Origin of the sequence: Streptomyces albus subsp. chlorinus, assembly GCF_013302895.1 — a bacterium.
In the GTDB taxonomy this organism is placed as follows: Bacteria; Actinomycetota; Actinomycetes; order Streptomycetales; family Streptomycetaceae; genus Streptomyces; species Streptomyces chlorinus.
Genome location: NZ_VJOK01000001.1, coordinates 4,930,351 through 4,988,021, shown reverse-complemented (window position 1 = coordinate 4,988,021; position 57,671 = coordinate 4,930,351). Strand labels below are relative to the sequence as shown.

The following is a 57,671-nucleotide window of genomic DNA, read 5'->3' as shown; positions in this document are numbered from 1 at the left end:
GTCCGCGTGATCGAGCAGCAGGCCCGTGCCGTAGGCGACACCGAGGACGACGACGACCGCGGCACCGAGCAGCGCCGGCTTGGAACGCCCGCTCCTGCGTGCCGGTTCGGCGGCCTTCTTCCCGCCCTTCTTCCCGCCCTTCTTCTCGCTCTTCGTCCCGCTCGTCGGCCCGTCCTTCGAGCCCTGGGAGCCCGTGGCCGGGGCGGGGGACGACGGGCCGGGCGGGGGGGCGGCGGAGCCACCGTCGGATCCGGGCCGGGGGACGCCGCTGACCATGGTGTCGCTCGACAGCGGCGCCCCGCCGCCGGGGGCCGCGGCGTCGGGCGCGAACGGGGAAGGACCGGTGCCCAGGCCCAGCGTCGAGGCCGCGGGCGGCTCGTCCGCGGGTCCACCCGGCCCGCCCGGCGCACCCGGCCCGCCCGCAGCAGCACCAGGACCGGCACCCGCACCGGCACCCGCACCCGCACCCGCACCCGGCACGATCGGCGTACCGGCCACCGGGGTGTCAGCGGGGCCTGCCCCCGGTCCGCCGGGGCCGTGGCCGGGGACGCCCGGCCCGAAGTCCGCGCCGGCCCCCGGCACATGGCCGCCGGGGCCGTCGGTGGTGCCGTTGCCGGGTCCCCGGTCGTAGGCGTCCGGCCCGGTGCCGCCCTGGCCCGCGCCGTAGGCACCGGCACCGGCTTCGGCACCAGCACCGGGGGCGGAGAGCGGTCCGGGAGCGCCCGGGACCGAGGGCAGGGACATCTCGCCGGTGGCCGGTCCCGTGGTGGGGCCCCGGGGCCGCCCGGGTCGATCCGGGGCGCCCCTCGGCGGGGGTGTCCATCGGGCCGGCGGCGCCCGGGAACGCGGGTGCCGTGCCCGGCAGTCCGTGCGTGCCCGTGGTCTCCGTGCCGTGGCCGGAAGCGCCTCCGGCCCCCTGGGGCGACGGCGAGGACGGCGGGGCCGAGGAGGCCGGGGACGAGGGCGTCGCCGGGGACGGCGGGGCCGAGGAGGCCGGGGACGAGGGCGTCGCCGGGGACGGCGCCGACGAGGACGAGGAGGCGCTCCGCGGCGGTTTGCGCGGCGCGAACCAGTCGCTGGTCTGCTGGGTGAACTTCTCCTCGGACCCGGAGTCCCCCTCGGCACCCTTGCCGCCCGCGCCGCTGCCACCCCCGGAGGCCGCGGAGGCGGAGGCGGTGCCCGGGGCGGCCGGAGCGGCCGGGCCGGCGGGAGCGGCCGGGGACGTGCCGCCCGGGCGCGCGGCGGGCGAAGGGGACGCCGCGGAGGCGCTGTTGCCGCTGGTGGCCCGCTTGCCCGCGGCGAGATCGGGGGCGGGCTTGTCGCTCTTGGCGGTGCCCTTGTCGGCTCTGCCGGGCTTGCCCCCGTCGCTGTCGTCTCCCACCGGGGTGCGCATCACCACGGGCGGGATCGGCCGTGACCCGGGGATGTTGATGCGGATGCGGGTGGTGAGGGTCGTCTCCGTCTTCGGCTCGTCCGCCTTCGCACCGGCGGCCGGGTCGGCTCCGCGGCCGGCCTGGTCCGCGCCGGGGCCCGAGGCACCGTACGGCTCCGTCCCCGAGGGGTACGACGAGGTGCCGTGCCTCTTGGGCCCGGAGGACGAACTGTCAGTTTCACGACTCAAAGCAGGTACTCCCGGATGGATTCGCCGTCTTCCCGTTGGCCCGAAGGCGGCTCGCCGGCGGCACCACTGTACTGGGGGCACCGGGCAGGGGCCCCGCGACCACGGAATCGTCCCGCTGGCGGCCCTCTCAGCGGTTCTTGCGCACTGGCACGGGTGGCGCCGGCAGCGCAATGGTGGTACACATCACAGCCGCGAGCATGCCGCCGAACAGGTAGACATAGCTGGCGAGTCCGGCGGCGAAGAGGAAATCGCCCTCGGCCCGCGAGGACGTCATCAGCAGCACCGCGACCACCCACCCGGCGCCCGGCGCGGCGGCCCCCGCCTTGGTGCGGCACAGTTTCGCGCCGCCCCAGAAGAGGCCGGTGGCGGCGGCCAGCGCGAGCAGCAGACCCAGCGGGAACCAGCCGTCCTGGACGAGGGTTCCGGCGGCGCCGGTGAGCAGGCCGAGCACCACGAGGGCCGCGTAGACCGCGATCCGGGCGCCCTGCCCGCGCGGGTACGCGCCCCACTCCCCGGTGTCCGGGCTCACCGCGCTCACAGTTCCACCCCGGCGAACAGGTCCTCGTGTCCGGCCGGTCCGCCGCCGTCGCGGTCCGCGCGCTGGAAGAACTCGGTGCCGATCATCGGCTGGCCCAGCCCGTTGGAGAGGGCGAAGCAGGGGCCGTACGAGGTGGCCCGTACGGAGATCTGGGTCTCGTGGGCGGTCATCGCCGCCGCCTTGGCCGCCAGGTACTCGCGGGCGTCCACCGTGACGTCGACCTCGTCGGCGCTCTCCACCACTCCGGGCACGTCGTCGGGCCGGGCGAGGCCGGTCTCGCCGGCGAAGCCGGGGAAGGGGAACACCTCGCCGTCGTCGGCGGCGGCGCGGAGCCGGGCGAAGCCCTCGTCCAGGACGGGGCGCGGGACGACGTTCCAGTAGACGCGCCGCACCTGGTGCGGCGCGCCGCCCCCGCCGGTGCCGCCCGTCCCCGTGCCGCCCTTCGCGGTGCCGCCCTTGGCGGTGCCGCTCTCCTGGGCCGCGAGTTCGACGGCGCGCATGGTCACACGGTGGGCCTTGATGTGGTCGGGGTGCCCGTAGCCGCCGTCGGGGCCGTAGGTGATGACGACCTGGGGGCGCACCTCGCGCAGCACGGCGGCGAGCAGGCGGGCGGCCTCGTCGAGGTCGGCCTGCCAGAAGCAGCCGGGGCGGTCGTTGGTGGGGGCGCCCATCATGCCGGAGTCGCGGTAGCGGCCGGGTCCGCCGAGGAAGCGGTGGTCGGTGACGCCCAACGCGCGCATGGCGGCGGCCAGTTCGCCGACGCGGTGCGGGCCGAGGGTGTCGTCCTGGTCGGGCGCCAGGTGTGCCAGCCCGTCCGGGATGACCTCGCCCTCCTCGCCCAGGGTGCAGGTGACGAGGGTGACGTGGGCGCCCTCCGCCGCGTATTTGGCCATGGTGGCGCCAGTGGTGATCGACTCGTCGTCCGGGTGCGCGTGCACCAGCAGCAGACGGCGCTCGGGGACGGCCGGCGCGGGGGCGGCCGGTGAGCCGGGGGCCGCCCCCGGGGGAAACGCAGCGGTCATACCCCGAGCCTACGACGCCTGCGGTACCGCACTCCGCAGCGAGGGGTTCCCGGGGTACGCGGGATGTGGGGGATATGAGACAGACGGGGCATGGCGAGCGGGGCCACAGGGAAGGCGGGGCGCGCGGCTCAGAATTTGAGCTGCCCGATCATCCCGGCGACATTGGAGGTCAGATCGTTGATCGTGGGGGCGACCGACGAACTGGCGAGATAGAAACCCAACAGCACGCAGATCACCGCGTGTCCGGCCTTGAGCCCGGATTTCCTGACGAGCAGGATGACGATGATCGCCAGCAGCACCACCGCCGAAATCGAGAGTGCCACGGCGGTTCACCTCCAAGTACGCACGGTCGGTACGGGATCGGTACGGGTCACACGGACACGGCAGCGCGCCTCCGGCATGGAGGAGCCACCGGCTTCATACCCAGCACTCACCATGCGCAACGGATCATAATTATCCGGGTGACCGCACGGCTCGGTGCACAGGTGCAGACGAGGGGCGCATATTCAGTTCCAGCCACACACGAGCGGCCGGAGCGGTGTCCCGGAGAGCATCCGGAGTGGATCACAGCCCGGCTGGAGCACAGTACGGTCGGCCGCATGGCTACGACTTTCCCGCAGCAGCACGCCCGTACCCACAGATTCACACTTGGTGCCCCGCGGTCCTTCACCGTCTCCCCGGACGGCTCACGCGTGGTCTTCCTTCGCTCCCGTGACGGCTCCGACCGCGCGCACCGGCTCTGGGTGCGGGACGTGGCCGGCGGTGCCGAGCGCCTCGCGGCCGACCCCGGGGCGCTGCTGGGCGGGGCGGAGGAGGAGCTGTCCGCCGAGGAGCGCGCCCGGCGGGAGCGGAGCCGCGAGGGCACGGCCGGAATCGTCGGATATGCCACCGACACCTCCGTGACGATGGCCGCGTTCTCCCTGTCGGGGCGCCTCTTCGTGGCCGACCTCCTCACCGGGCAGGCGCGCGAGCTGCCCGCACCGGCTCCCGTGGTGGACCCGCGCCCCTCCCCCGACGGCCGGCACATCGCCTATGTGGCGGGGGGCGCCCTGCGGGTGACCGCCGCCTCCGGGAAGGACGACCGTGCGCTCGCTGAGCCCGGGAGCGACACCGTCACCTGGGGGCTCGCGGAGTTCATCGCCGCCGAGGAGATGTCCCGGACCCGCGGCCACTGGTGGGCACCGGACTCCACCCGGCTGCTGGTGGCACGGGTCGACGACGCCCCCGTACGCCGCTGGTCCCTGGCCGACCCCGCCCATCCGCACCAGGAGCCGGCCCGGGTCGCCTACCCGGCGGCCGGCACCGGGAACGCCGAGGTCACGCTGCATCTGATCGGGCTCGACGGCACGCGGACCGAGGTGGTGTGGGACCGCGAGCGCCACCCCTACCTCGCCCGCGTGCACTGGTCCCCGGCCGGGCCGCCGCTGCTGCTGGTGCAGAGCAGGGACCAGCGCGAGGCGGCCTATCTGAGCGTGGACACCACCACGGGTGCGACTTCCGTCACACTCACCGAGAATGATCGAATCTGGCTGGAACTCTTCGGCGGGGTCCCGGCCTGGGCCCCGGACGGAAGCCTGGTCCGCATCACCGACGAGGGCCAGGGGACCGCGGGCGCACGCGTGCTCATGGCGGGCGCACGGCGGCTCACGACCGGACGGCTGCACGTGCGGGCCGTCCTCGACATCGGTGCCGAGGACGTCCTCGTCACCGCGTCCGAGGGCGACGGCGGCGACCCCGCCCTCCGTACCAGGCCCGGCGACATCGGGGTGTACCGGGTGCCGCTGGCCGGCGGCGAGGCGGCGCGCGTCGCGGACGAGGACGCCCCGCACCTGGCCTCCGCGGTGCGGGGCGGCGGCACGCTGGTGCTGTCCACCGCGACCCCGGCGCGCCCCGGGGCACGCGTCGTGGTGCTGCGGGAGAAGGACCTGGCGCCGCTCGGCGTCATCGAGTCGTTCGCCGAGAAGCCCGTGCTGGCCACCGCGCCGCGCCTGCTGCACACCGGCGAACGGCGTATCCCCGCCGCCGTCGTCCTGCCCACCGGCTACCGGGAGTCGGACGGACCCCTGCCGGTGCTGATGGACCCCTACGGCGGACCGCACGGGCAGCGCGTCGTCGCCGCGCACAACGCACACCTGACCTCGCAGTGGTTCGCCGACCACGGCTTCGCGGTGGTCACCGCCGACGGCCGCGGCACACCCGGCTACAGCCCCGGGTGGGAGAAGGCCGTCGCGCGCCGGCTCGCCACCGTCACGCTGGAGGACCAGATCGAGGCCCTGCACACGCTGGCCGGCGAGTTCCCGCTCGACCTGACCCGGGTCGGCATCCGCGGCTGGTCGTACGGCGGCTACCTCGCGGCGCTGGCCGCACTGCGGCGGCCCGACGTCTTCCACGCGGCGATCGCCGGCGCCCCGGTCACGGACTGGCGGCTCTACGACACCCACTACACCGAGCGCTACTGCGGCACCCCGCAGGACGACCCCGAGGTGTACGCGGAGTCCTCACTGATCACCGACGAGGGACTGTCCGGAGTGGCCGAGGACAGCCCCCACCGGCCGCTGATGATCATCCACGGGCTCGCGGACGACAACGTCGTGGTCGCCCACTCGCTGCGGCTGTCCTCCGCGCTGCTGGCCGCCGGGCGGCAGCACGAGGTGCTGCCGCTGAGCGGGATCACCCACATGGCGAGCGACGCCACGGTCGCGGAGAACCTCCTGCTGCTGCAGGTCGGCTTCCTCAAGCGGGCGCTGGGGGTGGCGGGCTGAGCCCACGGCGGCGGGCCGGGCCCGCCGCCGCCTCACCTCTTCTCCCCGGCCTCAGCTCTTCTCCCCGGCCTCAGCTCTTCTTCGCCGTGTCCGCGGGGGCGTCCTCCATCGCCTTGAGGGCCTTGTCCAGCACGATGTCCTCCTCGCGGGCCGCGATGGTCGGCTCCTCCGGGAAGTGGCAGGCCGTCAGGTGGCCCTCCTCGTTGCCCGGAATCCGCACGAGCGGGGGCTCCTCGGTGGCGCACTTGTCCTGGGCCTTCCAGCACCGGGTGCGGAAGCGGCAGCCCGAGGGCGGGTTGATCGGCGAGGGCACGTCGCCCGCCAGGCGGATGCGCTCCTTGCCCTCGCCGCCCGACTGCTCCTCCCCGGCCAGCACGGCCTCCGGCACGGCGGACAGCAGCGCGTGCGTGTAGGGGTGGCGGGGGCGGCTGTAGATGGCCTCCCGCTCCCCCACCTCGACGATCTTGCCGAGGTACATCACGGCCACCCGCTCGGAGAAGTGGCGCACGATCGCCAGGTCGTGGGCGATGAAGACGAAGGCGATGCCCATCTCGCGCTGGACCTTCTGGAGCAGGTTGACGACCTGCGCCTGGATGGAGACATCCAGCGCCGAGACGGGCTCGTCGGCCACGATCAGCTTGGGCTCCAGCGCGAGCGCCCGGGCGACGCCGATGCGCTGGCGCTGGCCGCCGGAGAACTCGTGCGGGAAGCGGTTGTAGTGCTCGGGGTTGAGGCCGACGGTCTCCAGCAGCTCGCGGATGCGCTTCTCGCGCCCGCCCGGCGGATTGATGCCGTTGACCTCCATGGGGCCGCCGATGATGGCGCCGACCGTCTGCCGCGGGTTGAGCGACGAGTACGGGTCCTGGAAGATCATCTGGATCTCGGAGCGGATCGGCGCCATCTGCTTGCGCGTGGCGTGCGTGATGTCCTGCCCCGCGTAGCTGATGGTGCCGCCGGTGGGCTCCAGGAGCCGGGTCAGCAGCCGCCCCGTGGTGGACTTGCCGCAGCCGGACTCACCGACGAGGCCGAAGCTCTCGCCCGCGTGCACCTCCAGGTCGATCCCGGAGACGGCCTGGACCTCGCCCACCTTCCGCTTGAAGGGGAAACCCCCCATGATCGGGAAGTGTTTGGCCAGCTTCTCGGCCCTCAGCAGCGGCTCCCCCCTGCGGGCGGGCCGGGCGCCCTCGGACGAGCCCTCGCCGTGCTGGGTCAGGGTGAGGTCTTCACTCATTGGTCTGGTTCTCCCTCTGCCTGTCCTAGCTCAGCCTGGGCTTGATCTGCTCGATGAAGAACGTGCGCTTCTGCTCCGCCGTCAGATGGCAGGCGGCGCCGCGCCCGTCCGGCAGCAGCGGCCGGTCGCCGGCGCAGGACCGGCCCTCGACCGCGTCCTTGTAGTCGCAGCGCGGGTGGAAGGGGCAGCCCGGGGGCGGCGCGAGCAGGCTGGGCGGGGAGCCGTGGATCGGCGTCAGCTCCTCGTTGACGTCGCCGGTCAGCCGCGGCATCGAGGTGAGCAGGCCCCAGGTGTAGGGGTGCTGGGGGGCGCGCAGCACCTCGCTGACCGAGCCGCGCTCGACGGCGCGTCCCCCGTACATCACCAGGATGTCGTCGGCCACGTTCGCGATGACGCCGAGGTCGTGGGTGATGAAGATGATCGCGGAGCCGAACTCCTGCTGGAGGTCCTTGAGCAGGTCGAGGATCTGCGCCTGGACGGTCACATCGAGCGCGGTGGTGGGCTCGTCCGCGATCAGCAGGTCCGGATTGCACACCAGCGCCATGGCGATCATCGCGCGCTGCCGCATACCGCCGGAGAACTGGTGCGGGTAGTCGTTGACCCGCGTCTTGGCGTTGGGGATGCCGACCTTGTCCAGCATCTCGATGGCCCGCAGGTGCGCCTCCCGCTTGGAGACGCCCATGTGCTTGCGGTACGGCTCCGCGATCTGCCGGCCGATCGTGTAGTACGGCGACAGGGCGGTCAGCGCGTCCTGGAAGATCATCGCCATCTTGTTGCCGCGCAGCGATTCCAGCGTCTTCTCGCGGGCGCCGGTCAGCTCCTGGCCGTCCAGCAGGATCTTCCCCGACACGGCGGTGGTCCGCGGGTTGTGCAGGCCGAGGATGGACAGGTTGGTGACCGACTTGCCGGAGCCGGACTCGCCGACGATGCCGAGGGTACGGCCGCGTTCCACGTCGAAGGAGAGCCCGTCCACGGCCTTGACGGTGCCGTCCTCGGTGTCGAAGTGCACGTACAGGTCGCGCACCGAGAGGAAGGCGCCCTCGTCGGCCGCGTCGCGCGGGGCCGGTACGTCCGCTTCCTTGGTCAGGGAGTTCATGGCGGAGGTTCTCCTAGGACAGCCGCACGCGCGGGTCGATGAACGCGTAGGCGGCGTCCACGATGATGTTGAACAGGATGATGAAGGTGGCCGCGAAGAGCATCACGCCCATGACCATGGGCAGGTCGGTGTTGCGCACCGAGTTCACCGCGAGGGTGCCCAGGCCCGGCAGCGAGAACGTCCACTCCGTGATCATCGCGCCGCCGAAGAGCGAGCCGAGGTCGACGCCGAAGATGGTGACGATGGGGATGAGCGAACCGCGCCAGGCGTAGCGGAAGAAGACGTACTTGCCCGACATGCCCTTGGCCCGCGCCGCTTTGACGTGGTCCTCCTGGAGCTGCTCGATCATCGAGGAGCGGGACAGTCGGGTGTAGTTCGCCGTGAAGATGATCTGGACGACGAACCAGGGGATCAGCAGGCCCATGAACCAGCCCGCCGGATCCTCGGTCAGCGGCACGTACTTGGGCTGGTCGAGGAGGTTGAGGTTGTAGACGACCAGCGCGAGGACCAGGGGACCGATGAAGTAGATCTGCATCGAGGAGAGCACCAGCGACATCGAGCTGAAGAACTTGTCGGCGAAGGTGCCCTTCTTCCAGGCGGCGATCATGCCGGCGCCCAGACCGATCGTGAGGAAGACGACGGCGCCGCCGGCGGTCAGCGAGACGGTGGTGGGGAACCGGTCCAGGATGGTCTCCCAGACGGGGTCCTGGTTGGCGAAGGAGTAGCCGAAGCAGGGTGCCGGGCAGTTGCCCATCGGGAACTGGCGCCCGGCGACGATACCGACCATGAAGTGCCAGTACTGGACCGGGATCGGTTCGTCGATCCCCATGTTCTTGCGGATGACCGCGAGCGCGTCCGGCGTGCAGTTCTTGCCGCAGGCCAGCATCGCCGGGTCCCGGGGGACGGCGTAGAAGAGGAAGAAGGTGACGGCGCTGATGATCAGCAGGATCACCACGGCGCCGAGCGACCGGCGGAGAAGAAATCGCAGCATGACGGAACGCAGCTCTCGTGCGACAGCGGAATCGAGACGTACCGGGGCAGGACGAGGAGGTGGCGGGCCTCGGCCGCCCGGCCCCAGCGGGCCGGGCGGCCGGGACGGCGCCGGGTGTTACTTCTTCACGTACAGCGACGTCGGGTTGATGTCGTGCAGCTGCTCGTCGAAGTAGCCGCCGCCGATCTTCGATCCGGACAGCTGGATCGTCTTGTAGTAGTGCATGGGCACGGCGGGCACGTCCTCGACGAGGATCTTGTCCGCGAGCTTCTGCCACTCCGCGGCGGCCTTGTTCGGGTCGGAGATCTTCTTGATCCGGTCCATCTCCTTCTCGAACTTCGGGTTCTTGTGGTGCGAGTAGTTCGCCGCACCGTCCTGGACCTGGCGTCCGTCGAACAGGTTCGGGACCACGGTCGAAGCGCTCGGCCAGTCGGCACCCCACGAGTTGTGGTAGATGTCGTAGTTGTTCTTGATCTTGCCGATCTGGTCGTAGTACGTGTCCGCGATGATGTCCTTCTTCTGGACGTCGAACCCGGCCTTCTCCAGGTTCTGGGTCGCGGCGACGGCGAACTGCTCCCACTCCGGGGCGTTCTGGTAGGCGAAGGTGAGCTTCATGCCCTTCTTGCCGGACTCCTTGAGGAGCTTGGCCGCCTTCTTGATGTCGCCCTGCGGCTTCTTCAGCTTGTCGAAGGGGTCGGTCGGCTTGTGGCCCACCAGCGTGGGGCTCACGTAGTTGCCGGCCATCTCACCGCCGCCGGCGCCGCCGAACGCGGAGACGATGGACTGGTTGGGCAGCGCGTAGGCGATGGCCTGGCGGACCTTCTTGTCCTTGATGTGGTCCCAGTTGATGTTCATGTAGCTGACGTACGACTGGTAACCGGAGACGGACCGCTTCTTGATGCCCGGGTCGCTGCGCACCTTCTGCATGCTGGAGGCGTCGACGCTGTTGGTGAAGCTGGTCGCGGTCTGGTTCTCGCCCGCGTCGGACATCAGCCGCTTAGTGGAGTCCTCGAAGGAGACACCGAACTGGATGTCGAAGGCGTCCGGGAACTGGTTCCGCGAGGGGTCCGTCTTCGGGTCCCACTCGGGGTTGCGGACCAGCTTCATGCTCTTGCCCGACTTGAAGGACTCGATCTTGTACGGGCCGGTGGCCAGCGGCTTCTTGTCGTACTTCTCCTTGGTGTCCTTCTTCTCGGACACCACCGCGTACCCCGCCATGGCCAGCGCGTAGGGCAGCTCGGCCTGCGGCTCCTTGAAGTGGAAGGTGATCGTCTTGTCGTCCGGCGTCTCCAGGACGCTGTCCGGCAGGTGCTTGCCCTTGTAGGGGCCGTCCTTGAGCATCTTGCGGTACTCGGAGCCGCCCGTGTTGGCCAGCCACTGCTGGACGAAGGTCGGACCCTCGGTGATGAACGGCGCGAACTGACGCTCGATCGTGTGACGGATGTCCTTCGAGGTGATGGCCGAGCCGTCCTCGAACTTGATGCCGTCCTTGAGCTTGTACGTCCAGGTCCTGCCGCCGTCCGACTTCTTGCCGCTGTCGGTGGCCAGGTCCCCGACGACCTCGTACTTGTCAGGGCTGGTGCGCTTGTAGGTCGTCAGCCCGCGGTGGATCAGCCGGGCGAGGGCCTGCTCGTCGCTGACGTAGATCTGGGCCGGGTCCAGGTGCGCGAAGCTGTCGCGCTGGAGCACCTTGATGGTGCCGCCCTTGCTGCTGCCCTTGACCGCCGGAGCCGGGCCCTTGGAGGCGGCCTCGTCGGCGAACGTGTAGGAGACGTCCTGGCCCTGCTTCTTGGCCTTGGTCTTCTCGCCGTCCTCGCCGCCCCCGCCGCTGCTGCAACCGGTGAGGAACAGCGCGCCGGCGGCGACCGCCGCCAGGGACGCACGCGCCGTGCGTATGCTCACTCTGCTCATGGTGGTGTCTGCACCTGCCTGTCGGTTGTCCGTCGCTGCCTGACTGATGCCGTACGGGGTGGCAGCACCCCCCACCACTCGGTCGCGCCTGGCCCTCATCGGCCCGACTTCGGGTCGAACGCGTCCCTGACCGAGTCTCCGAGCAGGTTGAACGCGAGGATGAAGATCACCATCGCGCCGCCCGGGAAGAACATGTAGGTGATGTCGCTCTGGTACACCTCGGCGCCCTTGGCGAACATCTTTCCCCAGTCGGGCGTGGGCTCGGGCAGGCCGACGCCGAGGAAGGAGAGCCCCGCGATGGCGGTGACGTTGTTCGGCAGCATGTAGGTGGCCTGCACCAGGATGGGCGTGACCAGGTTCGGCAGCAGCTCCTTGCGGACGATGCGGAACGGCGGTGTCCCGGCGACCTTGGCGGCCTCGACGAACTCCCGCTCCCGCAGCGACAGGGTCTGGCCGCGCAGCAGGCGGGCCAGCGTCATCCAGCCCAGCAGCCACATCACGTAGATGAGCACGCAGGAGCGCAGCCAGGTGGGCATCTCGTCCCGCGGGTCGACCAGCAGGGCCGCGACGACCGGGGTGAAGGCCACGAAGAAGAGCTGGTTGGGGAAGGACATCATCAGGTCGGTGAGCCGGCCCAGGAAGTAGTCCACCTTGCCGCCGAAGTAGCCGCCCGCGACGCCGATGACGATGGCGGTCACCACCGACAGCAGGGTGACGATCACGGCGAGCGAGAGCGAGGTGCGGATCCCGTAGATGAGCTGGGTAAACACATCCCGGCCCAGCCCCGGCTCCAGTCCGAACCAGTACTCGCCGTCGATGCCGCCGTTGGGCTTCATCGGGTAGGCGTTGTCGTTCAGGAGATGGGGATCCAGTTCTCCGTAACGCGTGTAGGGATCCTTGCCGTACAGCCAGGAGATCACCGGGGCCAGGGCAGCGATCAGGAAGAAGGCGAGCACGACGCACGCCGAGATCACGCCCGTGCGGTCGCGCTTGAAGCGCATCCACATGAGCTGGCCGGGGGATCGGCCCGCGAGTTCGCCGTTCTTGGCAACTCGCGTAGAACTCAGGCCCGCGTCGTCGGGGCCAGGAGTGTCGGCCCCGGCCTCGGCAGCCTGGGAAGAACTCGTCATCGCGTGTGTGCTCCCGCGCTCAAATCTCGCCGGAACCCGAATCGTTGGGCGTGATGCGGGTGGGTTGTGCCGGACTTTCGCAAGCCGATTACGTACCAGTCAAGAGGTGTTGGCCAGGCTGAACACCGTCTCGCGGTTTCTTGAGCGAACGTTACGCAGATCGAGGTCTGTACGTGCTTGACATCACACCCGAGGATCAGACATAGGAGCAAAAATCATCAGGAGTTTCCTTAACGGTCTCGCAACGTGGTCGTCGTCTCTCCGATATCCGAAGCAGTCACCCTGAAGTCCGGTGCGGCTCAACTCCCCGCAGTGCGGGGCCCCGTGGCGTTCCCGAGCGCGACAAGGGGAAGCCGTGCGAACATGAGTGCGCAGTCGCGGTCCCGTCCGGTGCCGCGTGGGGGCGCTGGACGCCGGGCGGCGGTCGTGGGTGGACACGGGTGAATCTGCCACATCCGGGCACGGGTAGATCTGTCACATCGCGATACCGCACCAACGGGGGGCCGAGCCATGGGCCAGGACAGGACACTCGCGCGCGGGGCGCGCGTCTTCGGATCGCTGCTGCTGGCCGCGCTCGCGCTGATCAGCCTCGTCTGGATCGCCCGGGACTTCACCAAGGCGGACGAGGTGGTCGACGTCTGGTGGAACTGGGCGGGCCTGCCGGCCCGCGCCGAGGACGGAGTGTGGGTCACCTCGTTCCTCGAACCGACGCTGGTGCTGCTGTACACGGTCGCTGCCGTCACGGCGTACCGCTCCTCCTCGTCCGGGGCGATACTCGCCTGCGTCGGATCGCTGACCGCGGTGCTGCGCGTCCCCGGCCTGTGGAACCTGGGCTCCGACTGGATGCAGGGCGTTCCGGACGGGCTGCTGAGCAAGGTGCTCTTCAGCACCATCGCCACCGTCGTCCTCGGTCTTGTCCTGGTCGTCACCGCCGTCGTCGGCCGCCGCCCGGCCCAGGGCCCCTCCACCGGGTACGGCTACGGCTTCCCGGCCCAGGACACCGCCGAGGGGTCTCCCGCCGGTCCCACCCGGGGCGGCGCCGTCACCGCCTTCCTGCTGCTGGGCGCCGGTGGCGCGCTGCTGGTGGCGTGGGAGATACGCGCCGTCCAGCAAGTGGGCTGGGACCGCTACGAACACCTGCTGACCGGCGAGCGCTCCATCGTGCGGCTGCTGGACTCCCCCGCCGGCTGGGTGCAGTGGTCCGTCGTCGTGCTCTCCCTGACCGCCGGGGTCGCCGCGCTGGCGGGCGCCCCCTTCTCCCGCCCCCTGGGCCTGATCACCGCGGCCCCGCTGCTGGCCCTCGGTCTGTTCGCCGTCGCCTTCGGCGTGAAGACGGAGGCGTTCGGGCACTTCGGCGACCTCGGCATCGAGGCGCAGCTGCGCCTGCTGACCAGCCTGTACGAACTGGTGGCCGGCGCCGCCGTCCTGCTGGCCCTCGCCCGCGGCGAGCAGCGCGCCTCCCGCGCGCTCCCGCGGTACCGCGGTGGCGGCTCCGCCGCCTACGGGACGTCCCCCCAGACCTGGTAGCCGCCGGGTCAGACCCCGGCCGGCGGGACGACGGCGACGCGCTCGGCCGCGAAGTGGCAGGCCGAGGGGTGGTGTACGGGCTGGTCGGGCAGGGTGGCCGCGAAGTTCTCGGGCACGGCCAGCGGCGGCTCCTCGTCCGCGCACCGTTGCCGCGCCTTCCAGCAGCGGGTGCGGAAGTGGCAGCCGGAGGGCGGGTTGGCCGGGGAGGGCACATCGCCCTCCAGCACGATCCGCTCCCGCCGCCCCTCCGTCTCGGGGTCGGGCACCGGCACGGCCGACAGCAGGGCCTGGGTGTACGGGTGGGTGGGATGCTCGTAGATCTCGCTCTCGGTCCCGATCTCCACGATCTTGCCCAGGTACATCACACCGACGCGGTCGGAGATGTGGCGCACGATCGACAGGTCGTGCGCGATGAAGATGTAGGAGAGGCCGAACTCGTCCTGGAGGCGTTCCATCAGGTTGACGACCTGGGCCTGGACCGAGACGTCCAGCGCGGAGACCGGCTCGTCGGCCACGATGATCTCCGGCCGCAGCGCAAGACCCCGCGCGATCCCGATCCGCTGCCGCTGACCACCACTGAACTGGTGCGGATACCGGTTCACATACTCCGGATTCAACCCCACCACATCGAGCAGCTCCCGCACCCGACGCCGCCGGTCACCCTTCGGCGCCACCTCCGGATGGATGTCGAACGGCTCCCCGACGATGTCCCCCACCGTCATCCGCGGATTCAACGACGTATACGGATCCTGGAACACCATCTGGATGTTCCGCCGCACCGCCTTGAGGGAGCGGCCGTGCGCCCGGGTGATGTCCTCTCCCCTGTAGCGGATCGTGCCCCTGGTCGGAGCCTCCAGGCGGGTGACGAGTTTGGCGACGGTGGACTTGCCGCAGCCGGACTCGCCGACGATGCCAAGCGTCTCGCCCTTGTGCAGGTCGAAGGAGACGCCGTCCACGGCCTTGACCGCGCCGACCTGCCGCTTGAAGAGGACACCCTGCGTCAGCGGGAAGTGCTTGACCAGGTCCCGCACCTCCAGGATGGCGTCACCGGCCATCGAACATCTCCTCCCAGAAGTGGCAGGCGCTGGCCCGGTGCGCGGCGACGTCGTACAGCGGCGGGTCGTCCGCGCGGCAGACGGCGCGCGCGAGGGGGCAGCGGGGGTTGTAGGGGCAGCCGGGCGGGATCTCCAGCAGGTTGGGCGGCATCCCCCGGATGACGTTGAGCTGCCGGCCCTTCTGGTCGAGGCGGGGGATGGAGTCGAGGAGGCCCTTGGTGTACGGATGGGCCGGAGAGCGGTACAACTCCTTGACCCCGGCCGTCTCCACGATCCGCCCCGCGTACATCACCGCGATCTTGTCCGCCACATCCGCCACCACACCCAGATCATGCGTGATCAGAATCAGCCCCATGTTGAACTCACGCTGCAAATCCGCAAGCAACTCCATCACCTGCGCCTGCACCGTCACATCCAACGCCGTCGTCGGCTCGTCCGCGATGATCAGATCCGGCTCCAAAGCCAACGCCATCGCAATCATGATCCGCTGCCGCATCCCCCCACTGAACTGATGCGGAAAATCACCCACCCGCGCCCGGGCAGCCGGAATCCTCACCCGCTCCATCAACTCAACAGCCTTGGCCTTGGCCTCCTTACGAGAGGCACCCTGATGGACACGGAACATCTCACCCAGCTGATAACCCACGGTCAGCACCGGATTCAACGCCGACAGCGCGTCCTGGAAAATCATGGCCATCCGGGCGCCCCGGATTCTCCTCCGCTCCTCGCGGGGGAGTGTGAGCAGGTCCTGTCCCTGGAAGAGGACCTGGCCGCCGGTGATGCGGCCCGGCGGCATGTCGAGGATGCCCATGACGGCCTGGGCCGTCACGGACTTGCCGGAACCGGACTCGCCCAGCACCGCCAGGGTCTCCCCCGCCCCGACGTCGTAGCTCACCCCGTTGACGGCCTTCGCCACGCCGTCCCTGGTACGGAACTCGACGTGCAGGTCGCGCACTTCGAGCAGGGTCACCGGCTCACCTCAGCTTCGGGTCGAGGGCGTCCCGCACCGCGTCGCCGAGCATGATGAACGCCAGCACGGTGAGGCTGAGCGCGGCGGCCGGGTACAGCAGGATGTGCGGCGCGTTCCGGAACTGCATGCCCTGGGAGGCGGCGGAGATGTCGGCGCCCCAGGAGACGGTGGGCGGCTGGAGCCCCACGCCCAGGTAGGAGAGGGTCGCCTCCAGCGAGATGTAGGTCCCCAGTGCGATGGTCGCCGTCACGATCACCGGCGCGATGGCGTTGGGCAGGATGTGCCGCACCATCATGCGGACGGTGCCGGCTCCCAGGGCGCGGGCCGCCAGTACGTAGTCGTTCTGCTTGGCGGTGATGACCGAGCCCCGCGCGATACGGGCCACCTGCGGCCAGCCCAGCAGCACGATGAAGGAGACCACCGTCCAGATCGAGCGGCTGCCGGTCATGGAGAGGAAGACCAGGCCGCCGAGGACGATGGGGATGCCGAAGAAGACGTCGGTGACCCGGGAGAGGATCGCGTCCCACATCCCGCCGAAGAACCCGGCGAGCCCGCCGAGCAGGCTGCCGAGGACGGCCACCCCGAGCGTGGCGCAGACGCCCACCGTCACGGAGGTGCGGGCGCCGTGGACCACCCGCGTGTACACGTCGCACCCCTGGGTGTCGAAGCCGAACCAGTGCCCGGCCGACGAGGGGTCGAGGGAGCGGCCGAGCCGGCAGGAGAGCGGGTCCTGCGAGGCGATCAGGCCGGGCCACAGCGAGATGAGCACCAGGAACGCGATGAGCAGGCCCGCGAGGAGGAAGACCGGGTTGCGGCGCAGGTCGTGCCAGGCGTCCGACCACAGGCTCCGCCCCTTCTGCCCCCTCTCCCCCGGCTCCCGCCCCGGCGACCTGGGACCGCGGCCCTCGGCACGCTCCACCTCGGTCTCGGCCCCGGCGAGCGCGGCGGTCTCGTCGGGCCCCTCGATCGCGGGCGTCCCGGTCATGGCAGAGCCCCCCGCCGGGCGAGGGCCGGGGCGTCGCGGCCTGCGCGGGCCACCCCGGTGCGGGGGAGCACACCGGCATCGGTGCCGGAGGGGCGGGAGTGCGGGTCACACATAGCGGATCCTCGGGTCGAGCACGGCGTACAGGAGGTCGACGAGCAGGTTCGCGAGGAGGAAGACGATGACGAGGATGGTCACGAAGCCGACGACGGTCGGCGAGTTCTGCCGGACGATGCCCTGCCACAGCTGGAAGCCGACGCCCTGGATGTTGAAGATGCGTTCGGTCACCAGCGCCCCTGCCATCAGGCTGCCGACGTCCGTTCCCAGGAAGGTGACGACGGGGATGAGGGAGTTGCGCAGCAGGTGCCGTACCGTCACCCGCCGCCGGGACAGCCCCTTGGCGATCGCGGTGCGGACGTAGTCGGCGCGGGCGTTCTCCGCGAGGGAGGTGCGGGTCAGCCGCGTCACATAGGCCAGCGACACCAGTGCGAGCACCAGGGCGGGCAGCAGGAGTTCGTTCGCGGGCGCGGCCGGTGAGACGGCGGGCGCGATCCAGCCCCACTTCACTCCGAGCAGGTACTGGGCGAGGCTGCCGGTCACGAAGGTGGGCACGGAGATGACGACGAGGGTGAACATCAGCACCCCGCTGTCGACGGGCCGCCCACGCCGCAGTCCGGTGAGCACGCCGAGGGTGAGGCCGATGAGGATCTCGAAGACGATGGCGAGGACGGCCAGCCGGATGGTGATGGGGAAGGCCGTCCCCATGAGTTCCGTCACCGGCTGGCCGTTGAAGGCGTTGCCGAAGTCACCGGTGAAGATCTTGCCCATGTAGAGCACGTACTGCTGCCAGACCGGCTTGTCGAGGTTGAATTCCGCGCGCAGCTGGGCCGCCGTCGCGGGGTCCGGCGCACGCTCGCCGAACATCGCGTTGACCGGGTCCCCTACGGCGTAGACCATCACGAAGATGAGAAAGGTCGTCCCGATGAACACCGGGACCATCTGGAGCAGTCGTCTGACGACGTAGCGCCCCACGGCGGCTCACTTGACCTTGATGTCGGTGAACACCGGCACCGAGAAGGGGTTGAGCTTCACCTTGCCGACCCGGTCCGAATAGCCGGCGTTGCCGTTCTGGTACCACAGCGGAATGGCCGGGAACGTCTCCAGGATGCGCTTCTCGGCCTGCTGGAAGAGGCCCACGGCACTCTTCTGGTCGGCGGCGGCGTTGGCCTTGTCGATGAGCTTGTCGACCTGGGGGTCGGAGAAGCCGGAGTCGTTGGAGGAGGCGTCGGTGTAGTAGACGGGCTGGATGAAGTTCTGGATCAGCGGGTAGTCCATCTGCCAGCCGGTCCTGAACATCCCCTTCATCTTCCTGTCGGTGATGTCGGAGCGGAATTCGCTGAACGTCGGGACGGGGTTGACGGTGCAGGCGTTGTTCTTCCGCAGCGTGCGGTTGACGCTGTTGCAGACGGCTTCCATCCACTGCCGGTGGGACCCGGTGTCCACGTTGGAGGTCAGTGTGATCCGGCCGCCGGGCAGCCCCCCGCCCTGCTTGATGAGCTTTCTCGCGCCCTTGGGGTCGTACTCGCACGCCTTCCCGCACAGCCCCGGCTTGTAGCCGCCCGCCGTCTTCAGCACGGGTGAGGTCAGGTCGGTCGCCGGCTCCCGGGTGCCGTGGTAGATCTTGTCGGTCACCTCCTTCCGGTTGATCGCCATGGACAGACCGCGCCGGACCATCGCGGCCTTCCCGCCCTGCCACTTCTTGTCGTACATCGGGAAGGAGAGGCTCTGCGTGATGCCCGCCGGCTGGTTGATGTAGCGCCCGTGCAGATCGCGCTTCGCGTTCTTGAGCTGGCCGGCCGGAAGCTCGTCGACCACGTCCAGGTTCCCTGCCTGGAGGTCGGTGTAGCCGGTGTTCTGGTCGGTGTAGACCTTCAGCTCGACGCCCTTGTTCCGGGGCTTGTCCTCACCCGCGTAGTGCTTGTTCCGCGACAGCTTCATGGATTGGCCCTTGGAGTACGAGTCCACCTTGTACGGGCCGTTTCCGACCGGCTTCTCCAGCCATCCGTCGTGGTCGGTGAAGAAGCTCCTGGGCAGCGGCGCATAGGCGCTGTAGCCGAGGGTCTGGGGCCAGGTCGAGAATTCCTGGTTCAGCCGCACGGTGAAGGTGTGGCCGTCCTTGACCTTGAGCCCCGACATCGTCTTCGCCCTGGGCTTCCCCTTCTCGGGGTGCACCTCGTCGTAGCCGTCGATGTACTGGAAGAAGTAGGAGTTGATCTGCTTGTTGGTGACCAGCGCCCCGTAGTTCCACGCGTCCACGAACGACTTCGCCGTCACGGGGGTGCCGTCGGAGAATTTCCAGCCCTTTTCCAGCGTGATGGTGAAGTTCCGCTGGTCCTCGGTCGTGATGGACCGGGCGACCGCCTTCTCGGCCTTTCCGGTGACGGGGTCGTACTTCATCAGCCCCCGGGAGATCATGTCGAGGACCTTGCCGCCCTGCACCTCGTTGGTGTTCGCGGGCTCGACCGGATGCTGCGGGTCGGTCCAGAAGGCGCGGACGACCCCGTCCTGGCTCCCGCCGCCCCCGCCGCTGGTGGAGCCGCCCCCGCAGGCAGTGGCCGTGAGAGCGACCGCCCCGACGGCGGCGAGCGCCCTCCTGGTCATGGTGACGCGGGTGGCTCCACGCATGGGTGCCTCCTGGGTGCGCGGTGGGTCCGAGTACGACTCGGACCCACTTAACACCTTTTGACACCATATGCCTGGCCGCCTTGCCCGCCCCGGTCAGGGCGGCACCCGTTTGGGCGACACACCCCGGCAAGCGGCACCGGCAGCCACCGAACGGCAGCCGTCGGCCCCGGGCTTCCGGCCCTCGGCCGCCGGCCCCCTGCCCCAGCAGCCGGCCGGACTCAGGCCGCGGCCACCACCGGCCGCTCCTCGGCGAAGTGGCAGGCCGACGGGTGCGCGGCGCCCGACTCGGACTCCGCGTACAGCGACGGCACGGCCAGCAGCGGAACCTCTTCGGCGCACCGCTCGGCGGCCTTCCAGCACCGCGTCCGGAACCGGCAGCCGGAGGGCGGGTTGGCCGGGGAGGGCACATCGCCCTCCAGCACGATCCGCTCCCGCCGCCCCTCCGTCTCGGGGTCGGGCACCGGCACGGCCGACAGCAGGGCCTGGGTGTACGGGTGGGTCGGGTGCTCGTAGATCTGCTCGTCGGTGCCGATTTCGGCCATCTTCCCGAGGTACATGACGCCGACGCGGTCGGAGATGTGGCGCACGATCGACAGGTCGTGCGCGATGAAGATGTAGGAGAGGCCGAACTCGTCCTGGAGGCGTTCCATCAGGTTGACGACCTGGGCCTGGACCGAGACGTCCAGCGCGGAGACCGGCTCGTCGGCCACGATGATCTCCGGCCGCAGCGCAAGACCCCGCGCGATCCCGATCCGCTGCCGCTGACCACCACTGAACTGGTGCGGATACCGGTTCACATACTCCGGATTCAACCCCACCACATCCAGCAACTCCCGCACCCGACGCCGCCGGTCACCCCTCGGCGCCACCTCCGGATGGATGTCGAACGGCTCCCCGACGATGTCCCCCACCGTCATCCGCGGATTCAACGACGTATACGGATCCTGGAACACCATCTGGATGTTCCGCCGCACCGCCCTCAGTGCCCGCGCGGACAGCTTGGTGATGTCCTCGCCCTTGTAGCGGATCGTCCCCGAGGTGGGCTGCTCCAGGTTCATCAGCAGCTTGGCCACCGTGGACTTGCCGCAGCCGGACTCCCCGACGATACCGAGCGTCTCGCCCTTGTGCAGGTCGAAGGAGACGCCGTCCACGGCCTTGACCGCGCCGACCTGCCGCTTGAAGAGGACACCCTGCGTCAGCGGGAAGTGCTTGACCAGGTCCCGCACTTCGAGAATGGGCTCGGACTCGCGGACCGGCACGCCGCGCTCGGACTGTTCACTCACCGAGGGTCTCCTTCCAGAAGTGGCAGGCGCTGCCGCGGCCGTCGCCCACCGCCGCGAGGGGTGGCAGCTCGGTGCGGCACACGTCCCGGGCGGCGGGGCAGCGCGGGTGGAAGGCGCAACCGCCGGGCACCTTGGCCATGTTGGGGGGCAGGCCCTGGATCGCGTACAGCTCCTTGCCCTTCTGGTCGAGGCGGGGGATGGAGTCGAGGAGGCCCTTGGTGTACGGATGGGCCGGAGAGCGGTACAACTCCTTGACCCCAGCCGTCTCCACGATCCGCCCCGCGTACATCACCGCGATCTTGTCCGCCACATCCGCCACCACACCCAGATCATGCGTGATCAGAATCAGCCCCATGTTGAACTCACGCTGCAAATCCGCAAGCAACTCCATCACCTGCGCCTGCACCGTCACATCCAACGCCGTCGTCGGCTCGTCCGCGATGATCAGATCCGGCTCCAAAGCCAACGCCATCGCAATCATGATCCGCTGCCGCATCCCCCCACTGAACTGATGCGGAAAATCACCCACCCGCGCCCGGGCAGCCGGAATCCTCACCCGCTCCATCAACTCAACAGCCTTGGCCTTGGCCTCCTTACGAGAGGCACCCTGATGGACACGGAACATCTCACCCAGCTGATAACCCACGGTCAGCACCGGATTCAACGCCGACAGCGCGTCCTGGAAAATCATGGCCATCCGGGCGCCCCTGATTTTCCGGCGCTCCTCCGCGGACATGGTGAGCAGGTCCCGGCCGTGGAAGAGGATCTCTCCCTTGGGTATGCGTCCCGGCGGCATGTCGAGGATGCCCATGACGGCCTGGGCCGTCACGGACTTGCCGGAACCGGACTCGCCCAGCACCGCCAGGGTCTCCCCCGGCTCGACGCTGTAGCTCACCCCGTTGACGGCTTTGACCACGCCGTCCCTGGTGTGGAAATCGACGTGCAGGTCCCGCACTTCGAGCAGGGTCATGTCTTCCCGCGCCTCCCTCAACGGCTCTTGGGATCGAGGGCGTTGCGGACCGCATCGCCGAGCATGATGAACGCCAGCACGGTCAGGGAGACCATGACGGCGGGGGATATCAGCACATGTGGCGCCGTCCGCAGCGCGTTGCGGCCGTCGGACACGTCGATGCCCCACGAGACGGTGGGCTCCGAGAGGCCGATACCCAGGTAGGACAGGGTCGCCTCGGCGGCGATGTAGCCGCCGAGCGCGGTGGTGGCGACGACGATGACCGGGGCCAGCGCGTTGGGCACGATGTGCCGGAACATGATCCGCACGGTGCCCGCGCCCAGCGAGCGCGCGGCCTGCACGTAGTCGCTCTGTTTGACGGTGATGACGGCACCCCGCGCCACGCGGGCGATCTGCGTCCAGCCGAGGAAGAGCAGCGCGGCGATGACGACCCACACCTTGCGCTCGGCGAAGGTGGTCAGCACCACCATGGAGCCCAGCAGGAACGGGATGCCCTGGAAGATGTCGGTGATCCGGGAGAGCACGCTGTCGATCCAGCCGCCGAAGTATCCGGCGACCATGCCGACGATGCCGCCGACGACCGTCACGAACAGGGTGACGAGCACGCCCACGAGCACCGAGGCGCGGGCGCCGTGGACCATGCGCGCCCACACGGAGCGGCCCTGGCTGTCGTAGCCGAACCAGTCGGCGCGGAAGAGGTGGGTGTAGTGCGGGCCGCCCTGGTAGTGGGCCAGCAGGTCGCCGTCGCGGGGCGAGGCGGAGGTGAACAGCCCGGGGAAGGCCACCATGACCAGCAGCACCACGATGAGTGCGGCCGAGATGAGGAAGAGCGGGTTGCGTCGCAGGTCGTGCCAGGCGTCGGTCCACAGGCTGCGGCCCTTGCCCGGTGCGGGGTCGGGGGCGGCCGGCTGGGCCGTGCCCGGCAGGGAGGCGGCGGCGGTCGCTGTCTCAGGCATAACGGATCCTCGGGTCCAGGACCGCGTAGAGCAGGTCGACGAGCAGGCTTGCGGCGAGATACACGAGGACGATCAGCGTGACGATGCCGACCACGGTGGAGCCCTCGCGGCGGGTCAGTGCCTGGAAGACGGCGTTGCCGATGCCGGGCACGTTGAAGATGCCCTCGGTGACGACGGCTCCGGCCATCAGGGAGCCGATGTCGGTGCCGAGGAAGGTGACGACGGGTATCAGCGAGTTCCGCAGCAGGTGGACGCCGACCACGCGGCGGCGCGGCAGGCCCTTGGCGACGGCGGTGCGGATGTAGTCGGCGCGCAGGTTCTCCGCGACGGAGGTCCGGGTGAGCCGGGTGACGTAGGCGAGGGAGAGCGCGGCCAGCACGACGGCGGGCAGCATCAGCTGGCTGAAGGACTCGGAGTCCTGCACGGTCGGGGTGACCCAGCCCAGTTGGAAGGCGAAGACGTACTGGAAGAGGAAGCCGAGCACGAAGCTGGGGATCGAGATCAGCAGCAGCGTGAAGACGAGCACGAGCCGGTCGAGGGCCTTCTCCGCCCGCAGCCCGGCCGCCAGGCCGAGCAGGATGCCGGCGACGACGGTGAAGACGAAGGCGAACAGCGTCAGCCGGATCGTCACCGGGAACGCCTGCGCGATCACATCGGCCACCGGCCGCTGGCTGGCGATCTGGGTGCCGAAGTCGCCGTGGAACAGCCCGGTCAGATAGTGCCAGTACTGCCACCACAGGGGCTGGTCGAGGCCCAGGTGGTGCTTGAGGGCCGCGATCTGCGCCGGGTCGGAGGACTGCTCGCCCCAGAGCGCTTTGACGGGGTCGCCCGGCAGGGCGTACATCATGCAGAAGATCAGCAGAGTCGACCCGATGAAGACCGGGATCATCTGGAGCAGTCGCCGCGCGACATAGCGCCCCATGGTGCCTCCGATTGCGCGTTACGGGATGTGGGGGCTACTTGACGGTGACGTCGGAGAGGATGACGTCGCCCTTGTAGTTGACCTTGACGTTGCCGACGTCCTTGCTGTGGACGACGTTGGCCTTGTAGTCCCACAGCGGGATGGTCGGCATCTTCTCGGCGAGCTTGCGCTCCGCCTCCTGGTAGACCTTGATCGTCCCGTCCAGGGTCGTGGCCTTGTCGCCCTTCCTGAACAGGGCGTCGATCTCCTTGTCGGAGAACTTGCCGTAGTTCGTCTGGGCCTGGGTGGCGTACAGCTCCTTGAGGAAGTTGACGTTCAGCGGGTAGTCGGCCACCCAGCCACTCCGGTAGAACGCCTTGATCTGCTCGGCGTCCCGCGCGTCCAGGTCGGTCTGGAAGTCGGGCTTGGAGTCGCCGACGCACTCGATGCCGGTGGCCTTGCGGATCGAGTCGCACACCGCGGTGACCCACTCCTTGTGGCCGCCGTCCGCGTTGAACTGGATCCACAGCTTGTTGCCGGGGACGCCGCCGCCCTCCTTGATGAGCTTCCGCGCCTTCTTCGGGTCGTAGTCGAAGATGTCGGTCTTCAGCTTCTGGTAGCCGGTGACCTCGGGCGGCATGAAGCCGGTGGCGGGGACGCGGGTGCGGTTGAGCACCGTGCGGGTGATCGTCTTGCGGTCGATCGCCATGGACAGGCCCTGGAGGACCTTGGGGTCCACGTCCTTGAAGGGCTTGGAGTAGAAGGCCGGGGCGATGGTCTGGGTGCCCGCGAACGGCTGGTCGATGGAACGGTCGCCGAAGTCGTTCTTGCGCATCGGCAGGTCCTTGGGCGCCACCTGCGGAGAGATGTCCAGCGTGTTGGAGAGGACATCCTGGTAGGCGCCCTCGTAGCTGGTGTAGTTGCGGAACTGGAGGCCCTTGTTCTTCGCCTTGTGGACGCCCTTGTAGCCCTTCCACGCCTTGACCTGGATGAGCTTCTTGTGGGTCCACTCCTCGAAGGTGTAGGGCCCGTTGCCCACCGGGTGCTGGCCGTACTTCTTCGGGTCCTGGTAGAACCCGTGGGGCAGCGGCGCGAAGGTGTAGTAGCCGAGCTTGTACTTGAAGTACGAGACCGGGTGGGTCAGCTCGATGGTGAAGGTGTGGTCGTCCACCACCTTCAGGCCCGACATCGCCTTCGCCCTGGGGTCGCCCTTCTCCGGGTGGACGTCCTGGTAGCCCTTGATGTCCTCGAACCAGAAGCTGTTCTGCTGGTTGTTGCGGATGTCGGCGAACCAGTTCCAGGCGTCCACGTACGACCGGGCGGTGACGTCCTCGCCGTTGTGGAACGTCCAGCCCTTGCGGAGCTTGACCGTCCACGTCCTGGAGTCGTCCGTGGTGATCGACTCGGCGTTCGCGTTCTCCAGCTTCCCCTTGGCGTTGTACTCGACGAGCCCGGTGAACAGCGCGTTGATGACGTAGGCGCCCTGCGTCTCGTTGGTGTTGCCCGGGACGAGGGGCTTCTGCGGCTCGGTGACGTCGATGGACACGTACCCGGCGGGCTTGCCGCCGTCGCCCGCGCCCGAGCCGCAGGCCGCGGCCGTCAGCGCCACGGCGACCGCGAGCGCCGACCACCGCGCCGTCGTCGCGGCCCTTCGAAACCGCACGGACCTGGCAGCACGCATGGGCGTCCTCCTTGTGTCGTTCACCAAGGGAGAGTCGGCGCCCATGTGACGGTGCGTGACCCGTTAACCCGAACTTGAGGGTTTCAACTATCCGCCCCCGTACCCCCGCCGAACCAGGGGTTGCGCGTCTCATTTTGATTACACATACAACTTGTTGTCCGGTAACCGGAGATTCCCGACCCGTACAGGCGGGCAATTGCCGCACAGCACACCGGTGGCATCTCGCTATCCGGACGGCACGGTCGCGGAGCGCACACGAGGCAGGCCACGGGAAGTGCCCCGGAGAACACGATCAGGCCCCCATCCGCCAGGGTGGGGGCCTGATCGCTGAACTCTTCCGCTACGGTGCGCAACCACGACGGCGGGGGCGGGACCGCCTCACCGGTGGCCGCACCGCGCGGGCACCGTCACCTCTTGGCGCGGGAGGCCGCGCGGGCCCGCTCCTTCGCGTCGAGGTTCACCTTGCGGATGCGCACCGTCTCCGGCGTCACCTCGATGCACTCGTCCTCGCGGCAGAACTCCAGCGCCTGCTCCAGCGAGAGCTTCCGCGGCGGAACCAGGTTCTCCGTGGTGTCGGCGGAGGCAGCCCGCATGTTGGTGAGCTTCTTCTCCTTGGTGATGTTGACGTCCATGTCGTCGGAGCGGGAGTTCTCCCCGACGATCATGCCCTCGTACACCTCGGTGCCCGGCTCGATGAAGATCGTGCCGCGCTCCTGGAGGTTCATCATCGCGAACGGCGTCGCCGTCCCGGCGCGGTCCGCGACCAGCGAGCCGCTGCGCCGCGTGCGCAGTTCGCCGAACCACGGCTCGTGGCCCTCGAAGATCGAGTGCGCGATACCGGTGCCGCGGGTCTCGGTCAGGAACTCCGTGCGGAAGCCGATCAGCCCGCGGGACGGAACGATCCACTCCATGCGCACCCAGCCGGAGCCGTGGTTGGTCATCGTCTCCATCCGGCCCTTGCGGGTGGCCATCAGCTGGGTGATGGCGCCCAGGTGCTCCTCGGGGGCGTCGATGGTCATGCGCTCGACCGGCTCGTGCAGCTTCCCGTCGATCTCGCGGGTGACCACCTCCGGCTTGCCCACGGTCAGCTCGAAGCCCTCCCGGCGCATCGTCTCCACCAGGATGGCCAGGGCCAGCTCACCGCGGCCCTGCACCTCCCAGGCGTCGGGGCGCTCGGTGGGCAGGACCCGCAGCGAGACGTTGCCGACCAGCTCCCGGTCCAGCCGGTCCTTGACCAGCCGAGCGGTGACCTTGTGGCCCTTGCCGCCCTTGCCGACCAGCGGCGAGGTGTTGGTGCCGATGGTCATGGAGATGGCGGGCTCGTCCACGGTGATCAGCGGCAGCGCCACCGGGTTCTCGACGTCCGCCAGCGTCTCGCCGATCATGATGTCCGGGATGCCGGCGACCGCGCAGATGTCGCCCGGCCCGGCCTCGGTGGCGGGCTTGCGGGTGAGCGCCTCGGTCATCAGCAGCTCGGTGATCCGCACGTTCTGCACGGAGCCGTCCCGCTTCATCCAGGCCACGGTCTGGCCCTTCTTCAGCGAGCCCTCCTTCACGCGCAGCAGCGCGATCCGGCCCAGGAAGTTGTCGGCGTCCAGGTTGGTGACGTGCGCCTGGAGCGGGGCGCCCTCCTCGTAGGTGGGGGCGGGCACCGTCTCCAGCAGGGTGGTGAAGAACGGCTCCAGGCTGGTGCTGTCCGCGGGCACGGCGCCGTCGGCCGGCTGCGTCAGCGAGGCGATGCCGTCGCGGGCGCAGGCGTAGACGATGGGGAACTCGATCTGCTCCTCGTCCGCGTCCAGGTCGAGGAAGAGGTCGTAGGTCTCGTCCACGACCTCGGAGATCCGGGCGTCGGGCCGGTCGGTCTTGTTGACGCAGAGGATGACCGGGAGCCGGGCCTCCAGGGCCTTGCGCAGCACGAAGCGGGTCTGCGGCAGGGGCCCCTCGGAGGCGTCGACCAGCAGCACCACCGCGTCCACCATCGACAGGCCGCGCTCGACCTCACCGCCGAAGTCGGCGTGGCCGGGGGTGTCGATGATGTTGATGGTGATCGGGTCGCCACCGTCCTTGGGGTGGTATTTGACCGCGGTGTTCTTCGCGAGAATGGTGATGCCCTTCTCGCGCTCCAGGTCGTTGGAGTCCATCACCCGGTCGTCGACGGACTCCAGCTGGTGGGCGGCGAAGGCTCCGGCCTGCTTGAGCATGGCGTCGACCAGTGTCGTCTTGCCGTGGTCGACGTGGGCGACGATGGCGACGTTGCGGATGTCGTGGCGCGTGGGCACTGCGAGGTGTCTCCCGGGTTGACGGATGGGTCCCCGCGGCGCCCCTGGGGGGCCGGGCCGCGGGCCCTGACGCCGGGCTCGGCTCGCCACGGCTGTGTCAACCATGGTACGGCCCCCGCGCGAAGCGCCGGACGGGGCCGCCGCGCGGTCCGTCCGGCGCCCCCTCCGCCCCGGGGTGGCGGGGCCCCGCTCAGCCCTTGCGGTAGCCGATGTCCTCGTAGGCGGGGGTGCGGAAGCCGAAGGCCCCGACGTTGGCCAGGTTCCGCTTGGCGGCCACCAGCTGGGGCCGCTGGTAGAGCGGCAGCGAACCGGCCACCGCCCAGATCCGCGCGTCCGCCTTCTCCATCAGCTCGGCCCGGCGCCCGTCGTCCAGCTCGCCCGCGGCCTGCTCGAAGAGCTGGTCGATCTGGTCGGTGCCCACCCGCGCGTAGTTCTGCTCCACCAGCAGCGAGCCGTCGGGGGCCGGCTGCGGCTTGGCGAAGATCGGCCGCGCCTCGGTCGCCGGGAACGCCGTCGCCGGCCACGAGTAGAGCGCCAGGTCGTACTCGCCCGCCGCGATGTGGTCCTTGAAGTAGCTGTCGCCGGGCACCTTCTTGATCTGCGTACGGATGCCGACCTCGTCCAGCATCCGCGCGATCCGCTCCCCGGTGGCCCGCAGCTGCGCCGACCCCTTGCCGCCCGGCAGGACGAAGCGCAGCGCGAGGGGCTTGCCCTCCTTGCCGCGTACGGCGGTGGCCGGGTCGGCCTCCAGCAGCCGCAGCTCCCTGGCCGTGGCCCGCACCCGCTCCGCGGTCCGCAGCGCCGCCCGGGCCCGGCGCAGTGCGCGCTCGGAGCCCGACCGCTCGGCGGCGGCCATCCGCGCGTGCGCGGACTGCGCCAGCATGGCGGCGCGCTGCGTGGTCGTCGAGACGGTGAGGTTGAGGGGCTTGTCGACGACCTGGGCGATCTGCGCCGCGGTCAGGCGGACGACCGACGCCTCGGCCTCCTCCCGGTAGGGCGCACGGGCCCCCGCCTGCGGGGACGAGGCCGAGGCCGGCGGCTCGGCGGGGCCGCCCTCGGACCGCGCGCCGCCGCGATGCCCGTCCCGCTGCCCCGGCTCGCCCTTCGGGGCGGACCCGCGGGTGCCGGGCCCGCCCCGGGTGAGGGCACCGCCGGTCTTCCAGCCCGCGTCGGCGAGGAGGGACTGCGCGGCGTCCACGTCCTCGCCGCCCACGGCGCCGCTGTTGTCCCGGTAGCCGTTCTGGTTGGTCATCCGCAGATGGCTGCCGAGCGGCTTGGCGGGCAGCCCGGTCCCCTCCATCGCCTTCCTCGCCAGCTCGCCGCGGTCGATGGCGCGGGCCACGGCGCGGCGCACCCGCTCGTCGGCCAGGGGGCCGCGCGAGCCGTTGAGCGCCAGCTGCGTGTAGGCCGGGTCCAGGGCGGTGCGCACCTCGTAGGCGCTCAGCCGCTCGGCGGTCGCCGCGCCGAGCCGCTCGCGGGCCTCGCGCTTGCGCTCCCGGCGCAGCTGGGCCTCCCGCTTCTCGCCGCGCTCACCGGCCGCACCGGGACGCCGAGGGCCGCCGAGGCCGTTCGCGGCGCCGATCTTCTTCGCCGCGGCACCGCCCACGTCGGCGACGTCCACCTTCCCCTCGGCCAGCGCCTCGGTCCGCTCGTCGCGGGGCACCGCCCTCAGCACGATGCGGTCCAGCTTCGCGCGCTCGCCCCACCAGCGGGCGTCGCGCCGCAGGACGGTGCGGTCGCGGGCCGAGTCCCTGCCGGTCTTCTTCCCCTTCGCGGGGACGACGCGGAAGGGGCCCGCCGAGGCGGGCAGCGCGGTGCGCGAGCCGTCGTTGAAGGCGTGCGGGCTTCGCATCGCCTGCTTCGGGTAGAGCGGGGTGAACAGCGAGCGCCAATCCGCGTACGGCTTGGCGAAGACGACCTTCACCTCTCCCGCGCCCTCGCCCCTGGTGATCTTCCTGATCCGCTCGTAGCCGGCGTTCCGCGCGGTCCAGAAGGCGTTGTCCTTGCCGCGCAGCGCCTTCCACTGGGCCCGGAAGTCCGCCGCCGAGACCCGGCGGCCGTCGCTCCAGCGCGCCTTGGGGTTCAGCTTGTAGACGACGGTCTGCCTCGGCTCGGTCGAGGTGACCTCGGCGCCGTCCAGGTAGTCCTTGTTCAGCTGCGGCGTCCCGTGCTGGTCGAGGGTGAAGAGCGCGGGCAGCGTGGCGGCGGCGACCCGCTTGGTGGCCTCGGAGGCGTCGGGCTGGAAGACGTTGAAGGTGGTGGGCGCCGCGTCCACCGCCCAGCGCAGCGTCCCGCCGGCGGAGAGCTGCCGCCGGTCGGTGGCGCGCACGTCGCCGTCCGCGTCCGCCGTGCCCGCGCCGATGCCGGAGCCCGCGCCGTCGTCCGAGGTGTCCTCGTCCGCGCCGCACGCGGCCAGTGGCAACGGGAGCAGCACTCCGGCCACCAGGGCGGCCACCCAGCGCCGGCCGCCGCGCCCGCCCCGGCGGTGCCGGGCGCGCCGCTCCTCCCGCGTGCCGGGCTCCGCCGTGTCCGGGCGGGAGGGGGACTCGTCTCGCTGTCGTCTCGGGGGCCGTGCTGACTCGGCTGGGACGGCTCGCATGCTCAAACCTCCGGGGCTGACCGCGCGCCCGCTACGTCCTCTTTTGGCGGTTTTTGCGGTTCATCACATCTTTTCGCCCCACAGGCCACGGCCCCAAACCCCCGACCACCCGGACACGACACCTGGGGCGGGCACGCCACCCGGGCGGAGGACACCCGGGGGGCCGGAGCCTCACACGGATGGCACGGTCAAGCCGGGGTTCCGCCGAGGGCGACCCGTACGGGCGCAATGGCGTACCGCACCCTTCACAAGCCGAGTGTGACGCGCAACACTCGCCAGGCGCATGGACCACGCCAGCCGCCACCACAGCGGAGGTGGGCAAGTCATGTCCCTACACGACGAACTGACGGCCGCTCAGCGCTGCCTGGACGATCTCGCGCGCTGCGTCAGCCGGCTCGAGACGCACCTCGGCAACGGCCTGGAGATCCGGCGGGTGCGCAGCGACGCCGCACACCTCAAGGAGTCGCTCGCCCTGCTGGGAGCCACCGCACCGCGCCCGACGAGCGAGCCGCGCCCCGAGATGGTGACCATTTCCGACCAGCCCTACGACCCGGGCCTGTGGACGGACGTCGACGACGAGGGACTCGGAGCACGCGGCCGACACGCACCGTGAGCGGGTGGATACTACGAGTCCACCACGGCAGGCCCTTGCCGCTTCGACCCCTGTCGTCTCATCCGGAGATTCCGTTGGCCACTGGCACCGAACCCCGACAGAACAGGGGGCCCCGACCGACCGCGGGCTCCCAGCCCACCGGCGTGCGCGGGAGCACCCGCGCCGCGATCGCCGCCCCGCATCTGCGCAAGGACCGCTGGTGGCTCGCGCCGGCGGCGACCGTCCTTGGGCTGCTCGCCTTCGTCGTCTACTCGACGTGGCGCGCGTTCGCGAACGCCGACTACTACCACGCGCCCTATGTGTCGCCGTTCTACTCGCCCTGCCTGGCGGACAACTGCGCGACGATGAAGGGCGGGCCCAACTGGGGCCTGTTCGGCGCGTGGTGGGGCCTGTCGCCCGCGCTGCTCATCCTGGTCTTCCCGCTGGGCTTCCGGCTCACCTGCTACTACTACCGCAAGGCGTACTACCGCGGCTTCTGGGCCTCTCCCCCGGCCTGCGCGGTCGCCGAACCGCACAAGAAGTACACCGGCGAGACCCGCTTCCCGCTGATCCTGCAGAACATCCACCGCTACTTCTTCTACGCCGCGCTGCTCGTCGCGCTGGTCCTCACCTGGGACACCCTGCTCGGCTTCCGCGACGCGGACTACGCGTGGGGCCACATGGGCCTGGGCACGCTGGTCTTCCTCGTCAACATCACACTGATCTGGGCGTACACCCTCTCGTGCCACTCCTGCCGGCACATCGTCGGCGGCAGGCTGCGGCACTTCTCCAAGCACCCGGTGCGCTACCGGCTGTGGGGCTGGGTCGGAAAGCTCAACGAACGGCACATGCTGCTGGCCTGGGCCTCGCTGGTGAGCGTGGCGCTGGCGGACTTCTACGTCTACCTGCTGGCCACCGGCGCTTTCACCGACCCGCGCTTCTTCTGAGGGATTCGAGAGGGAAACCAGCGACATGGCACACGTAGAACGACAGCAGTGGGACGTCGTCATCATCGGCGCGGGCGGCGCCGGGCTGCGGGCCGCGATCGAGGCCCGCGAGCAGGGGCTGCGGACCGCGGTGATCTGCAAGTCCCTCTTCGGCAAGGCCCACACGGTGATGGCCGAGGGCGGTATCGCGGCCAGCATGGGCAACGTCAACGAGGGAGACAACTGGAAGGTCCACTTCCGCGACACCATGCGCGGCGGCAAGTTCCTCAACCAGTGGCGCATGGCGGAGCTGCACGCGCGCGAGGCCCCCGAGCGGGTGTGGGAGCTGGAGACCTGGGGCGCGCTGTTCGACCGTACGGCGGACGGGCGGATCTCGCAGCGCAACTTCGGCGGCCACGAGTACCCGCGCCTGGCACACGTCGGCGACCGCACGGGGCTGGAGCTGATCCGCACCCTCCAGCAGAAGGTCGTCTCCCTCCAGCAGGAGGACTTCAAGGAGAGCGGCGACTACGAGGCGCGCATCAAGGTCTTCCAGGAGTGCACGGTCACCCGCGTCCTGAAGGACGGCGACAAGGTGAGCGGCGCCTTCTGCTACGAACGCGAGAGCGGCCGGTTCTTCGTCATCGAGGCGCCCGCGGTGGTGCTGGCGACCGGCGGCATCGGCAAGTCGTTCAAGGTGACCTCCAACTCCTGGGAGTACACCGGGGACGGGCACGCGCTGGCGCTGCTGGCCGGGGCCTCGCTGATCAACATGGAGTTCGTGCAGTTCCACCCGACGGGGATGGTCTGGCCGCCGTCGGTCAAGGGCATCCTGGTCACCGAGTCGGTGCGCGGCGACGGCGGGGTGCTGCGCAACTCCGAGGGCAAGCGGTTCATGTTCGACTACGTCCCGGACGTCTTCAAGGAGAAGTACGCCGAGACCGAGCAGGAGGCCGACGGCTGGTACGAGGACCCCGACAACCACCGCCGCCCGCCCGAACTGCTGCCCCGCGACGAGGTCGCGCGCGCCATCAACGCCGAGGTCAAGGCGGGACGCGGCTCCCCGCACGGCGGGGTCTTCCTGGACGTGTCCACCCGGATGCCCGCCGAGACCATCAAACGGCGGCTGCCCTCGATGCACCACCAGTTCCGGGAGCTGGCGGACGTGGACATCACGGCCGAGCCCATGGAGGTCGGCCCGACCTGCCACTACGTCATGGGCGGCGTGGACGTCGAGTCGGACACCGCCGCCGCGCGGGGTGTGCCCGGCCTGTTCGCGGCGGGCGAGGTCGCCGGGGGCATGCACGGCTCCAACCGGCTGGGCGGCAACTCGCTGTCCGACCTGCTGGTCTTCGGCCGGCGCGCCGGGCTGCACGCCGCCCGGTACGCGCAGGCGTGCGGCACCGAGCGGGCCCGGGTCGGCGAGGAGCAGATCGAGGCGGCGGCGGCCGAGGCCCTGCGGCCGTTCGGCACCGAACCGTCGCCGGGAGCCGGCGCGGGCGCGGGCCCGGACGCGGGCACGGGCGGGGAAGCGGGGGGACCGGCCGAGAACCCCTACGCCGTCCACCAGGAACTCCAGCAGACGATGAACGACCTGGTCGGCATCATCCGGCGGGAGGAGGAGATGGGCGAGGCGCTGGAGCGCCTCGCCGGCCTGCGGGAGCGGGCACGCCGGGTGCGGGTGGAGGGCCACCGCCAGTTCAACCCGGGCTGGCACCTGGCTCTCGACCTGCGCAACATGCTGCTGGTCAGCGAGTGCGTGGCCCGCGCCGCGCTCAACCGCACCGAGTCGCGCGGCGGCCACACCCGCGACGACTACCCGGAGATGGACCGCGAGTGGCGCCGCGCCAACCTCGTCTGCACCCTGAAGGTCGCGGCGGCCGAGGACGGCGCGGCCGACCGGATCAGCCTCCGCCGCCGCGAGATGCCGCCGATCCGCAAGGACCTCCTTGAGCTGTTCGAGAAGGAGGAGTTGATCAAGTACCTGACCGACGAGGAGCTGACGAGCGAGTGACTACCGAAGCGCACCACGGGGCGGGCCCCGGCCGCGAGGGCATCGACGGCGCGGTGAGCGGCGGCGCCCCGGACACCACGCGACCGGGAACCAGCTACGACGCGCACTTCCGGATCTGGCGCGGCGACGTGGACGGCGGCGGCCTGGAGGACTTCACCGTCGAGGTGAACGAGGGCGAGGTCGTCCTCGACATCATCCACCGCCTCCAGGCCACCCAGACCCCCGACCTCGCGGTCCGCTGGAACTGCAAGGCGGGCAAGTGCGGCTCGTGCAGCGCGGAGATCAACGGTCGCCCGAGGCTGATGTGCATGACCCGGATGTCCGTCTTCGACCGGGACGAGGTCGTCACCGTCACCCCTCTGCGGGCGTTCCCGGTGGTGCGGGACCTGGTCACGGACGTCGGCTTCAACTACACCAAGGCACGCGAGATCCCCGCCTTCGTGCCGCCGCCCGGCCTGGGGCCCGGCGAGTACCGGATGCGGCAGGAGGACGTCGGGCGCTCGCAGGAGTTCCGCAAGTGCATCGAGTGCTTCCTGTGCCAGGACACCTGCCACGTCGTCCGCGACCACGAGGAGAACAAGGCCGCCTTCGCCGGTCCGCGCTTCCTGATGCGGGTCGCCGAACTGGACATGCACCCCCTCGACGCCGCCGGGGAGCAGGGCCTGGACCGCAAGACCACGGCACAGGACGACCACGGCCTGGGCTACTGCAACATCACCAAATGCTGCACCGAGGTGTGCCCGGAGCACATCCGGATCACGGACAACGCCCTCATCCCGCTCAAGGAACGCGCCGCTGACCGCAAGTACGACCCGCTGGTGTGGCTCGGCACCAAGATCCGCCGCCGCCGCGCCTGACGGACACGGCACCTCCCCGGCCGGCGGGTACGGCACCTCCCCGCCGGCGGGCGGCGCCCCGGACGGCCGGCGGTGGTGCGGCGCCCCCGGTCGAGGGCGCCGCGCCGGTCGGAACAGGCTCAGCTCAAAACAGGCTCAGCAGCGCCTCTGTCGGGTCCGGTGCCGCCGTGCCGGCCTCGGGGCGGGGCAGCTGGAACCAGACGGCCTTGCCGGAGGGGACCCGGCGGCTCCCCCAGCCCGTGCTGAGGAGGTCGACGAGCTGGAGGCCCCGGCCGCCCTCGTCGGTGTCGCGGGCACGGCGCCTGCGGGGCTGGACCTGGCCCGCGTCCCACACCTCGCACACCAGCGTGCGCTCCAGCAGCAGCCGCAGCCGGATGTTGCCCTCGCCGTAGCGCAGCGCGTTGGTGACCAGTTCGCTCACCAGCAGTTCGGCGGTGTCGCCGAGGGCGTCGAGGTCCCAGGAGGCCAGTTGCTCGCGGGCCAGTTCGCGGGCGCGTGCGACCGAGCGGGGTTCGGGGGGCAGCGTCCAGTCGCCCACGTTCTCCGGAGCCAGGCCCTGCACCCGGGCGACGAGCAGGGCGATGTCGTCCTCGCCGTGGTGCACGTTGAGGGTGCGCAGCACGCGGTCCGCGGTGTCCTCCAGCGGCTCGGCCGCGTCCGTGAGCGCCGAGCGGAACCGGTCCAGGCCCTCGTCCAGGGGGTGGTCGCGGGATTCGACCAGGCCGTCGGTGTAGAGGGCGAGCATCGCGCCCTGGGGCAGCTCGATCTCGATCTCCTCGAACGGTTCGCCGCCCACGCCCAGCGGGACGCCCTTGGGGACCTCCAGCAGCAGTGCGGGCTCGTCCGGTTCGACCATGATGGGCGGCAGGTGTCCCGCGTTGGCGAAGGTGCAGCGCCGCGAGACCGGGTCGTAGACGGCGTAGATGCAGGTGGCCAGGTACACCTCGGACAGGTCGGTGTCGCTGCCGCGCTGGGTGCGCTGCGGGTGCTGTCTGCGGGTGTCGCCGAGGCCGCGCGCGATCTCGTCGAGGGCGCCGAGAACTTCGGCGGGTTCCATGTCGGTGAGCGCCAGGGTGCGGACGGCGGTGCGCAGTTCGCCCATGGCGACCGCCGCGCGCAGCCCGCGCCCCATCACGTCCCCGACGACGATGGCGGTGCGGTGCCCGGGCAGTTCGATGACGTCGAACCAGTCGCCGCCCACCTCGGTGGCCGGGTTGCCGGGCAGGTAGCGGCAGGCGATCTCCAGTCCGGCCGCCTCCGGGTCGCCCGGCGGCAGCAGGCTGCGCTGCAGTATGAGGGCCCGCTCGTGCTCCCTGCGGTAGAGCCGGGCGTTGTCGATGCACACGGCGGCGCGGGCCGCCAGCTCGGCGGCGAGCGCGCCGTCCCGCTCCCCGAAGGGCTCGCTGCCCTTGGCGCGGGAGAACTGGGCCAGTCCCAGCACCCGGTCCCGGGCGACCATGGGCACGGCGAGGGTGGACTGGACGACCGCGCCGAACTGGGCCGGCACATTGCCGTCCTGGCCGGAGATGTTCTGCACCCGGCCGGTGCGCAGCGCGACGGCGTACGGGGAGTGCTCGGCGTAGCAGTGGGTGGTGCCGACCTCGGCGGGCGGGCCGGGCCGCACCCCGGGGCCGGAGGCGGCCCCGTTGTGCCGGGCCCGCGCCGCCTCGTGGGTCCGGCCCGCGCGGGCGTCCGCCCAGGGGTCCACCCGGCTGTCGTCGTCCGGCATCCCGAGGCCGTAGGAGGGGGCGTCCGAGACGGCGCTGGCGAAGGCGACCCTGCGCAGTTCCCCGCGCGGCGAGCCGACGGGACCGCGGCGGCGGTGGGGCAGCCCGGACCGCGCGGTGCCGTTGACCTGACCGGGCCGCGGGACCCCGTTGGCCGCGCCCGCCCGGCCGGGGGCCGGGTCGTCGAAGCCGTCCGGGTCGTCGGGGCCCGAGGGTCCGACCGGGCGGGGCTCGTCACCGGCCAGCACACTCTCGTACAGGTCGACGGAGGCCAGGTCGCAGAACTGCGGCACCGCCACGTCCAGCAGTTCGCGGGCCGTGGTCTCCAGGTCCAGTGAGTTGCCGATCCGCGCGCCCGCGGCGTTCAGCAGGGCCAGGGCACGACGTACGTCGTCCTGCTTACCGGCCGCCTCCACCGGGATATCGCTCAATGCCGCCCCTTCCACTGCCGGTGCTCGCCTCCGGTCCGAGCAGTGTGGCAGCCCGGACGACGATCCGGAGCCCGCTCTTCCCGATCGCTACAAGTCTTCCTTGTCACGACGAGGCAACATGCGCATACCCCCCGCTGTCCACGAGGGCCACCCCTGTCTCCTAACCACCGAGCACGGTCTCGAACCCCCGGAGTGCGTGCCGGAACACCGGCCGGACGCGTACCCGCTCGGCGGTACTCCACGCCACCGGGCCGTGCGCCCACCCCTCCTTGTCAAGTCTGCTCAGTCAAGTGGCAGTTCGAACCACACCGTCTTGCCCTCCGGGCCCTGCCTGGTACCCCAGCGGCGGGCCTCGGCCGCCACCAGCTGGATACCTCTGCCGCCTTCCTGCTCCTCGGTGACGACGCGCTCGCGGGGCGGCTCGGGCAGCGGGTCCGACACCTCCACGGTCAGCACCCCCTCCCCGCCGGCGTCCCGCCCGGTGCCGCGCACCATGCGCACACCGATCGGCCCGTGCGCGTACCGCAGCACATTGGTCACCAGCTCGCTCACCAGCAGGACGGCCGTGTCCTCCAGCGCGGCGAGTCCCCATTCCCGGAGCGTCTGCCGCACGGCCTCGCGCGCCCGCCGCACGGCGTAGCTCCCGGTGCCGAACGACCAGGAGGCGGCGGTGCCCCCGGGCAGCCCGCCGAGCCGCGCCATCAGCAGCGCCACGTCGTCCCCGGTACCCGGTCCGCCGCCGGCGCGTCCGGCCTGGCGGCGCAGCGAGCCGATGAGGACGTCGCACGCGTTCTCGATGCTCCCGCATCCGGTGTCCTCCAGCGGGCCCCGCGACACGTGGGCGCCGGCCCCGTCGAAGGCGAAGCCCTCCTCCGGTGCCGCCCGCCGGGGGTCGCGCCCGGCCAGCAGGGCGCACACCCGGTCGATGCCCGCGAAGATGTCCTCCTCCCGGGTCTCGACCAGGCCGTCGGTGTAGAGGACGAGCACACTGCCCTCCTCGACCTCCATCTCGACCGCCTGGAAGTCCCCCCGCTCCGCGGGCCCGCCCACCCCCAGGGGCATGCCCGAGGGGATCGCCACCGGACGCGCCCGGCACCCGCCGCCGGGCTCGTGCGTGACGAGCAGCGGCGGCACGTGTCCCGCGCCGGCCATGGTGAGCACGCCGCACCGCTTCCCCGCCAAGGTGGGCGCCGGCTCGTACACGGCGTACAGGCAGGTGGCCATCAGCGGCTCGTCGGGGCCGTGAGACAGGTCGTCGCCGACCGTGCTGACGCGGGCGAGCAGTTCGTCGGGCGGCAGGTCGAGGCCGGCCAGGGTGCGCACGGCGGTCCGCAGCCGGCCCATGGTGACGGCCGAGTGCAGTCCGTGGCCCATCACGTCCCCGACGACGAACGCGGCCCGTCCGCCCGGCAGCGGGATGACGTCGAACCAGTCGCCGCCCACCTCCGTACCACTGCTGCCGGGCACGTAGCGGTAGGCGAGGGCGACACCGGGCGGCTCGGGGATGTGCTGCGGCAGCAGGCTGCGCTGGAGCATCAGCGCGCCCTCGCGCTCCCGCGCGTAGAGCCGGGCGTTGTCGAGGAAGGTGGCGGAGCGGTCGGCCAGTTCGACGGCGAGCGCCCGGTCGTCGTCCACGAACGGCTCCCGCCCCGCGCCGCTCCCCTTCCCGGCGCCCGTCCCGGCCCGGCTGACGACGAGCAGCCCGAGCGCCGTACCGCGCGCCCGCAGCGGCACGGCCATCAGCGAGTCGACGTCCAGGTCGAAGGTGGCCGCGACCTTGGGGTCGCCCGGCCGGGTCGCGCGCAGGATCTCCTCGGGCGAGGCGGCGAGCTGCGGCTCCCCGGTGTGCAGCGCGCGGCCGAGCAGCGACTCGCGCTCGTGGACGACCTCCCCGCCCAGGCGCAGCAGCCGCTCCACGCGCTCCCCCGTGTACCGCGCCGCGAAACCCAGCAGGTGCAGGGGCGTTCCGACCGGGATCACCGGTTCGGGCAGATCGCCCCCGGTGGCGACCTCGCCGCGCAGCAGCACCCCCGCGTAGTCGGCGAAGCGCGGCACGAGCGCGGTGGCGAGCGCCTGGGCGATGGCGCGTACGTCGAGCCGGTCGCCGAGCGCCACTCCCAGGTCGTCCAGCAGCGCGAGCCGTCCGCGCGCCGCCTCCGCCTTGTTGAGCGCCTCCAGCCGTTCGGTGACGTCCATGACGGTGCAGCTCACCCCGAGCACCTCGCCGCCGCGGTCGACGAGCCGCGCGTACGAGCTCGACAGGGCCGTGTGGCCGCCGGGCAGCGGGGTCACCACGTCCACGACGGAACGCCCCGTCTCCAGGACGCCCGACTGGATCTGGAGCACCTCCCGCGCGATCGGGGCGGGGAGCACCTCGGCGACGGTGCGGCCGGTCAGATCGGTGCCGGCCGCGTCGCTCAGCTCGGCGAAGGCCGCGTTGCAGCGGACGAAGCGCCTCTCGGTGTCGAACAGCGCGATGCCCAGCGGGGAGGAGGCGAACAGCGCGTCCAGCGCCGCCAGGTCGTGCTCGACGGCCCGCACCCGGCTCGTCTCCATGAGGGTGGCGAGGACGAACGGACGGTCGCCGGTGTCCCGCAGCAGCGAACCGCGCCCCTCGACCTCCACCGTGCCGCCGTCCCGGTGGCGGATGCGCAGGTTGCCGCGCCAGCGGTGGGTCCGGCCGAGGGCGGCGAGACGCGCACGGCGCTCCTCGTCGCCGCTCTCGATCAGCTCCTCGATGGGGCGCCCGATCGTCTCCTCGGCCGTCCAGCCGAGGATCTCCCGCGTCGTCGGGCTCCACAGCAGGACGTTCCCCCGCCCGTCGAGCATGACGATCCCGACGCGGAGGGTGTCCAGCAGCGAGGTCGCCCTGGCGGCCCTGTCAGTGGGTTCGGTGCTCACACGCCCACGCCCCTGGTCGGGATCGGATGGCAGGTTCGAACGGATCCACGATCCCGCCGTACAGGGGGGCGGGCAATCCGGCCAAGATGGACCGATTATCCCTGACCTGCCCGCGAATCCCCGTGGGACGCGAGCACTCAGTGGTGGGCTTCGTCCACGGGTTCGCCGGGCTCCACGACGAGACGGTCGCGGTGCTCCACGACGTACCCCTCGCCGCGCTCCCCCAGCCGCTCGGCGAAATGCTTCGCCTCGGCCCAGGTGGCGTAGCTGCCGACACGGTAGCGATTGCCGTGGCGGTCCTGGCGTATGAGCTGCCAGGGACGCACCGCCTCACTGTCGCCGCTCGTACTTCGCATATGCCCGAGCTTACGCCCGACGTTCACGCAACGCATTCGAGTTTGCACAAAGGGCCAACATTTTCGGCCGCGTGTTCGCCCAACGCGGGCACCACACGGGCCGGAATCCCCGGCTCCGGTGACGGAGAGCGACGGAAACGGAACCAGGGAAGGGGGACAACCAGGGCCAGGGGGCAGCCGGAACACGGGACAGCCAGAGCAAGGGGGACAATCCCGGGACGGGAGGCCGGGCGTGCTGCCCCGCCGGGGCTGGGGCGCTACTTGACCGGGAGGTGATACGCCAGCTTGAAGCGGTCGGCGGGCACCACCACGTCCGCCGTCTCGACGGGCCGCTTGCCCGCGTAGAAGGTGCGCGCGATGACGAGCACCGCGTGCCCGGGCACGCCGCCCAGCGCGGTCATCTCCTCGGCGCGGCCCGGCCGGGTGCCGACCTCCTCGGTGACGTTGTCCACCACCAGGTCGATCGCCGCCATCCGCTCGACCACACCCCTGCCGCCCAACGGCCCCTCCTCGGGCAGCATCACGGGCGTCCGGCCCGTCACCGCGAGCGGCTCCCAGGAGGTGGACAGCATGACCGGCTCGCCGTCGACCTGGAAGACGTACCGGGTCCGCATCACCCTGTCGCCCGGCTCGATGAACAGCCGCTCGGCGATGTCCCCGCAGGCGTCCTCCTGCTCGCTCTGCGACTCCCAGCTGCCCTGCACCCGTTCGTCCGACTGCTCCTGGCGGAACGGGGTGCACTCGCCCATCGTGCGATACCCCGTACGGGCGACGCGCCGCGCGTCGGGCAGCTCCCTCACATACGTCCCCGAACCCGACCGGCCCTCCACCAGGCCCTCGGCCATCAACACCTTCCGGGCCTCCAGCGCGACCGTGTCGGAGACGCCGTACTCCTCACGGATGCGGGCCTGCGAGGGCAGCCTGGCGTGCGGCGGCAGGGATCCGTCGGCGATCTTCTTGCGGAGATCCGAGGCGACACGCAGATACGCGGGCTGCTCACCGAATGGCACGTGTGCCCTCCCCGTTACGGCCTGGCCAGCCAGGTGCTGGATGGCGCGAGTCATGCTGACGGTCAGCAACAGCTTGGCAACAGAGTGTTGTTGGCCGCAACGGTCGGCCAAAGTTTCACCCGATGTGATGAGAGCCTGCTCAGAGCGCACACATTTCCGTGTGGAGGACGGGACGGGAGTGCCGGCCGTACCCGTATGAGCCCTTCACCCCTCTTGACACCGCTTCATCCCTCTTCCTCCGCCTTCATGGCGAACAGCACCATGGTCGCGCTGACCCGCACGGCGCCGTCCGTACCCGGGGGAAGAGCGAAACGGTGGAGGTCCTCGCCCAGCCCCTTTGCGCGCTCCCTGACGCTCTCCCACACCTCGGGCGCCAGCCAGACCTCGGCGTCCGTCATGTCCCCGGGCGTGGCCGTGTCACGCTGCGCCGTACGACGCCGCAACTCTTCGCCGAGAGCGCCGGCCAGGGCGAGATGGGCGTCCACTCCCGGCGGCACGTCCCGCCCCAGGAGTTCTCCGCTGGCCGGGTTGTGACGGTACCGCTTGGCCGTACCACCGCGTACGACCACCTCCCCGGCGGCCTCGACGAGCCCCGCCTTGTGCAGCCTGCGCAGGTGATAGCTCACATTGGCCTGCGACTGCCCCAGCGCCCGCGCCGCCTCGGCAGCGCTGTGGGCCCGCCCCGTCAGCAGGGAGAGGAGCCGCAGCCGCAACGGGTGGGCGAGCACCCGCAGATCGGCCATGGAGGCGGCGTCCACGGCGGCACCCGCGCGAGGTTCGACGTCATCCTCACCGGCTCCGGCTCCGGCTCCGGCTCCCTGACCGGATCGGACCTTGGTGCCGGGCCCGGCGCCCTTTCCGGTTCCGGTTTCCACGCCGGGCTCGGCGCCCTTACCGATCCGGGCTTCCGCGCCGGGCTCGGCGCCGTCCGTACGGGAACGGGGGGCGTCCGTACGGGAACGAGAGGCGTCCGCATGGGGACGGGGGGCCTCCTCCGTACGGGAACGAGAGGCCTCCGTACGGGAACGAGAGGCGTCGGGGCGAGGCTTCGAGGGCGGCATGCGGTCAGTCTCCCTCACGCCCCGTTCGCCGCCCCGGGGCCGAGGCTCCCGGGCGCCGAGGCCGCCCCCGGAGACCCGGACCCGGACGCCGACGCCGACCCCGGAGACCCGGGCCCGGACACCGACACCGGGTCCTCGTGGGCTCCTGCCCGCGTTCCCGGGGGCGTCCCCGCCGGCCCGCCGGTGGTCAGCCCCCGTACCTGGCGGCTGCAGAGCGCGCCCGCGGTCACCAGGGTGACCAGGGCCACCCCGCACCACAGGGTGAGGCGTGTGCCGAAGTGCTCGGCGAGCGGTCCCGCCGCCATCTCGCCCAGGGGCAGCGCGAGGGTGGAGCCGAGTGCGTCGTAGGAGTAGACGCGGGCCAGCTTCTCCTGGGGGATGTTCTCCTGGAGCGAGAGGTCCCAGGCGACGCCGAACTGCTCGATGGCGATGCCGTTCACGAACATCGCCACCAGCAGGACGACCACGTCCGCGGACTGGGCGAGGGCGAGCAGCGGCAGCGCGTCCAGCGTGACGACGGCGACGCCGGTCCGCAGCGCGTGCCGCGAGCGGGAGCGCGCCACCAGAAAGCCGCCGGCCAGCGCCCCGGCCATCTGGGCGGCCAGCACGAAGCCCCAGACCGTACGCCCGAACGTCGCGTCGGCGACGGTCGGCCCCAGCACCTGGATGCCCCCTGCCGCCACGGCGTTCACCACGAAGAACTGGAGCGCGACGACCCACACCCACGTCCGGGACACGAACTCCCTCCAGCCCTCCCGCAGTTCCTCCCAGGGGCGCGCGGGAGCGGGGGCCGACGCGCCGGAGACGGCGGTGGCGCGCCGGGCGGCGAGGTGGCGCCCGGCCGCGCGGTAGGCGAGCGCGGCACACGCGAACGCCACTCCGTTGAGCACCATCCCCCATCCCGGCCCCGCCACGGCGGCCAGCAGTCCGCCCAGCGAAGTGCCGGCGATCATCCCGGTGTTGACCCCCATCCGGGACAGCGCGTTGGCGGGCCGCAGGTCCCCCGAGGGCACCGTGAGGGGCAGCAGTGCGGCCGAGGCCGGCATGGAGACGGCGGCCACGGCGCCCTGCACCACGCTGAGGACGAGCAGGACGCCCATCGGCCCCCGGTCCGCCAGCACCGCCAGCCCCACACCGCCCTGGACGAGGGCGGCGGAGAGGGCCGCCCCCTGGAGCACGAGCGGACGCGGCAGCCGGTCGGCGAGCAGACCGCCGAAGAGCAGCAGCACGACGTTGCTGACCGACCGCGCCCCGACGACCAGCCCGACGTCCACGGCGGAACCGCCCAGGTCGAGGACGGCGAACGCGAGGACGACGGGCGCCATCGAGTTCCCGAAGAACGTGAGCGCCCGGCCCAGCGCGAGGTCGCGGAAGCCGTGCCGCCGCAGGAGAGCGCGCAGCGCGGCACGGTCGGCCCTCTTGGAGCCGGAGCCCTTGGAGCCGGACACCTTGGGGTCGGACTTCTTGGAGCCGGAGCCCGTGGAGCCGGATTTCTTGGACTCCTTGGATCCCTTGGATTCCTCGGAGCCGGACAACGTGGGGCCTGAGCTCTTGGAGTCGGAGCCCTCGGTGCCGGGGTCCTCGGGGTCGGAGGGGCCGGAACGGGGCGGGGTGGAAGAGGCCACGCGGTGAGTGTGAGCCATGCGTCACAGAACCGTCAAACGTTTATTTGGGGGTAGTTGCACGGCCAGCACCGGAGCACCGGGGTCCTGGTTCCAAGGTCGGAGGCGTCCTGTGCCACTGGCCGGAGGCGGCCGGTCACCCCCGCGTGCCACCGTGGGCCCATGAGCACATCCACCCGCCCCGGGTGGCCGGAGCACCTGGCGGTCGGCGCCGTACGTTTCGCCCGGCCGACCGCGCGTTTCGACGCCGTACGGGCCTTCTACGTGGACGACCTGGGACTCCCGGTCCTCGCCGAGTGGCGCGACCACGCGGGCTACGACGGTGTCGTCCTGGGCCTGCCCGGTACGCCCGTCCACATGGAACTCACCCAGCACGGCGACCCGCCCCGCATCCCCGCGCCGCACCCGGAGAACCAGCTCGTCCTCTACCTGGAGGACGCGGCGGCCCGCGACCTCGCGGTGGCCCACCTCACCGCCCGAGGCCACCGTCCCGTGCCCGCGGCCAACCCGTACTGGCCCGAGCACGGCGCCACCCTCTTCGAGGACCCCGACGGCTGGCTGGTCGTCCTCGCCCCATGGGTCTTCGGCCGCGATCCGGTACCGGGCGCGTCGGCCGGCGGAGCATCCTGAGCGCGGGGCGGGTCAGGACGCTCCGCCGGCCGACTTGGCCCGTGCGCGCAGGAGGGCACGTTCGCGGGCGTTGCCGGCCAGGTCGGCGGCGCTGAGGCACTCGGCGCGCGCCTCAGCCTCCCGGCCCAGCCGCCGCAACTGGTCGCCCCGCACGCTCGGCAGCAGGTAACAGCGCACCAGGGCCGGTTCCGCCGCCAGGACGTCGACCACCGCCCTCCACCGCAGACCGGTGGCCTCAGCGCTCGAAGCGAGCCCGGCGGTGTCGAGCAGCCCCCCGCCTTGGTGATCTCCTCTTACAACTCCCCCATCCGCCGGCGAGCTCCGGGCTGGGCTCCGGGGCCGCTACGCCCCCGTTCCCGTTTCGGTTCCGGTTCTCGTCCTCCACGCGGACGATGGTCAGGTAACCGGCACAACAGCTCCTCGGTCCCACAGCGAGGCCTCTCCCCGCCTCTCACCCGTACGTCGTACGGCGGCTCGGTGGATCGACAACCGGGCCGGATCTTTTCCGGAAGTGCGCCACACCACCTCGCCCCCTGCCCGCTCGTCCCCACCGTCCCCTCACCGTAAAGGCGACCACTGACAACGCCGGTGCGACGGACTCATGACCGATCGATGGGCGGAGCACAAGCTGTCGCTCGCGTCGACGACTTGGAGCATCCTTCGGCGTCAACGCCTTGCCCAGAGTGCGCAGCCATGCGTTAGCGTTGTCCTGCACCGCGTGTCCTCCCGGAGGAGTACGCGGCGTGACCTGCAGAGACGCGGACTTCTTCAGTTCGGTGACGTAGCCCTGTGGTGCGCTCCCGGCGGGAGCCATCCGGCATCCGTCACCGGTCACGACTGAAGGGGACGCGCTTCTATGGTTGCCGTCGAGTACACGACCAAGCACCGCACTTGGGTCCGTGATGTCCTGGTGGGTGTCGCGGCGGGCTTCGGCTCCAACCTCACGTGGGTGCTGGTACAGGCCGTGGTGCACCGCCTCGGCTGAGCCCGGCGGTGGGCGGGTCTCCGGGGCCCGCCCCTCATCCCGCCGCGGCCAGCCCGGTTAATCTACGGATCGTCATTGCGGCCCGACGGGCTTCCGCTCCGCTCCGGTGGAGCCACGAAGGACATGCCCCCACCCGCACGAGCTCTCTCGTGCCTGGGGAACCCTCGTGCTCCTGCAACTCTCCGCAGCGGAACTCGGCGAACTTGTCGTTGCCCGGGACGGATCGGTACGTCTTCCGCTCACCGAGCTGTTGGTGGAGCAGCACGCCAAGGTCAAGGGACGACCGGCTGGTCAGGGCGACATCGCCTCCTGGAACAACAGCATCCCCGTAGTGGTCAGGGCTCTGCTGGACCGTGGCCTCAGTGAGGTGGAAGTGCAGGTGGAGGTCGATCTGCCGCATACCAACTCCGCGGTCGACCTGTTGTTGTGCGGGCGGCACCCCGGCACGGGAACGGACTCATATGTCGCAGTGGAGCTGAAGCAGGTACGGCACGCCACGGTCGATCCCCGGTGTCCGATCGCCGTCGACCTTGGGTTCGGCGACGAGAAGAACAAACTGCATCCGGTGCGGCAGATCCAGTGCTACTGCGAGTTCATGAAGCGTTACCTTCCCCACCTCCGGGAGGACACCGTTCAGTTGACAGGGGTGGTGCTGCTCCACAACGCACGGGACGCGGACGTGGAGGCGCTGTTCGACCTCCCGGAGAGCGACCACGGATCCCTGTACACGCTTGACGACCTCGACCGGTTTCAACAAGTTCTCACCTCTCGGCTCGCCCCTGCCTCCGGGAAGCGAGCCGCTCACGCGCTGGAAGAGTCCCGCCGCGACCCCTTGCCCAAAGTCACCGACGTCGCGCGGTACGAGTCGGTCACCAACGGCGGTCTCACTCTTCTCGACGAGCAGCTGCTCGCGTTCAACCTGATCATGCGGCATCTGGAGAAGACAGCCATCTCCTCCGGTGTCGAGGAAGGTCTCTTCCACGACTCGTCGGTCGGCCACGGCTCTCCCGGGGAACCGGAGCGCAAGCGGGTCTACATCCTGCGGGGCGGTCCCGGCAGCGGGAAGAGCGCTGTAGCCCTGGAACTGCAGCGTGAGCTGCGCCACCATCACCACCGTGTGGCCGTGCTGGCCAGTGGGTCCCACGCATACACGGAGACTCTGCGCGAGATCATGATCGGTACCGCGCGACAGGGGCAGGTGTCGAACAAGCGGAGAGCAGCCAACAGGCTGTACCGGTATTTCAACAGCTTCGCCGATGCCCCACCGGACAGCGTCGAGGTTCTCATCTGCGACGAGGCCCACCGTGTGCGGCGCAGTTCGACCGACCGTTGGACGCCGAAAGAACGCCGGGACGACGACCGACCCCAGGCCAGTGAGCTGATCAGGGCCGCAAAGGTGCCGATCTTCCTGCTCGACGACCACCAGTCGATCCGACCGGACGAGGTGGGCACGGCCGATTACCTCAAGGAACTCGCCGAGCGGAGTGGCTGTTCGGTCGAGGTGATCGATCTGAAAGGAACGTTCCGGTCGGGTGGCAGCAGACAGTACCAGCACTGGGTCCGTCAGTTGTTGGGATTGGACACCTCCGATCCGGTGGCCTGGCAGCCCGACGGGCGCATGACGCTGACGGTCGCCGACTCCCCGGAGCAGATGGAGCGCTTCATCCGGGAGCGTGGCCTCGAAGGCGCCACGGCGCGCATCACAGCAGGGTTCTGCTGGCCGTGGAACGCCCCCGAAGGGGAGCACCTCCTCGACGACGTGCAGATCGGAGAATGGCGCCGGCCGTGGAACGTGAAGCCGGAGCACAGTGTTCCAGGCGCACCGAGGTCGGCCCTGTGGTCGACCGACCCCCGCGGCATCGGCCAGATCGGCTGCGTCTACACCGCGCAGACCTTCGAGTACGACTGGAACGGTGTCATCATCGGCCCGGACCTGCTCTTCCGCGACGGGAAGTTCAGGGTGAACAGAGATGCTTCCTGCGATCCCGCCTTCCGTGGCCAGACCGACGACGCGACGGTCGCCCGGTGCATCCGCAACGCCTACCACGTGCTCCTCACACGCGGTGTCGTCGGCACAGTGGTCTACGCGGTCGATCCGGCAACGCACAACGCGCTGCGCAGGCTCATCCCGGGCTCCATCGGGATGCAGCACTTCGACCGCGCACAGCCGAAGCTCACCGCCGAAGGGCCACAGCTCCCTCCCGCCTACAGGAAACGCCGCGGGTAGCCTGGATCCTGTTGTAGCTGCGGCCCGCCGGGCTTCCGCTCCGCATCGCGGAGTCACCAAGGACATGCCCCCACCCGCACGAGTTCCTTCGTGCTGCCTGGGGGCGTCCTTTGCTGTTCCGCGATTCCGCCGCCGCGGTCGCCGCCGAGTGCTTGTCCGGCACTCTCTTTTTCCGCCTGACGGAGCAGTTCGTGCACCTGCATGGTCACAAGCCCGGTCCGTCCGAGGTCCGCTCGTGGGAGCGGAGCATCCCGCTGCTCGCGAGTGCGCTCACCGAAGCGGGTCTGGGCCAGGTGGAGGTGCTCCTGGAGTACGGGCTGCCGCTGAACAGCAAACGCGCCGATGCGGTGCTGGCCGGGGTGCATCCCGAGACCGGTCTGCCGTCGTACGTGGTCGTGGAACTGAAGCAGTGGAGCAGCGCCGAGCCGGACGACAACGATCCGTCACTGTGCCGCATCGACGCGTACACCCGCGCGGTGCTGAACCCCGTCGACCAGGTGCGCGGCTACTGCGAGTACCTCGTTTCCTTCAACGGGGCTCTGGCCGGGCACCCGGAACGCATCAGCGGCGCCGCATACCTGCACAATGCCACGGAGTTCGGCGTCAGCGGCCTCTTCGCAGCCGAGCAGGACCAGTACGGACAGCTCTTCATCGGTGAACGTCGTGGTGAGTTCATCGACTTTCTTCGCTCGAAGCTGGGGGCGGGGCCCGGTGCGGCGGCCGCCGATGAACTCGTCAACGGGAAGATCGGCCCCTCGAAGCAGCTCATGGCGGTGGCCGCACAGGAAGTGCGGGAGCGCGAGCAGTTCGTGCTGCTGGACGAGCAGCGGATCGCGTACCGGACGGTATTGAATGCCGTCCGCCGCGCCAAGCAGTCCGACCACAAGGAGGTCGTGGTCGTCACAGGTGGGCCCGGCACCGGCAAGAGTGTCATCGCGCTGTCGCTTCTCGGTGAGCTGTACCGGCAGGGCATCACCACGCTGCACGCGACAGGATCCAGCTCGTTCACCACGACGATGAGGAAGATCGCGGGCGCGCGGAAGCGCGAGGTGCAGGGCCTCTTCAAGTACTTCAACGGTTTCGTCACCGCCGAGCGCAACGGTCTCGACGTCCTGATCTGTGACGAAGCCCACCGCGTACGCGAGACGTCGGCCAACCGCTACACGCCTGCCTCGAACCGCACCGGCAAGGCACAGATCGATGAGCTGATCGACGCCGCTCGGGTGCCGGTCTTCCTCCTCGACGAGCACCAGGTCGTCCGCCCCGGAGAGATGGGCACGGTCGCGGAGATCAAGGAGGCCGCTGCGAAGAAGGGGCTCCAGTGCCAGGTGGTGCCTCTTGACGGCCAGTTCCGGTGCGGTGGCAGCGACGCCTATGTGCGGTGGGTGTTGCGGCTGCTGGGACTCGAGCCCGGCGGACCTGTGATGTGGGAGCCCGACGGCAAGATGCAGCTCATGGTCGCGGAGAGCCCGCAGGAGATGGAGGCGTTCCTCGAGGAACGCCGCTCCCAGGGTTACAGCGCGCGCATGTCCGCCGGCTACTGCTGGAAGTGGACGAAGAAGGTGCCGCCCGGGCAGGCGCTCCCCCCGGATGTCACCATCGGAGAGTGGAAGCGGCCCTGGAACGTCTTCGGTGACCGGGCCGTCGGGGGCGCGCCCCCGGCCGCGCTGTGGGCGACCGACCCGGCCGGTTTCGGGCAGGTGGGCTGCGTCTACACCGCGCAGGGCTTCGAATACGACTGGAGCGGCGTCATCATCGGACCCGACCTGGTGTGGCGAGGCGACAGATGGGTCCCCGACCGTACGGCGTCCATGGATCCGGTCTTCAAGAAAAAGACTCCGGACGCGGTTGTGGGCCGGTTGATCCGCAACACGTACAAGGTGCTGCTGACGCGAGGAATGATCGGCACGGTGGTGTACTCGACCGACGCCGAGACACGCGAGAAGCTCCGGGAGCTGACCGGCGCCCCGGCGCGGGAACCAGCAGTCCGGAATGGACAGCCCGGTGGTCGATAGCGGTCCCCGCCCCCGGGAACCACGGTCAGCCGGGACCGATGGCCGGCGGCGTCGACCGCCGTCTGTTCGCGAGTGACGTGGAGTGCGGGGCCGGGGCGCTCGCGCGGTGGGTTGGCCGGAAGGTCCCACCGCCAGAAGCGCGGGCGACCCTGCGCCGGACAAGTGCTACGGCAACCGCCTCTGCCGCACCAGCCGGCAGCGGAAGCGGCATGGGGTCGGCTCCCGAAAGAGCCGACCCCATGAACCCGCGTTCCTACCGAGGCAGAGACGCCGTCTCGTGCCGTCCGCTCACATGTTGCACCGGAACGTCGACGAAACCGAGTCACCTGTGGAAACGCTGCTGCGGGCCGGCAACCAGCGCACAACCAGCAACCGTTGACGGCACTGCCCACAGCCCCGCGAACCACCGACCATTTGAGCTCACCTGGGCGTTCAACGGCGAAGGGCCGATCCAGCGAGGCGGGCACAGCAAGCAGCCATCCGAGCCGGCCCACGCAGTTGGATACGGGACCCGCGCTCAGTCTTCGGATCTGCGTGCTCGGGAGCAGGGACTTTGTCCACGACCGAGATCTCGGCGAGCACCTCCGCGCGAGCAGGGGACCACCCGCACTGCCGAACCATGCCTCCGCCCACGCCGGAACACCTCTGCTCGTTACAGGGACCACCGCACCCATCGGCTTGCCGCCTGCGCGGTCCGCGGCGACGGTCCACCCCTTCGACCTGCGGATCCTGGTGGCTGCCTTGCCCCCGAGGCGTTCCCCGAAAGACGCCCGGCCCGAACAAGCCCCATGGAACCTCCACGCTGTGGCATCGGCTCTGCCACCATGTACCGATGACGAGAAGCCACAGCAGTAAAGAGATGGCAAAGCTCACCTAACGGGGCAGGTCAGGAAGTCTGGTCCCCGCGCGAGCGGGGGTGGTCCGAACTGGATCCCGGACCCGGGCATGCTCTACATCTGGTCCCCGCGCGAGCGGGGGTGGACCTGGTTCGGCATTCCTGGAGGATGCGGGTGAAGCCGGCGAGGAGTTGGTCGGTGGAGGTGTGGGTGAGGTTGGCGGGATCGTCGCTGTAGCGGTGGTCCCCCTTGGTGACGCCTTGTGCCTACACCAACTTGAAACCGCGGTTCAAAGGGCTGGTGTGACCGGTTTGCGGAGTACTCCCGCTGGTCGGGGGCGGCTGTCTGCGGAGTAGATCATCCGTCAGGCTGTGTTTTCGGCGCGCGGCACTCGGAGCGGGTTTGCTTACAGCGGCAGATGGGCCTCGTCCGCCCGGCCGAAGATGTCTCCGCATGTGGGAGACGGCACCGACTCGCGGGCATCGAGGATGGTCGGCGTATAACGCACTTCCGTGCCCAGCCGAAAGAGCTGAAGACTGACCCGGCCGCCCATACTGGCAGTGGGAATGCGGCTGGTGGCCCTGCGGGTGAGCCTGGTGCACTTACTGACTGACTTCATCGACTGTCTGCCTGAGATGTGTCGGCTCGTCGGCAGGGCCGCCCCGCAAGCGGCCGGACGGGCGTACCGGACGGGCGTAGCTGACCTCACAGGCGCTTGGTCCGGAAACCCCGTCACCGTCTTGTCCACCCGCCCGGCCGGCGCGTGTCGCCCTCGGAACGGCAACGCCCCGGGGACGGACATGGCCGGCATGACTCCGGGAGTCCCTACGGCCTTTCCGCCCATCGTCATGCCCCCTCGGCGGTGAGCCGGCCGATGGCCCGGATGACCTGGCGCCGGGTGGCCAGGCGTCGGGCGAGGAAGGCCATCACCCGGTTCATGCGGCCTGCGATGACGCTGGGCGGAGGGTTCCTGCGGTCCAGGGCGGCCAGCGCGGTGCGGACGACGTCGGCGGGCGAGGCGAGCCTGGTCCCTCCGGCGGCCTGGGTGGTGCCCACGACGTCGAAGAACTCGGTCCGGGTCGCGCCGGGGGAGAGGGCCAGCACCCGCAGACCGGTACCGCGTGACTCCTCCCACAGAGCCTCGGTGAGGCTGAGCACGAACGCCTTGGTCGCCCCGTAGAGCGCCATTCGCGGGTTGGGCTGGTAGGCGGCCATGCTCGCCACGTTGACCAGTACCCCGCGGCCCGCGGTACGCAGTGGGTCGATGAAGGCCCGGCTGATGTCGGCGACCGCGGTCACGTCGACCGCGATCTCCCGGCGCAGCCGGTCCGGGTCCGCCTGGTGGAAGGGGCCGAAGGTGGCGAACCCGGCGTTGTTGATCAGGCTCGTGACGTGCAGGCCGAGCTGGGCCACCCGCGCGGCCAGCGTCTGCCCGGGATGGTCCGTGGCCAGGTCCATCTCCACCACGTGCACCTGGATCCGATGCTGTTCGCGCAGCTCGGCGGCCAGCTTCTCCAGGCGTTCCCTGCGGCGGGCGACCAGCACCAGGTCGGAGCCGCGGGCGGCGAGTTGGCGGGCGAACTCGGCGCCGAGGCCCGCACTGGCCCCGGTGATGAGGGCGGTGTGTCCGTGGTAGTCGACGGCCGTCATGGTCATCCTTCTTTCAGTCGCTGTCTTGCTGGCAGTTAATGCCAAGTAGGCGGTCGCTGTCCAGAGGGGTACGCTGACGTCCATGACGACCTTGTGGGAGCGTTCGCGGCAGGTCGCCGTCCAGGCGATCCTGGATACGGCGGTACGCCTGTTCGCCGAGCAGGGCTACGAGCAGACGACGATCGCGCAGATCGCCCGGGAGGCGGGGATCTCGCAGCGCTCCCTCTTCCGCTACTTCGGAACCAAGGAGGACCTGGTCTGCGGCGACCAGGAGGCGCTGGGCGAGCTGCTGAAACGGACCGTCGAGCAGCAACCGGCCGAGATGTCCGCCTGGGATGCCCTGCGCGCCGGATTCGAGGTCATTCTGACCGCCAATCATCCCCGTGAGCGTGCGCTGGAACTGTCCCGCCTCATCTTCGACACGCCCTCGCTGCATGCCCGCTACATCGAGAAGCGACTGCGCTGGCAGGCCGAACTTGTGCCCGTCATCCGGGCGCGGCTGGGCAACGGCCCCGGCCGCCCGGCTCCCGACACGCAGGCCAAGGCGATCGTCGCGACGGTCTTCGCCTGTATCGACACGGCAACCGAACTCTGGGCCGGACATGACGGACGGATCGACCTGGCCGACCTCTACGACCAGTGCCTCGCTGCGGTGCGGGACCACGGCTGAGGCACGTATCCGCGGCACACCTTCACGCAGAACCCCGACGTCACCGCGCGCTGTCGATTGCAGCGGCCCGAAGCAGGTGGCAAGGGTCAAGTGGTGGACCATGCGCGGGAAGGCACCACTGAACGTGTTCCAGGCCGCCTTCGGGGAGCGCCCGGCCCCGAGCAACTACTGACCGCTCAACAAGCAAGACGACCCGTCAGATGGACACAGCTCCAGGAACCGTGCGGGAGTCAGCGGACGGTGAGTCCGCCGTCGACGGCGAGGACGGTGCCGGTGGTCCACTGGGCCGAGGCCAGGTAGGCGGCCGCGGTGGCGACGTCGTCGGCAGTGCCCAGACGTCCCAGAGGATAGAAGTGCTCGATCTGCTCGTCGTGTGCGGTGCGTTCCTCTGCGGTCATGGCGGCGAGATAGGAGCGTTCGTACTTGGGAGTGCGGACGGCGCCGGGAGCGATGGCATTGACACGGACTCCTTGGGGGCCGAGTTCACTGGCCAGCGCCCGGGTGAGGGAGTTGAGCGCTCCGCGGGTGGCGGAGTAGGCGGCCGAATGACGGCCGGCGACCATTTTGCGCGCCCAGTAGCTGCTGATGTTGATGATGCTTCCCCGGGCGTTCACAAGGGCGGGCAGGAGTTGCTGGCTCAGCAGCAGCGGCACCTGGACGTTGAGGTGCCACATGGTGTTCATGTCGTCGACCGTGGTGTCGGCAAGGGAGGCGAAGTGTGCGGTGCCGACGTTGTTGACGAGGGTGTCGACCCGGTCGGTCAGGTTTCCGACGTGCGCGGCGATCCGGGCGGGGGCATCAGGCGCGGAGAGATCCGCGGGCACTGCGTGCACGACGGTGCCGTGCCGGCCGAGTTCCTCGGCGGCGGTTGCGAGCTTGTCGCGGTTGCGGCCGACAAGAATCAGGTCCGCTCCGTCGTGGGCGAGGGCACCGGCGATGGCCAGGCCAAGGCCCTCGCTGCCGCCGGTGACGACGGCGAAACGGCTGGTGGTGCGGTGCTCGGACATGTCAGATTGCCTTTGTGTGGTCGGTGGAAACACTCAGCGTCGCGAATCGGCGCAGCTCTTCGAGTTGGTCGCCGCGGGCGTTCCCGATGCCGGCGAGGGCATCGCTGCCCAGAGGAAGGCGCAGCGGTGGGCTCGGCATACCGGCGAGGACGACGAGGGCCTGGGCCATACGGGCGGGGTCGCCGGCCTGGCCTCCCACGGCGCCGGCGGAGCGCGCCAGCGCTTCGTGCACGGGAAGGTAATCGGGGAGGGCGGCGCTGCCGGGCAGCCGGCTCGCCCAGTTGGCGCGGAAGTCGGTGCGGGCTGCTCCGGGCTCCACGATCGTCGTCCGGATACCCAGCGGGGTGAGCTCAGTGGCCAGTGAGACGCTCAGACCTTCGAGGGCGTGCTTGCTGGCCGTGTAGGCGCTCATCCCCGGGGCGCCGATCTGGCCCGCCAGCGAGCTGATCTGCAGCACACGGCCCGCTTTTGCCGCGCGCAGATGTGGCAGAGCGGCGCGCAGGACATTGACGGCGGCGAAGAAGTTCACTTCGAACTGGGCGCGCAGCTCTGTCTCGTCCAGTTCCTCGAAGGGGCCCGCCAGCGCGTAGCCGGCGTTGTTGACGACGACGTCGAGGCAGCCGAACCCGGCGATCGCGTCATCCAGTACCGGACGCAGCGCACCGGCGTCGGTGACGTCCACGCTCACAGTGCGCAGAGACCCTGGGAAGGCGGCGGTCAGCGGTCGCAGCGGCTCGTCGTCGCGCGTGACCGCGATCACTCGCTCACCTGACCTCAGAACCTCACTGACCAGGGCTCGACCCAACCCGCCGGACGCGCCGGTGATCAGCCAAACGCGGGACTCCATGCTGCGCACCGCTCGCACGAGCCAAACAAACGGACACATCTTGTCCGCTTCATCAGCGTAGAGGAGGCGGACAGAAGCTGTCCACTTGTGGATAAGATGGGGTGATGAACACGGAGCGGTCTGCGACGGCCCAGGGGGCGGCGATGCCCATGCGCGCCGACGCCCAGCGCAATGCCGCGCGGGTTCTCGCGGCCGCGCGTCGTGCCGTCGCCTCTACCGGGCTGGACGTGAGTTACCACGAGATCGCTCGGGAGGCCGGCGTGGGTGTGGGCACCGTCTACCGGCGCTACCCCGAACGCGACCAGCTCATGGCGGCGGTGCTGAGCGACATCCTCACCGAACTGATCGACACCGCGCACCAAGCTCTGGACTGCGATGACGCCTGGGAGGGCTTCTCGTTGCTGTTCACCGGTCTGGCCCTGCGCACCGCTCAGAACGCGGGGCTGTCCGGCTCCCTGGACCAGCACGGCGGGCCCGCTGTCGCCCAGCAGCGCCACGAACTCCTCGGCCTCACCCGGAAGGTCATCGAACGCGCTCAGGACCAGGGACGCCTTCGCCGGGATCTGGCCTGGCAGGAAGTGCTGCGGCTGACCGGCGCCCCAGCGGTACAGGGATGCGTGCTGGGACTCGAACCTGACCCTGCACACGGTCACCACTTGGTGCTGACCGTTCTTCTCGACGGTCTACAAGCCGGCTGACACCGGCGACGTGCCGAAGCCAGCTTCCAGGAGCGGATGACCTCGTCCGGGAGCGGACGACACCGCCGGGACGATGCCGTACACCCACTCGGCACGTTCCATGAAGGCGAGTCTCCCGGCACCCGGGAACACCGGCCCCTTCGCCAGTGACCCGGCGAGCCGCCCCCGGACGGTGCCCTCGAACCGGTTCACGCCACGACGACACGAACACGCAGGTCGCCGCTGGCTGTGTGCAAGGCCAGCCATGTCTTGTGGCTCCCGCCGAGGGCTTGCCGCCGCGCGCACGCCGCCGGGACGGGCGGGCGCGTCCAGCCGCGGAACACGGCCCCGGAACACTGCTTCGGGAACGGCCCGGCAACCGCAGTCGAGAGACGCCCATGACGGCGGATTCCGGGGACGACTGCCCGCCACACCTGACGCCGCGTCGCATTCAACCAGCGCATGTCCAGCGACCAACCAGCGACGGGAATCCCGACGGGGTGGGTCCGGGGATGGGCGTTCCCCTTCCGACCCGCCGGTTCGACTGGACACAGGCGATCAGTTACCCGCATGCATTACACGTTGAACCGGAACTCCACCACGTCCCCGTCCTGCATCACATAGTCCTTGCCCTCCATGCGGGCCTTGCCGCGGGCGCGGACCTCGGTGACCGAGCCGGCTTCGACCAGGTCGTCGTAGGAGATGACCTCGGCCTTGATGAAGCCGCGCTGGAAGTCGGTGTGGATGACGCCGGCGGCCTCGGGGGCGGTGGCGCCCTTCTTGATGGTCCAGGCGCGGGCCTCCTTGGGGCCGGCCGTGAGGTAGGTCTGGAGGCCGAGCGTCTCGAAGCCGACGCGGGCGAGCGTGGCGAGGCCCGGCTCCTCCTGGCCGACGGTCTGCAGGAGTTCGAGGGCCTCCTCCTCGTCCAGTTCGGCGAGGTCGGCCTCCAGTTTGGCGTTCAGGAAGACCGCTTCGGCGGGGGCGACGAGGGCACGCTGCTCGTCCTTGAAGGACTCGTCGGTCAGCTCGTCCTCGTCGACGTTGAAGACGTAGATGAAGGGCTTGGTGGTCAGCAGGTGCAGCTCGTGCAGGGCCTCGGCGCGCTCGGTGCCCTGGGCGATGCCCGCGGAGAAGAGGGTGCGGCCCTCCTCCAGGATGTCCTTCGCCTCCTGGACGGTCTTGACCTGCGGCTGCTTGTCCTTCTTGACCCGCGCTTCCTTCTCCAGCCTCGGCAGGACCTTCTCGATGGTCTGGAGGTCGGCCAGGATCAGCTCGGTGTTGATCGTCTCGATGTCGTCCTTGGGCGAGATCTTCCCGTCCACGTGGACGACGTTCTCGTCCTTGAACGCCCGGATGACCTGGCAGATGGCGTCGGACTCCCGGATGTTCGCCAGGAACTTGTTGCCCAGTCCCTCGCCCTCGCTGGCACCCCGCACGATGCCCGCGATGTCGACGAAGTCCACGGTCGCCGGCAGCACCCGCTGCGACTGGAACAGCTCGGCGAGCTTGGCCAGGCGCGGGTCGGGTACGCCCACGACGCCGACGTTCGGCTCGATGGTGGCGAACGGGTAGTTGGCCGCCAGCACCTCGTTCTTGGTCAGAGCGTTGAACAGGGTCGACTTGCCGACGTTGGGCAGGCCGACGATTCCGATCGTGAGCGACACGTGGCGACTACTTCCCGTGGCCCCTGGCGGGGTTTCTCCATAGTGCGGTCTGTTGGCGGACAGGCGGCCCTCACAGGCCGACCACCCAGTCTACGGAAGGCCCAGGACGGCCCGGCGCACGGCCGGAACGGTCGATACGGCCGGAACGGTCGATACGGCCGGGACGGTCGATACGGCCGGGACGGTCGATACGGCCAGCACGGCTGGTACAGCCAGCACGGCTGGTACGGCCCCCACGAGCACTCCGCCCGTCCCCTGCGACGCCGCCCGTCCTCTGCGACGCCGCCCGCCCCTGCGGCAGCCGCCCCTCCCACCCGGCAGCCCGCCCGTCCCACAGGGGCACCATCCACGTCGTAAGCACGCCGCAATCACGCCGCAAGGAGGACGACCTGGGCGCATGCCACCAGCAGGAGGAAGCGGGGTGCCGGTCCGGTGGCGATGGCGGATATCGCGTGTCCATGACCGTGGGCCCCGGCACCCAACGCCTACCGTGGTCCGGTGGAGCAACGCAGCGCGCACCCGACCCAGCACGACCCGTACGGGCGGTACGAACCGGACGACCCGTACGCGGCGCGGGACACCTACACGGCACAGGACACGTACGCGACCAGCGACCCGTACAGCATGGGCGACCCCTACAGCACGGGTGACCCGTACGGCACGGGCGACCCGTACCAGGCGTACGACGCCTACGAGCCGTACGAGCGGTACCGCGTGCCCGAGGGCGCCTCCCGGCGCGGGAGCGGGCGCGGCGGGCGCGGACCCGCCGGGGACGG

The 57,671-nt window shown here is 70.4% G+C and carries 44 protein-coding genes and 1 pseudogene (1 of these 45 running past the window's edge); 13 read left to right on the top strand and 32 right to left on the bottom strand.

What is annotated here, in order from left to right; all coding sequences use genetic code 11:
* The 4 genes from FM076_RS21860 to FM076_RS21845 form a co-directional block, all read right to left on the bottom strand.
* Window positions 1-744, bottom strand: the start of a protein-coding gene (locus tag FM076_RS21860; RefSeq protein WP_173872676.1) for a hypothetical protein. It extends 870 nt beyond the left edge of the window; the window shows 744 of its 1,614 coding nt (coding positions 1-744); the start codon lies at window positions 742-744; the stop codon falls past the left edge of the window.
* Between the two features lie 1,004 nt (window positions 745-1,748).
* Window positions 1,749-2,150 carry a DUF6113 family protein gene (locus FM076_RS21855; protein WP_428814962.1) on the bottom strand — a complete coding sequence of 134 codons (402 nt, stop codon included), beginning with the start codon at window positions 2,148-2,150 and terminating at the stop codon, window positions 1,749-1,751.
* 5 nt (window positions 2,151-2,155) lie between these two features.
* On the bottom strand, window positions 2,156-3,181 hold the full coding sequence (gene mshB / locus FM076_RS21850; protein ID WP_173872674.1) for an N-acetyl-1-D-myo-inositol-2-amino-2-deoxy-alpha-D-glucopyranoside deacetylase: 1,026 nt from the start codon (window positions 3,179-3,181) through the stop codon (window positions 2,156-2,158).
* Window positions 3,182-3,309: 128 nt separating this feature from the next.
* Window positions 3,310-3,504, bottom strand: coding sequence for a hypothetical protein (locus tag FM076_RS21845; RefSeq protein ID WP_173872673.1), 195 nt, complete (start codon window positions 3,502-3,504; stop codon window positions 3,310-3,312).
* A gap of 276 nt (window positions 3,505-3,780) precedes the next feature.
* Between FM076_RS21845 and FM076_RS21840 the strand changes: the two genes are divergently transcribed.
* Window positions 3,781-5,943: a prolyl oligopeptidase family serine peptidase gene (locus tag FM076_RS21840; RefSeq protein WP_173872672.1), complete on the top strand. Its 2,163-nt coding sequence runs from the start codon at window positions 3,781-3,783 to the stop codon at window positions 5,941-5,943.
* 70 nt (window positions 5,944-6,013) lie between these two features.
* Here FM076_RS21840 and FM076_RS21835 read toward each other — a convergent pair whose 3' ends face one another.
* The 5 genes from FM076_RS21835 to FM076_RS21815 all read right to left on the bottom strand — a co-directional run bounded on the left by FM076_RS21835 (window position 6,014) and on the right by FM076_RS21815 (window position 12,302).
* Window positions 6,014-7,174 (bottom strand): ABC transporter ATP-binding protein, encoded by a 1,161-nt coding sequence (locus FM076_RS21835; RefSeq protein WP_173872671.1) that lies wholly within the window; start codon window positions 7,172-7,174, stop codon window positions 6,014-6,016.
* A gap of 25 nt (window positions 7,175-7,199) precedes the next feature.
* The gene (locus FM076_RS21830; RefSeq protein WP_173872670.1) at window positions 7,200-8,270 is read right to left on the bottom strand and encodes an ABC transporter ATP-binding protein; all 1,071 of its coding nucleotides are present in this window, start codon (window positions 8,268-8,270) and stop codon (window positions 7,200-7,202) included.
* A gap of 13 nt (window positions 8,271-8,283) precedes the next feature.
* On the bottom strand, window positions 8,284-9,261 hold the full coding sequence (locus tag FM076_RS21825) for an ABC transporter permease (RefSeq protein ID WP_173872669.1): 978 nt from the start codon (window positions 9,259-9,261) through the stop codon (window positions 8,284-8,286).
* Between the two features lie 117 nt (window positions 9,262-9,378).
* Entirely contained in the window at window positions 9,379-11,172 is a 1,794-nt protein-coding gene (locus FM076_RS21820) for an ABC transporter substrate-binding protein (protein ID WP_173872668.1), read from the bottom strand.
* A gap of 95 nt (window positions 11,173-11,267) precedes the next feature.
* Window positions 11,268-12,302: an ABC transporter permease gene (locus tag FM076_RS21815; RefSeq protein ID WP_173872667.1), complete on the bottom strand. Its 1,035-nt coding sequence runs from the start codon at window positions 12,300-12,302 to the stop codon at window positions 11,268-11,270.
* Window positions 12,303-12,812: 510 nt separating this feature from the next.
* Between FM076_RS21815 and FM076_RS21810 the strand changes: the two genes are divergently transcribed.
* A complete protein-coding gene (locus tag FM076_RS21810) occupies window positions 12,813-13,829 on the top strand; it encodes a hypothetical protein (RefSeq protein ID WP_173872666.1) in 1,017 nt (338 codons plus the stop codon).
* Between the two features lie 8 nt (window positions 13,830-13,837).
* Here FM076_RS21810 and FM076_RS21805 read toward each other — a convergent pair whose 3' ends face one another.
* The 12 genes from FM076_RS21805 to FM076_RS21750 all read right to left on the bottom strand — a co-directional run bounded on the left by FM076_RS21805 (window position 13,838) and on the right by FM076_RS21750 (window position 30,190).
* The gene (locus FM076_RS21805) at window positions 13,838-14,884 is read right to left on the bottom strand and encodes an ABC transporter ATP-binding protein (protein ID WP_173872665.1); all 1,047 of its coding nucleotides are present in this window, start codon (window positions 14,882-14,884) and stop codon (window positions 13,838-13,840) included.
* Window positions 14,874-15,854: an oligopeptide/dipeptide ABC transporter ATP-binding protein gene (locus FM076_RS21800; RefSeq protein ID WP_173872664.1), complete on the bottom strand. Its 981-nt coding sequence runs from the start codon at window positions 15,852-15,854 to the stop codon at window positions 14,874-14,876. The genes FM076_RS21805 and FM076_RS21800 overlap by 11 nt, the downstream gene beginning before the upstream one ends.
* A 4-nt stretch (window positions 15,855-15,858) precedes the next feature.
* The gene (locus FM076_RS21795) at window positions 15,859-16,839 is read right to left on the bottom strand and encodes an ABC transporter permease (RefSeq protein ID WP_173872663.1); all 981 of its coding nucleotides are present in this window, start codon (window positions 16,837-16,839) and stop codon (window positions 15,859-15,861) included.
* Window positions 16,840-16,944: 105 nt separating this feature from the next.
* A complete protein-coding gene (locus FM076_RS21790; protein WP_173872662.1) occupies window positions 16,945-17,868 on the bottom strand; it encodes an ABC transporter permease subunit in 924 nt (307 codons plus the stop codon).
* Between the two features lie 6 nt (window positions 17,869-17,874).
* Complete coding sequence (locus FM076_RS21785; RefSeq protein WP_173872661.1) at window positions 17,875-19,521, bottom strand: peptide ABC transporter substrate-binding protein; 1,647 nt, start codon at window positions 19,519-19,521, stop codon at window positions 17,875-17,877.
* Window positions 19,522-19,739: 218 nt separating this feature from the next.
* Complete coding sequence (locus FM076_RS21780; protein ID WP_345945153.1) at window positions 19,740-20,804, bottom strand: ABC transporter ATP-binding protein; 1,065 nt, start codon at window positions 20,802-20,804, stop codon at window positions 19,740-19,742.
* On the bottom strand, window positions 20,797-21,774 hold the full coding sequence (locus tag FM076_RS21775; protein WP_173872660.1) for an ABC transporter ATP-binding protein: 978 nt from the start codon (window positions 21,772-21,774) through the stop codon (window positions 20,797-20,799). Before FM076_RS21775 ends, FM076_RS21780 begins: the two co-directional genes overlap by 8 nt.
* Window positions 21,775-21,791: 17 nt before the next feature.
* Window positions 21,792-22,730 (bottom strand): ABC transporter permease, encoded by a 939-nt coding sequence (locus FM076_RS21770; protein WP_173872659.1) that lies wholly within the window; start codon window positions 22,728-22,730, stop codon window positions 21,792-21,794.
* Window positions 22,723-23,652: an ABC transporter permease gene (locus tag FM076_RS21765; RefSeq protein WP_173872658.1), complete on the bottom strand. Its 930-nt coding sequence runs from the start codon at window positions 23,650-23,652 to the stop codon at window positions 22,723-22,725. The genes FM076_RS21770 and FM076_RS21765 overlap by 8 nt, the downstream gene beginning before the upstream one ends.
* A 34-nt stretch (window positions 23,653-23,686) precedes the next feature.
* Window positions 23,687-25,312, bottom strand: a complete 1,626-nt coding sequence (locus FM076_RS21760; protein WP_173872657.1) for a peptide ABC transporter substrate-binding protein — start codon at window positions 25,310-25,312, stop codon at window positions 23,687-23,689.
* A 407-nt stretch (window positions 25,313-25,719) separates the two neighbouring features.
* A complete protein-coding gene (gene typA, locus FM076_RS21755; RefSeq protein ID WP_173872656.1) occupies window positions 25,720-27,591 on the bottom strand; it encodes a translational GTPase TypA in 1,872 nt (623 codons plus the stop codon).
* A 190-nt stretch (window positions 27,592-27,781) separates the two neighbouring features.
* The gene (locus tag FM076_RS21750; RefSeq protein ID WP_173872655.1) at window positions 27,782-30,190 is read right to left on the bottom strand and encodes an ABC transporter family substrate-binding protein; all 2,409 of its coding nucleotides are present in this window, start codon (window positions 30,188-30,190) and stop codon (window positions 27,782-27,784) included.
* 325 nt (window positions 30,191-30,515) lie between these two features.
* Between FM076_RS21750 and FM076_RS21745 the strand changes: the two genes are divergently transcribed.
* The 4 genes from FM076_RS21745 to FM076_RS21730 all read left to right on the top strand — a co-directional run bounded on the left by FM076_RS21745 (window position 30,516) and on the right by FM076_RS21730 (window position 34,579).
* Window positions 30,516-30,803 carry a hypothetical protein gene (locus tag FM076_RS21745; RefSeq protein ID WP_173872654.1) on the top strand — a complete coding sequence of 96 codons (288 nt, stop codon included), beginning with the start codon at window positions 30,516-30,518 and terminating at the stop codon, window positions 30,801-30,803.
* Between the two features lie 74 nt (window positions 30,804-30,877).
* Complete coding sequence (locus FM076_RS21740; protein WP_173872653.1) at window positions 30,878-31,729, top strand: hypothetical protein; 852 nt, start codon at window positions 30,878-30,880, stop codon at window positions 31,727-31,729.
* Between the two features lie 25 nt (window positions 31,730-31,754).
* Window positions 31,755-33,722 (top strand): fumarate reductase/succinate dehydrogenase flavoprotein subunit, encoded by a 1,968-nt coding sequence (locus FM076_RS21735; protein ID WP_173872652.1) that lies wholly within the window; start codon window positions 31,755-31,757, stop codon window positions 33,720-33,722.
* 53 nt (window positions 33,723-33,775) lie between these two features.
* Window positions 33,776-34,579 (top strand): succinate dehydrogenase/fumarate reductase iron-sulfur subunit, encoded by an 804-nt coding sequence (locus FM076_RS21730; protein WP_173874915.1) that lies wholly within the window; start codon window positions 33,776-33,778, stop codon window positions 34,577-34,579.
* Between the two features lie 124 nt (window positions 34,580-34,703).
* Here the strand turns inward: FM076_RS21730 and FM076_RS21725 are convergent, their stop codons facing one another.
* The 6 genes from FM076_RS21725 to FM076_RS21700 form a co-directional block, all read right to left on the bottom strand.
* On the bottom strand, window positions 34,704-36,737 hold the full coding sequence (locus tag FM076_RS21725; RefSeq protein WP_173872651.1) for an ATP-binding SpoIIE family protein phosphatase: 2,034 nt from the start codon (window positions 36,735-36,737) through the stop codon (window positions 34,704-34,706).
* Between the two features lie 282 nt (window positions 36,738-37,019).
* Window positions 37,020-39,638 (bottom strand): SpoIIE family protein phosphatase, encoded by a 2,619-nt coding sequence (locus FM076_RS21720; protein WP_173872650.1) that lies wholly within the window; start codon window positions 39,636-39,638, stop codon window positions 37,020-37,022.
* A gap of 137 nt (window positions 39,639-39,775) precedes the next feature.
* Complete coding sequence (locus FM076_RS21715; RefSeq protein WP_173872649.1) at window positions 39,776-39,994, bottom strand: SPOR domain-containing protein; 219 nt, start codon at window positions 39,992-39,994, stop codon at window positions 39,776-39,778.
* 257 nt (window positions 39,995-40,251) lie between these two features.
* Window positions 40,252-41,004, bottom strand: coding sequence for a GntR family transcriptional regulator (locus FM076_RS21710; RefSeq protein WP_173872648.1), 753 nt, complete (start codon window positions 41,002-41,004; stop codon window positions 40,252-40,254).
* A 224-nt stretch (window positions 41,005-41,228) separates the two neighbouring features.
* The gene (locus tag FM076_RS34065; protein ID WP_345945152.1) at window positions 41,229-41,762 is read right to left on the bottom strand and encodes a helix-turn-helix domain-containing protein; all 534 of its coding nucleotides are present in this window, start codon (window positions 41,760-41,762) and stop codon (window positions 41,229-41,231) included.
* Between the two features lie 317 nt (window positions 41,763-42,079).
* The gene (locus FM076_RS21700) at window positions 42,080-43,690 is read right to left on the bottom strand and encodes an MFS transporter (RefSeq protein ID WP_345945151.1); all 1,611 of its coding nucleotides are present in this window, start codon (window positions 43,688-43,690) and stop codon (window positions 42,080-42,082) included.
* A 159-nt stretch (window positions 43,691-43,849) separates the two neighbouring features.
* Here FM076_RS21700 and FM076_RS21695 point away from each other — a divergent pair, with 159 nt between their 5' ends.
* On the top strand, window positions 43,850-44,317 hold the full coding sequence (locus FM076_RS21695) for a VOC family protein (RefSeq protein ID WP_173872646.1): 468 nt from the start codon (window positions 43,850-43,852) through the stop codon (window positions 44,315-44,317).
* A 12-nt stretch (window positions 44,318-44,329) separates the two neighbouring features.
* On the opposite strand, the gene FM076_RS21690 is transcribed toward FM076_RS21695, so the two are convergent.
* Window positions 44,330-44,527: a hypothetical protein gene (locus FM076_RS21690; protein ID WP_173872645.1), complete on the bottom strand. Its 198-nt coding sequence runs from the start codon at window positions 44,525-44,527 to the stop codon at window positions 44,330-44,332.
* Between the two features lie 646 nt (window positions 44,528-45,173).
* On the opposite strand from FM076_RS21690, the gene FM076_RS34700 reads away from it, so the two are divergent.
* The 3 genes from FM076_RS34700 to FM076_RS21680 all read left to right on the top strand — a co-directional run bounded on the left by FM076_RS34700 (window position 45,174) and on the right by FM076_RS21680 (window position 49,544).
* Window positions 45,174-45,302, top strand: a complete 129-nt coding sequence (locus FM076_RS34700) for a DUF6408 family protein (protein WP_274598822.1) — start codon at window positions 45,174-45,176, stop codon at window positions 45,300-45,302.
* Window positions 45,303-45,468: 166 nt separating this feature from the next.
* On the top strand, window positions 45,469-47,529 hold the full coding sequence (locus tag FM076_RS21685; protein ID WP_173872644.1) for a DNA/RNA helicase domain-containing protein: 2,061 nt from the start codon (window positions 45,469-45,471) through the stop codon (window positions 47,527-47,529).
* Between the two features lie 110 nt (window positions 47,530-47,639).
* Window positions 47,640-49,544, top strand: a complete 1,905-nt coding sequence (locus FM076_RS21680; protein ID WP_173872643.1) for a DUF2075 domain-containing protein — start codon at window positions 47,640-47,642, stop codon at window positions 49,542-49,544.
* 1,682 nt (window positions 49,545-51,226) lie between these two features.
* Here FM076_RS21680 and FM076_RS21675 read toward each other — a convergent pair.
* Window positions 51,227-52,030: an SDR family NAD(P)-dependent oxidoreductase gene (locus tag FM076_RS21675; protein WP_173872642.1), complete on the bottom strand. Its 804-nt coding sequence runs from the start codon at window positions 52,028-52,030 to the stop codon at window positions 51,227-51,229.
* Window positions 52,031-52,112: 82 nt separating this feature from the next.
* Here FM076_RS21675 and FM076_RS21670 point away from each other — a divergent pair, with 82 nt between their 5' ends.
* Window positions 52,113-52,700, top strand: a complete 588-nt coding sequence (locus FM076_RS21670) for a TetR/AcrR family transcriptional regulator (protein WP_173872641.1) — start codon at window positions 52,113-52,115, stop codon at window positions 52,698-52,700.
* A gap of 230 nt (window positions 52,701-52,930) precedes the next feature.
* On the opposite strand, the gene FM076_RS21665 is transcribed toward FM076_RS21670, so the two are convergent.
* Both FM076_RS21665 and FM076_RS21660 read right to left on the bottom strand, forming a co-directional pair.
* Entirely contained in the window at window positions 52,931-53,707 is a 777-nt protein-coding gene (locus FM076_RS21665; RefSeq protein WP_173872640.1) for an SDR family NAD(P)-dependent oxidoreductase, read from the bottom strand.
* Window position 53,708: 1 nt separating this feature from the next.
* Entirely contained in the window at window positions 53,709-54,554 is an 846-nt protein-coding gene (locus FM076_RS21660; protein ID WP_173872639.1) for an SDR family oxidoreductase, read from the bottom strand.
* Between the two features lie 104 nt (window positions 54,555-54,658).
* Here FM076_RS21660 and FM076_RS21655 point away from each other — a divergent pair, with 104 nt between their 5' ends.
* Window positions 54,659-55,252: a TetR/AcrR family transcriptional regulator gene (locus tag FM076_RS21655; protein ID WP_173872638.1), complete on the top strand. Its 594-nt coding sequence runs from the start codon at window positions 54,659-54,661 to the stop codon at window positions 55,250-55,252.
* Between the two features lie 554 nt (window positions 55,253-55,806).
* On the opposite strand, the gene ychF is transcribed toward FM076_RS21655, so the two are convergent.
* Window positions 55,807-56,895: a redox-regulated ATPase YchF gene (gene ychF, locus FM076_RS21650; RefSeq protein WP_173872637.1), complete on the bottom strand. Its 1,089-nt coding sequence runs from the start codon at window positions 56,893-56,895 to the stop codon at window positions 55,807-55,809.
* A gap of 498 nt (window positions 56,896-57,393) precedes the next feature.
* Between ychF and FM076_RS21645 the strand changes: the two are divergent.
* A pseudogene (locus FM076_RS21645) lies at window positions 57,394-57,671 on the top strand (hypothetical protein); the annotation flags it as partial.

What these genes read in the sequence shown, in the direction of transcription:
- FM076_RS21815 (WP_173872667.1), bottom strand. Translation starts at nt 12,302, where the DNA reads ATGACGAGTTCTTCCCAGGCTGCCGAGGCCGGGGCCGACACTCCTGGC.
- FM076_RS21665 (WP_173872640.1), bottom strand. Translation starts at nt 53,707, where the DNA reads ATGTCCGAGCACCGCACCACCAGCCGTTTCGCCGTCGTCACCGGCGGC.
- FM076_RS34700 (WP_274598822.1), top strand. Translation starts at nt 45,174, where the DNA reads ATGGTTGCCGTCGAGTACACGACCAAGCACCGCACTTGGGTCCGTGAT.
- FM076_RS21675 (WP_173872642.1), bottom strand. Translation starts at nt 52,030, where the DNA reads ATGACGGCCGTCGACTACCACGGACACACCGCCCTCATCACCGGGGCC.
- FM076_RS21785 (WP_173872661.1), bottom strand. Translation starts at nt 19,521, where the DNA reads ATGCGTGGAGCCACCCGCGTCACCATGACCAGGAGGGCGCTCGCCGCC.
- FM076_RS21830 (WP_173872670.1), bottom strand. Translation starts at nt 8,270, where the DNA reads ATGAACTCCCTGACCAAGGAAGCGGACGTACCGGCCCCGCGCGACGCG.
- FM076_RS21670 (WP_173872641.1), top strand. Translation starts at nt 52,113, where the DNA reads ATGACGACCTTGTGGGAGCGTTCGCGGCAGGTCGCCGTCCAGGCGATC.
- FM076_RS21760 (WP_173872657.1), bottom strand. Translation starts at nt 25,312, where the DNA reads ATGCGTGCTGCCAGGTCCGTGCGGTTTCGAAGGGCCGCGACGACGGCG.
- FM076_RS21765 (WP_173872658.1), bottom strand. Translation starts at nt 23,652, where the DNA reads ATGGGGCGCTATGTCGCGCGGCGACTGCTCCAGATGATCCCGGTCTTC.
- FM076_RS21840 (WP_173872672.1), top strand. Translation starts at nt 3,781, where the DNA reads ATGGCTACGACTTTCCCGCAGCAGCACGCCCGTACCCACAGATTCACA.
- FM076_RS21775 (WP_173872660.1), bottom strand. Translation starts at nt 21,774, where the DNA reads ATGACCCTGCTCGAAGTGCGGGACCTGCACGTCGATTTCCACACCAGG.
- FM076_RS21695 (WP_173872646.1), top strand. Translation starts at nt 43,850, where the DNA reads ATGAGCACATCCACCCGCCCCGGGTGGCCGGAGCACCTGGCGGTCGGC.
- FM076_RS21835 (WP_173872671.1), bottom strand. Translation starts at nt 7,174, where the DNA reads ATGAGTGAAGACCTCACCCTGACCCAGCACGGCGAGGGCTCGTCCGAG.
- FM076_RS21660 (WP_173872639.1), bottom strand. Translation starts at nt 54,554, where the DNA reads ATGGAGTCCCGCGTTTGGCTGATCACCGGCGCGTCCGGCGGGTTGGGT.
- mshB (WP_173872674.1), bottom strand. Translation starts at nt 3,181, where the DNA reads ATGACCGCTGCGTTTCCCCCGGGGGCGGCCCCCGGCTCACCGGCCGCC.
- FM076_RS21735 (WP_173872652.1), top strand. Translation starts at nt 31,755, where the DNA reads ATGGCACACGTAGAACGACAGCAGTGGGACGTCGTCATCATCGGCGCG.
- FM076_RS21810 (WP_173872666.1), top strand. Translation starts at nt 12,813, where the DNA reads ATGGGCCAGGACAGGACACTCGCGCGCGGGGCGCGCGTCTTCGGATCG.
- FM076_RS21745 (WP_173872654.1), top strand. Translation starts at nt 30,516, where the DNA reads ATGTCCCTACACGACGAACTGACGGCCGCTCAGCGCTGCCTGGACGAT.
- FM076_RS21820 (WP_173872668.1), bottom strand. Translation starts at nt 11,172, where the DNA reads ATGAGCAGAGTGAGCATACGCACGGCGCGTGCGTCCCTGGCGGCGGTC.
- FM076_RS21715 (WP_173872649.1), bottom strand. Translation starts at nt 39,994, where the DNA reads ATGCGAAGTACGAGCGGCGACAGTGAGGCGGTGCGTCCCTGGCAGCTC.
- FM076_RS21825 (WP_173872669.1), bottom strand. Translation starts at nt 9,261, where the DNA reads ATGCTGCGATTTCTTCTCCGCCGGTCGCTCGGCGCCGTGGTGATCCTG.
- FM076_RS21655 (WP_173872638.1), top strand. Translation starts at nt 54,659, where the DNA reads ATGAACACGGAGCGGTCTGCGACGGCCCAGGGGGCGGCGATGCCCATG.
- FM076_RS21750 (WP_173872655.1), bottom strand. Translation starts at nt 30,190, where the DNA reads ATGCGAGCCGTCCCAGCCGAGTCAGCACGGCCCCCGAGACGACAGCGA.
- FM076_RS21795 (WP_173872663.1), bottom strand. Translation starts at nt 16,839, where the DNA reads ATGACCGGGACGCCCGCGATCGAGGGGCCCGACGAGACCGCCGCGCTC.
- FM076_RS21770 (WP_173872659.1), bottom strand. Translation starts at nt 22,730, where the DNA reads ATGCCTGAGACAGCGACCGCCGCCGCCTCCCTGCCGGGCACGGCCCAG.
- FM076_RS21805 (WP_173872665.1), bottom strand. Translation starts at nt 14,884, where the DNA reads ATGGCCGGTGACGCCATCCTGGAGGTGCGGGACCTGGTCAAGCACTTC.